Here is a 49,050-nt window from a genome sequence, read left to right as displayed (position 1 = left end):
TGGTGTGTCAGTTGTCGTGCCAACGGCAGCGCTGAGTAGCCATGTCGGGAAAGGATAACCGCTGAAAGCATCTAAGCGGGAAACCTACCCTAAGATAAGATATCCCGTGGCATAAGCCACCTAAAGGCCCCTTGTAGACTACAAGGTTGATAGGCTGGGTGTGTAAGGGCTGTGAGGCCTTAAGCTAACCAGTACTAATTGGCCGTGCGGCTTGACCATATAATTTATCTCGAGCTAATCAGGTTTAACAAATTTCTAAGGGTTTTTAATTTTGTCTTTCAGTTACTGATTTAGGAGAAGGCATTAGTGACAAGGCGACAACGCAGTCAATGATGCCTAATCGTAAATCAGTAAGAGTTTTCGGTGACATTGCCGGAGAGGCCACACCCGTTCCCATCCCGAACACGGAAGTTAAGCTCTTCAGGGCCGATGATACTGCACCCGCGAGGGTGTGGGAAAGTAGGACGTTGCCGGATTTAATTAAAAGCCTGTCGAGATTTCGACAGGCTTTTTTTATCCCTCATGATGTATACAACCATTCAAAAGCGTTTAAAAACCTATATCAAGCGAAGAGGATTCGATCCTCTTTTAAAACCGGCATCCGTACTTCTCCCCCTTTATGAAAAAGAAGGAGAACACTTTCTGCTTTTCACCCGACGAACTGATAAGGTAGAACATCATAAAGGACAGATTTCATTTCCCGGTGGCATGCGGGATCCGGAAGACCCGGATGCTGTTTCGACGGCGATTCGGGAGACATGGGAAGAGGTGGGAATAGAGCCGGATTCCATTGAGATTTTGGGAGAGCTGGATGACCATGTCACCGTCAGCGGGTTTAATGTGACCCCTTTTGTGGGTTGGCTCCGCTATCCTTTTTTGACTCGAATTTGCGTAGACGAGTTAGACGAAATTTTTTCAGTTCCGCTTGCCTTTTTTCTGGATGCAAAAAATTGCCGGCAGGAATTCATGATCGATTCGGATGGGAAGAAAAGGGAATTTTACCTGTTTGAATTTGAACAATATCGTATTTGGGGGGCCACTGCCGCCATCACCCACAATTTAATTCAGATTCTAAGGGAATAGGAGGGAATGGGGATTGAATATAATGGGGAATCCTTCATCCTTCAGGACTCCCCATTATAGACGGAAATATACCCAGAAGCGTTTACGGGCCGGTTAACCCGCTCACGACGACCTCATCGTAAGACTTCTGAGGACGGTGTTCTGATTGGGATTGGTCAGACGCTCACCCGTCAAAAGAAACGTTCGAAGCGTGAGCGCTAACGCTCAGCCACCTCACTGGTCGAATTTTTACTCTGCATTGGACCACCTCCTTCCTAGTGTCCTTAAATGTTATCGAACCAATTTAAATTGCGCAAGAAAAAATCACTTTTTAGAATTGACGGTTCATCAATCTCCTCGTATACTACGATCCGGAGCCAGACCGGTAAAGTGAGTTATTATCCATATCCAGCTAAATGGAGTGAGACCATGTCCAAATTTATTCATTGTTTATTCATCATGATAACAGGCATAGCATTGTCCGCTTCACTTGCATTTTCTGAGGAAGGGGTCACGGACAAGGAGATTCTGATTGGCATGTCCAATGCACTAAATGGTCCCGCGATGGCGCTGGGTTCCGGAATTAAAACCGGGAGCTCGATCTATTTCAATAAAGTGAATCTCGCCGGTGGAATCCGCGGGCGACGAATTAAATTGGTGAGTTATGATGATGGCTATGAGCCTGAAAAGGCGGTCGTAAATACAAAGAAATTGATTGAAGAGGATAAAGTTTTCGCCCTATTTGGATTTGTCGGAACGCCAACCTCTTCGGCCGTCATGCCGATTTTTTCAAAGGCGGGCGTGCCCTATATTGCTCCCTTTACCGGTGCGGAAATCCTTCGCAATCCGGTGAATAAATTCCTCTTTAACGTGCGCGCAAGTTATTTTGATGAGACGGAGACCATGGTGGAACATTTGACCAAGGATCTTGGAATCAAGAAGATAGGCGTATTTGTCCAGGCGGATTCGTTCGGTGACGCTGGTCGGGCCGGAGTCATGCGGGCTTTGAAGAGAAGAGATCTTGTCTTGACCGGGGACGGAAAATATACCCGGAATACCATTGAAATCGGTGAGGGACTGGAAGCATTGAAGAAAGCCAATCCGGAAGCCGTGATTATGGTAGGAACCTATAAACCATGTGCCGAATTTATCAAAAAGGCGAAAAGTCAGGGATTTAGACCGAAGTTCCTGAACATCTCATTTGTGGGTACCTATGCGTTAATTCAGGAATTGGGAAGCGACGGAGACGGAGTCATTGTGACCCAGGTGGTTCCCAATCCGATCGATAGCACTCTCCCCGTTGTGAAACAATATAAGGAAGATATGAACGTCGCCGGGAGAGGTTCACTTGATTTTACAAGTCTCGAAGGTTATATCGATGCTGTGGTCCTCACGGAAGCGATTAAGAAAAGCGAATCGCTCACCCGATCGTCGTTTCTTTCAACTCTGGAAGGGCTCAATGTAAATATCGGAGGACTCCAGGTTTCGTTCAGCCCTTCCAACCACCAAGCGTTAAAAGAGGTGTTTTTGACCAAAATTGAAAAAGGGAAAGCGATTTCAGTTTCCAAACTTGAATAGGCGCTCAAAATAAATGAATATTTCAGAAATTGAAAAGATTGAACTCCATCAGCACGTCGATGGTTCGATTCCGGTGGAAATAACCTGGGAGCTCATGAAAAAACATAAGCTCAATCCGGTTGAAACGATTGAGGAGATGGCAAAACTCCTGACGCTTCAGGAAGAGGAAAAGGGTTCCCTTCTTCGCTATCTGGATAAATTCCATTATCCGCAATGGATTACGCAGTTCTACGATAATATCAGCCGGGTAGTCGAGTCCATTATTGAAAAAGCGAACCAGAATAAAGTTAAGTTGATCGAATTGAGATATTCTCCTATCATTCATACCTATGCGGGACTTACTATCCGACAATCCATCAGTTCCGTATTGACGGGAATCAATCGTGCGAAAGACAAATTTGGTGTGGATGCCGGTTTAATCATCATTGCGATGCGGCACCAGGGGCCCCACATCGCAAAAATACTGGCACGACAGGCAATTGCCGAAGCCCAGCATCTTCACGATAGGACCGGTGTAATTGGATTCGACATCGCCGGAGCTGAAAGGGGAAATCCGCCAAAGCTTTTTAAGGAGGCATTCCAGATTGCGAGGTTGGGAGGCCTTGGATTGACAGCCCACGCGGGAGAAGACGAGGGACCCGAATTTATCTGGCAATCGATCGACGATCTTGGGGCCACCCGGATAGGACACGGATGTTCGGCAGTTACGGATAAAGTACTTCTCAAGAGGTTAGCGGCTGACAAAATTCTCGTAGAATGCTGTTGGACCTCGAATTATCAGACCGGGGCTGTAAAGGCAGGGCAGGAACATCCCATTTTTACATTTCTGGATTATGGCGTTCCCATCGGGATTTGTACGGACAATACGACCGTGTCAGGGACATCCCAGAACCAGGAGAACGAAAAATTGACCGGGCGACTCACGACACAAAAAATTGCTGAAATTCACGAGGAATCCAGGAAATACTCTTTCATCAAAAAAAACCAAAATCAAGGTGGTCATATCCATGTCTGAAAGGGAGCTCTTGATTGTTTCGACGGAAGCGATTCTCCCTTCACATTCCTTCAAGTTCACATTTGATTTGAATGAAAAAAAGTGCGAAGGGTTCGTGATAAATGAAAAAGGTCACTATTATGGTTATATCAATCGGTGCCGCCATATGGGAATTACGCTGGATTGGGACACCAATGAATTCTATACCCCGGGGAAAAGTGAATTGATCTGCAAGACGCATGGCGCGACATATCAACCAGAAACAGGCGAATGTACCGGAGGTCCCTGCAAAGGCAAATCTCTTTTTCCTCTTCCCTTGTCGATTCGGTCAAATTCGATCTACCTTGATTTGGCAACGGCAACAGAACTTTACGCGGATTGATTGGTTTGAAAATGAATCATTTAGAACGGCTCCCTCTTCCTTCCTGGTTTAAAATCAAATTGGAAAGCGGACAAGAGTTCCAGCGGATGAAAACACTGCTCAATCAGTATGATCTCCATACTGTATGCGAAGAAGCTCGCTGTCCCAATCTTTGGGAATGCTGGGGCAGGGGAACGGCTACCTTTATGATACTGGGAGACGTCTGTACCCGAAGCTGTGGTTTCTGCGCGGTAACGACCGGGAGGCCTCAGAAGCTGGACTGGGACGAACCGCGCCGGGTGGGCGAAGCGGTCTCTGCGCTCGCCTTGAATCATGTCGTGATCACTTCGGTTAATCGGGACGAACTGGAAGACGGGGGAGCGGAGGTCTTTGCCAGAACCGTTGAAGAAGTCAGAGCAAAAAGTCCTCAATCCACGATTGAAGTTCTCATTCCGGATTTTCAGGGTTCAGACACCGCGCTTTCAAGAATTTTTGATGCCCGGCCCGATATTCTAAACCATAACCTGGAGACAGTTCCTCGGTTGTACGCATGGGTTAGACCTCAGGCGAAATATTGTCGCTCCATTCAACTTTTGCGGCAATCCAGGAAGAAAGACCTCCTGACCAAGACGGGAATCATGATTGGGCTGGGCGAAACCGAAGATGAAATCAAGCGTGTGATGGAAGATCTGGTTGCCCTGAAATGCGATATTTTGACAATAGGCCAATATCTTCAGCCGACTCGAAATCATTTGGTTGTTAAACGTTATTATCTTCCGGATGAGTTTGTCCAGTTGAAAAAAATGGGAGAAGAACTCGGCATCCCTCACGTTGAATCCGGTCCCTTGGTTCGAAGTTCATACCATGCAGACGAACAAGCCAAAAGGGTATAGTTAAAATGAAGGAGAATCCGATCCGGTTTCAACCTACACCCAATCCGAATAGCATGAAATTTGTTTTCAGCAAGCAGGTTGTTCAAAGCGGGATGGAGATTTTTAATAGCAAGGAGGAGGCGGAGAAATCAGAGATCGCCGCAAGGCTTTTTGAAATTGACGGACTGGTCGGCGTATTCATGATGGAGAATTTCGTCTCGGTAAATAAGATGCCTGGAGGAAACTGGGGCGTTATCGTTCCCAAAGTGATGGACATTTTAAAATCGTTATAGAATTTCAAATAATTTATTCCTGGATGACGCGCCTCTCAGGAGACTGATCTGTTTCCTGGGCACCTTAAAATGGTTTGACAACAGTTCAATAAGAGCTGAATTCGCCTTACCGTCTTGTGGGGGCGCTTTGACCGAAGCGGAAAATTCAGTTTGCGACAATTCTACCAATTTATCTGACTTAGCGTTCGGTTTTACTTTGACAGTCACCTTCATATTTAATACGATAGCAAAAAGATTTTAAATGCGCTATCCGAGATTTAACCTCAAAAAGAAGGAGTAACCTGATATGCCCGCGTCCGAATCAGAATTTAAAGGAAATCCGATGATCGTCCTGAGTCAGGGACCTGACGATAAATTTCCATTTCAATTTGGAGTTAAAAAGGCCAAATTGATTTTGGATCATCTCGAAGATATCAGGAAGTTTGTGGAAAAGAATAATACTCCAAAAGGATAGGAGAGGCTCAATGCCGCTGAACACAAAAAAGTGTGTTCCCTGCCGGGGAGGGATTCCACCTTTGAAACAAGAAGAAGCGGAAAAACTCCTGCTTGAAATACCGGACTGGGTTCTCAAAAAGGAACCCGATCGGATTGAGAGAAAGTTTTATTTCAGTGATTTTGCGTCTGCTCTCCGGTTTGTCAGTCAAGTGGGTGAACTTGCTGAAGCCGAGGGACATCATCCTGATTTGACTCTGGGTTGGGGATACAGCGTGGTTACTTTTTATACACACAAGATCAAAGGACTTCATGAAAATGATTTTATTATGGCTGCTAAAGTAAATCTGATCCGGGAAACAAAATCGAATTGATATAGAGGGAAATAGGTCGGGTGAGGGGTTGAAGCCATTTGTTATAATTTGGGCCGTTGTTTTTCTATCGGGATGTTCGAGTATCAATTATAGTCAGTTAAGCCCGGATTCGAAACATTTTCACCCCAGAACCATCGCTGTTCTGCCGGCAACTATCGGTGAACACGAGTCCTCCCGGGAGGTCGTTGAGAATGCGGTTTCGAGTAAGCTGGTTAAAACGAAATGGTTTTCCAATGTGGTGGATGCCGGAAACGTTAAATCCCAGATGATCCAGTCGGGTGAACTTTCCGACAGTCTGGGGAAATATATCCAGCAACTCAACACGCTTGGCGTTTCTGATCCGAACCTGTCCGAAAAGCTTAGGGAAAGTTTAAGCGCGGAAGCTCTGTTTCTGACTTATGTCACCTCGTGGGGATACGGACGGCAGGACGGGAACAAAGTGGCCCGAGTGGGCTTGGGAGTTAAGCTGATCGACAGTTCCAAAGGGACAGTCATTTGGAAGGCAAATCACGAACTGATTGAAGAATATACGATTTTCAAACCAAAATTGGCGAATTTAACCGATGATTTGCTTACTTTGCTTTTTAAAGAAATGCCTCATTAATGAGGACAGGCTGTTGAAAATGCATCATTTGCATTGTTCTCGTCGCTCGGCAATCCTCATGTACTAACCCTGTACACTCCGGTTGCCTCACTCCAGCGGCTAGCGACCCTCAACTTGAAGGTTTGAATGAGGAAGTCCTCGGCAGGGGACAACTGAAGCCTTTTGAACAGCCTGAAATAACCAGATTTTATCTTAATACCATCTTCTGAGAAAGGGGTATTTAATAATGATTAAGATTAAACGAATAGGTGGTTTCATTATGTTTATTTTGGGGGTTTCGTTCCTATCGGCGCATTCCATCGACGCTAGGGAATGGAGTATCGTTGGGCCCAGGGCACTCGGAATGGGTGGAGCCAATGTGGCGGTCGCAAATGACGCCACAGCGGATTATTGGAATCCGGCGGCTTTTGGTTTTTTTAAAGATTCCGAAGGGGGAGATTACGGCAAGAGAAAGTGGAGTTGGGAGGTCAATGCCGGGGTTGGAGCCCAAATTCATGAAGATATGGGTTCGGAAATCAGCGCTATCGAAAAACATGATTTTGGTGCGTTACAGACGGCAATAAACGGAAATGCGACCCTTACGGCCAGTCAGGTCAGCGAATTTGTTGAGTTGGTTAACGAACTGAAAGTGTTTGGTGACAATCCGAATCGAGCTGTTACGGTCTTAAACGAAGGGGGATTAAGAATCCAGTTTGGACATTTCGGAATAGGTGGATACCAGTTCTGGGATTTGTCTGCAATTCCAAGTCTTGATCTGGCCAATATTTCTACCGGAACTTCCGGAAATTTTATGAGTCAATTCAATAGCGCTACAAACTCATTTTTTGCAACGTCGCCCTGTACGGGAGGTTATATTTCGAATCCTGCAGGTTTGATTAGTCAGATTCAAAATCTCGCAAACTGGAGTAGTACCCAGGCCACTAACTATGTGACTTCAGCCGATTGTGCCCTTACAGCAGCAGCAGCTGTTCCCGGCGCAAGTGTTCCATCTCCTAGCGCTGCTTCCGCTGATCTCTTGACCACGGCACAACTTGCGAATAATGCACCGTCGGGCGGGGCATTGGCCAATAATCGTTCGGCTCTCATTTTCAGAGGAATAATTGTTTCGGAGATTCCATTGACCTACGGAAGATCCATCACAACAGATTTTGCCGTTGGAGGTAATCTCAAATTTATGCAAGGGAAGGCGTACCAGGTTTCAGTTCCGGTATTTGATAAGAAATTTGGCGATCAATTAACTGCGGCAAAGGATAGTCCGAATAGTTACAAGGAGAGCCAGAATTTTGGCCTGGATTTGGGAATTTTATATCGATTCGGTGACAAACTTCGGTTTGGAATGGTCGGACGAAACCTGAATGGACCTTCATTCGCCATGCCCTCCCTGCCGTCCGGGGGACCCGACGATTCAATTCGGGAGCTTCCACAGGTTCGTACTGGCGTTGCTTATAAACCGCTCAGTTTTCTCATGTTAGCTGCGGATTTGGATCTTACTCGGAATGACTCGACAATTTCAGGAGGGGATTATAAGTATCAAAATCTCGCTGGAGGCCTAGAACTCAACGTACTTAAATTTCTGCAAATCCGCGGGGGTATTTATAAGAATCTTGCTGAGAGCGATATTGGACCGGTTTATACAGTGGGGTTGGGCTTCAATTTTTGGTTAATGAATCTTGATATTGGAGCGGCAATGGGGAGTAAGAGCAGTCAGATTGATTCGGACTCGGTGCCAAATGAGGCGAGAGGGGAATTTGCCCTCTCCATGCTTTTCTAAGAGCAGGTTGCTGAAAAAATTCAACTGTTTTGTTCTCGCTTTTCGGTCTCCTCTACGTACCGACAAAGGACGTCTGCGTCGTTCTCAAAGCTGCCGGTGCCACACGACCTTCCTTTTTAAAATTTCAAAATACCGAAGTCCCCGTTAGGGGGCATTTGTAAGTTTTTGAGCAACCTGACATAGAAATGTCAGAGAATAAAAGGAAAATAATTTCCCTTTTTGCCAGAATATTCGAGGTTTTTCTGCGGAATACGAATGAGTGAAATCTTCCCATGTTCATCTAGCTTTAAATTCCTTTATAATCAATAATTTAGAATTAAATTGCATCTGGCAAGGAAATTGCTATATATTAGGGTTGTTTACGACCGCGTTTGAACCTATTAGCAAAAGGAGTCCATTTTGGGAGAGTTTTTCCTATTGATCATGTCAGTCTGTGTGGTAATTACCCTTCATCAGCATCTGTAGAAAATAGAATTTCAAGGTTTAACTGTTAGACCCTTTTTGGCTCTTCAATCACATAACCTCGTTTCTTCCATCTCCATTCATTAGACCTACACCGAATTAAGAGCTAATTAATTTGACTTCGGATAAAAGACAAGCTTAAAATCAAAACTATATTTTCGCAAGGGGTGCCCCAGGCTGAGAGTCTTTCAATGATGAAAGGACAACCCTTTGAACCTGCTCTGGATAATGCCAGCGAAGGGAAGCGGTTAATAATATTCAAATGAAACCGTGTCCCTGAAAAGTTGACTCGGTTTTTTTTTGTCTTCATGGATGACCCGTTTCATGACAGAAGCAGGGAATCATTTTATTTGAAAGGAAAGGCAAATGAGAAAAGTTTATATTAAAGGTTCGATGAATGGGGTTGAAGTCCCCATGCGTGAAATCCCGCTGACCGGAGGTCGTACGCCTTTACTAGTTTATGATACGGCCGGTCCCTATACCGACCCGAAAGTGAAAGTGGATATCCGGCGGGGATTAGAACCCCTTCGCTCAGGATGGATTTTAAGCCGAAAGGATGTCGAAGTTCTTCACAACTCTTCTTCGGAATATGGACGGAAAAGAGCCGAAGATCCCAAACTGTCTGAACTTCGGTACCAACATATTCGCAAGCCGTTGAAGGCAAAGACGGGGAGAAATGTGACCCAGATGTATTATGCCCGAAGAGGAATGATCACGCCTGAGATGGAATTTATTGCGATTCGTGAAAATCAGATGATGGAAGAAGCAGAACAGAACGGGAAAGGGATACTCCAACATCCCGGCGAATCGTTCGGCGCGTCAATTCCTTCCCGTATTACACCTGAATTCGTCCGGGATGAAGTCGCCCGTGGAAGGGCGATCATTCCAGCTAATATCAATCATCCCGAGCTTGAACCGATGATCATTGGAAGAAATTTCCTGGTCAAAATCAATGCTAATATCGGTAATTCAGCGGTGGCTTCCACCATTGAAGAAGAGGTCGAGAAAATGATTTGGGCGATTCGCTGGGGCTCAGATACGGTCATGGACCTTTCAACCGGAAAAAACATTCATGAAACTCGGGAATGGATCATCCGGAACGCGCCGGTACCCATCGGAACCGTCCCGATTTACCAGTCTCTTGAGAAGGTGAACGGAAAAGCGGAAGAGCTGACCTGGGAACTTTACCGAGATACTCTGATCGAACAAGCCGAGCAGGGCGTGGATTATTTTACGATACATGCGGGGGTTTTGTTGCGTTACGTTCCGATGACAGCGAATCGTAAAACAGGAATAGTTTCCAGAGGGGGAGCCATTATGGCCAAATGGTGCCTGGCGCATCATCAGGAAAATTTCCTCTATACTCACTTTGAGGAAATTTGTGAAATCATGAAAGCGTACGACATTTCATTTAGTCTTGGGGATGGACTCCGTCCTGGGTCACTGGCCGACGCCAACGACCCGGCTCAGTTTGGAGAATTGGAAACGCTGGGGGAGCTAACAAAAATAGCCTGGAAAAATGACGTTCAGACGATGATTGAAGGGCCGGGCCATGTGCCGATGCATCTGATAAAAGTCAATATGGAAAAACAGCTCAAGGAGTGCCATGAAGCCCCATTCTACACTCTGGGACCGCTTACGACAGATATTGCGCCCGGATATGACCATATTACATCTGGAATTGGCGCAGCGATGATCGGATGGTACGGATGTGCCATGCTCTGTTATGTGACACCGAAAGAACATCTTGGACTTCCCACAAAGGAAGATGTCAAGACTGGCGTCATTACTTATAAAATCGCCGCCCATGCGGCTGATCTGGCGAAAGGACATCCGGGCGCCCAGAACAGGGATAATGCTCTTTCCGATGCGCGTTTTGAATTTAGATGGGAAGATCAGTTTAATCTTTCGCTCGATCCTGAAACGGCCAGGTCGTTTCACGATCAGACACTGCCCACTGAAAACGCAAAGGTGGCCCACTTCTGTTCAATGTGCGGACCTCATTTCTGCTCGATGAAGATCACTGAAGATGTCCGGCAGTACGCTGTGCAGAAAGAACTGGAAGAAAAGGAGGCACTTGTTTTGGGAATGAAAGAGAAAGCGGAAGAGTTTAAATCAACGGGGTCGGAGATTTATCTGTAAGGCGTGAAGCGTCAGGGTGAAGGATTTTACACTCTAACCCTTCCCGCCTTTGCCCTTCCTGACCTCCATAAAATGGGTCACTGTGACGATGGTATGAATCCCCCCCCTGACATAAAAATCTCCGGTCACTTTCATCTGCCGGGGGTTTAGGGATTGAACGAGATCATCCATTATCTTGTTTGTGACAGCTTCGTGAAAGGCCCCTTCATTTCGGTAGGACCACAAATATAGTTTCAACGATTTCAATTCAACACAGAGTTGATCCGGCACATAGTTGATTCTGATTGTCGCAAAATCAGGTTGACCAGTCCTCGGACAGAGACAGGTGAATTCCGGGCATTCAAATTGAATTTCATAGTCACGCTCTGGATTTGGATTCGAGAAGGTCTCCAGTTTTCCGATATTTTTCAACTCAACTCTCCTTAATGACTCTTTTGATTTAATTCAGAGATAATCCGCAATCCTTCCAAAGTTAGATTTGGATTGACCTGATCGATCGACCGGGTTTCCGGTGCGATAAGTCCCGCCAAACCGCCTGTTGCGATGACTTTTGCTTTTTCTCCGGTCTCTTTCTTTATTTTTTCGATTAATTTTTCAACGAGTCCGACATAACCGAGGATGATACCAGACTGCATACTCGTGATTGTATCTTTACCGATCACCTTCTCGGGTTTGACCAGTTCGATGCGGGGAAGTTTGGCTGCCCTCTGAAACAACGCTTCCGCAGAAATCTGGAGACCCGGCGCGATGACCCCTCCGCGGTATTCTCCTTTTTTGGAAATACTGCAAAAAGTGGTGGCAGTTCCGAAATCGACGATAATTAAAGGCCCGCCATAAAGTTGAAAACCGGCTACCGCATTGACCATTCGGTCGGCCCCTATTTCGCCGGGATTTTCATAACAAAAGGAGAGTCCGAGTTTAAGTTGATCTGTGACGACCATTGGATCTGTATGAAAATATTTTTCGGAAATCTCCTTAAAAACGGGGGTGAGAGGAGGGACCACAGATGAGAGGATCACTCGATCAATCTCATCGGGAAGGAACTTTTTCAACGAAAAGAGGTCTTCCATGAGTATCGCATATTCATCGACTGTCCGATAAGGTTGTGAGGAGATCCGCCACTCTCCCATCAGAAGTTTCTTCTGAAACAGTCCCAATACGATATTGGAATTGCCAATGTCAACAGTCAGAAGCATGAACAGGCACCCTATCTATATAAGTTTAATCTCAAATCGGGATTGGGACAATCTTCTCTCCGACGGCGCCGAAATTCATTCTCATCTTTAGCCAACTCCATGGATGTGGAATAGACGAATTTCGCCGAGTCCGCATTCAGATTATTCCAATCCCGTTTTGTCAATTTCAGCATTTCGTCACTTCCGGTTCAAGACGTCGGTTCTGAGTTGAACAACATCGCCTGTTAGAATGGTCGTCTTCGTTCCGTCTCGCTTTTCAAGAATCAGCCCGCCATGAGGATCGAGATTGATTGCCTTTCCTTTGATTGACTGATTCCCAAGCGTGACAGTCACCTCTTTTCCTATCGTATCAGAAAGCTGTATCCAATTTCCTGAAGTTTTTTCCGGGCCCGATTCGTAAAAATCCTGGAGCTGTTTCTCAAGCTCTTCGAGAAGGTGAACGAGAAGCGGTTCCCGATGGCAGGGATGCCCGAGTTCCTTCTTTAACGAAGTGGCGAATGGAGCGATTTCTTCCGGGAACCGGGTCATATTGACATTAAGTCCGACTCCCAGAACAAGATAATGAATCCGGTTACTTACGATATGAGTTTCGATTAGAATCCCTCCGAACTTTTTTTTACCTATGAGAAGATCGTTCGGCCACTTTATTTTTGCCGATAGTCCGGTGTAACCGGAAATTCCTTTTGCGAGAGCGACTCCCGCTACCAACGGAATCCAGCTTGCAGCCTGTGGCGAAGTGGGCGGTCGCAGTAAAATCGAAAAATAGAGATTGGAATTGACGGGGGAGATCCAGGTTCTTCCCATTCTTCCTTTTCCCTGGGTCTGTTTTTCCGTAACGACTGTTGTCCCGTTCTCAGCTCCTTTTGTTCCTAGGATAGAAGCCTGCACGTTGGTCGAATCGGTTGATTCAAAATAAATCAGTTCCTTTCCGATATATTGCGTGTGGAGAGACTGGAGGATCAGATCTATCTGTAGGCCTTTGTCTGTATCGGGCTGAGTCATTGGAATCACTCCTTTTTCTTCACTGCGAATGCCAACATGTTTTCTGAAAGAAGACTCGGCGAAATTCGTCTATTCCACATCCATGGAGTTGGCTAAAGATGAGAATGAATTTCGGCGCCGTCGGAGAGAAGAATGCATGTTGGCATGAGGGCAGACTAGACACGTTTGATATCCATACTGATATCGATTGCTCTCGCCGAATGGGTAAGCGCGCCGATCGAAATAAAATCAACACCCGTTTCAGCAATCTCCCGGACATTGAACAGATTAATTCCTCCGGAGGCTTCGATGAAGGCACTTCCGTTAATGAGCTTGACCGCTTTTCTGATCTCCGGAGGTTTCATGTTATCGAGGAGAATGATGTCAACGCCTGCCGCCAGGGCAAGTTTGACCTCCTTCAAGTTCTTAACTTCAATTTCGAGAGGAGCATAGGAATGGGAGGCGGACCGGATTGACTTTAATACGGACTTCAACCCTCGAGCCAGGGCGATATGATTGTCTTTGATCAGGATAGCATCGCCAAGATGAAAACGGTGGTTTTTCCCTCCTCCCTGGGCAACTGCGTAGCGCTCCAGGATCCGAAGCCCCGGAGTTGTTTTCCGGGTATCCAGGATGCGAGCAGGAGTTCCCTTGACGAGATTGACATATTGGGTTGTGAGCGTGGCGATGCCGGAGAGCCTCTGCAGAAAATTGAGTGCGACGCGTTCTCCTTTTAACAGGGAACGTCCGTCCCCGAGGAGGGTAATCATCTTCTCTCCTTTTTTTATTTTCATCCCATCTTTTTTGTGAAGATTTACCGCGACCTCCGGATCCAGAATGGAAAAAAGTTCTTTGACAACGCTCCCTCCTGCCAGGACCATCTCTTCTTTTGGAAAGATGATTCCCTTTGCCTTAACCTTGAAAGGAAAAAGAGCCTGGGTTGTAATATCTCCCCACCCGAGATCCTCTTGTAAAGCCGCCTTGAGGATTTCCTGAATTTGTAAGGAATGAAGGATCATGGTTCAAATCACGAGAAGGTCTTAAGTTTTTCGACTTCTTTGGAAAGAAGTTCGACTTTTGATTCCAGTTCTTTTTTCCTTGATTCTTCCGCTTTGACGACGGTTTCAGGGGCATTTTTGACAAAATTTGGGTTTTCAAATTTTTTTAAAATGAGAGAAAGATCTGTGTTGATTTTTTCGATCTGTTTTTTCAGGCGTTTAATCTCATCTTTAGGATCCGAAATGTTTGTCAAATCAACGTAAAGTCTAAAGGAGTCGGCGGCATAGGTGGCACAATAAGATGGTTTGGATGTTTCGGACGAGGTGATGCTAAATTCGGATAGCTTGCAAAGCTTGACGATATAAGTCGTTTGGCTTTGAAGGCCCTTCTCTAAATGAGCAATCGACTCCTCGTTGAGGACAAGCAAGGCTTTTAATTCTTTTGAAGATGGAATATTGTTTTCTCCCCGGATGCTTCTAATTCCTTTTATGATCTCCTTGAGAATATCCATAAAAATCAAAGTATTCTCCCGAACACGGATTTTATCAGATGCCTTGGTCTCATCAAATACGTTGATTTTATGAGATGACGGATATTGCGGGTAAGGATAAGTTAAGAGACTCTTCTTTTCAGCCGAGAAATCTTCCCAGAGAGCTTCGGAAATGAACGGCATGAAAGGATGGATTAAAATAAGAATTTCCTTGAAGGTAAAGATCATGGTGTGACGAGTCGATCCCGCACCCTCTTCCCAGAGGAGTGGTTTCACGAATTCAAGATACCAATCACAGAAGTCATGCCAGATAAAATGATAGAGTAGATGCGCGGCTTCGTCAAAACGGAACTGTTCGAGCGATAAATTCACCTGATGAATCGTTTGATTGAGCTTTAACAGGATCCACTCATCCGGCAAAGTATCCGGATTAGGCGGATGAATAGGGATGATTGTTCCTGCTTTCAAATTCATCTGTATAAATCGGGCAGCGTTCCAGATCTTGTTGCAGAAATTCCGGTAACCTGCGATTCGTTCTTCATCCAGAAGAATGTCCCTTCCGGGGGCCGCCATGGCCGCAAGCGTAAAGCGGAAAGCATCCGTTCCATACCGATCAATGATATCAAGGGGATCGACGACATTACCCTTCGACTTACTCATCTTTTGTCCTTCCGCGTCACGAACGAGCGCATGAATATAGACCTGTTTAAAAGGAACACGATCCATGAATTTGATTCCCATCATAATCATGCGAGCGACCCAAAAGAAAATGATATCAAAAGCGGTTACCAGGACGGAAGTCGGGTAATAAACTTCGAGTTCCTTTGTCTGTTCAGGCCAGCCCAAGGTAGAAAAAGGCCAAAGTGCCGATGAAAACCAGGTATCCAGTACATCCGGTTCTTGAATAAAGTCTTTCTGTTTACACTTTTCACAAGTTAACGGAATCTTGACGCTGACCACGGCTCTCAGAGACCGGTAGTGAAACGGAGAGCCATTTTTTAATTCGGGATGGCAGGTCAGACAGTACCAGACCGGAATCCGGTGTCCCCACCAGAGTTGCCGCGAAATGCACCAATCCTTAATATTTTCCATCCATGAAAAGTAGGTATTTTCCCAACTCCTGGGTATAAATTCTATATTTCCGGAACGAACCGCTTCGATTGCGGGAGCAGCAAGGGGATTTATTTTAACGAACCATTGATTGGAAAGATATGGTTCCACAGTAGTCTGGCATCGGTAACATTTTCCAACAGAATGAAGATGTTTCTTCACTTCGACGAGAGCTCCGGATTCTGTTAATTGGGCAGTGATCTTTTTTCTTGCAGCCGGGATGGTTAATCCCGCAAAGGGACCGGTTCTCTCAGACGACATCAGTTTACCATCGGAAGTAAAAATATTTTCAATCGGTAGATGATGTCTTATGCCCATTTCATAGTCGTTAAAATCATGGCCCGGGGTTACTTTAACTGCTCCGGAACCGAACTCTCTCTCAACAGAAGGATCGCCAATGACCGGAATCTTGATTCCGGTGAACGGAAGAACAAGGGCCTTTCCAATATAAGATTGAAAGCGAGGATCTTCCGGATGGACGGCCACCGCCGTGTCCCCTAAGAGCGTTTCAGGCCGCGTGGTGGCGATAGTCACGTGTTTTTTGGGATCGTCAGCCAGGGGGTACTGAATGTAATAAAGTGTCCCTTCACTCTCCTGGTGCACGACTTCAACATCCGAAAGAGCGGTCTGGCAACGGACACACCAGTTGATCAGGCGCTCACTTCGGTAGATCAGCTCCTCCTGATAAAGCCGGACAAAGACCTCTTCCACTGCCCGTGACAGGCCCTCATCCATGGTGAATCGCTCTCGTTCCCAGTCACAGGAACATCCGAGCCTTTTCAACTGCCGGATAATCGTTCCGCCGGAATGTTCCTTCCATTCCCAGACTTTCCGGATAAACGCTTCTCGTCCGATGTCTTCTTTTCGTTTTTTTTCGTTTTTGAGCTGCTTTTCAACAACATTTTGAGTGGCGATACCGGCATGATCGGTTCCTGGCACCCAGAGGACATTTTTCCCCTTCATTCGGTTCCAACGGGCGAGGATATCTTGCAGGGTGTTATTGAGGGCATGTCCCATATGAAGAACTCCGGTAATGTTTGGAGGAGGTATGACCATTGAGAAAGGAGGAGTGGGGGAGTCCGCATCGGCATGGAATAGTCGTTCATCAAGCCATTTTTGAAATTGTCTCGGTTCATTTAGCTTGAAATCGTAGGTTTTTGAAATTTCTTTCGACATAAGAAAAAAATAGTAACAGAATGGCGTTGTCTCTGTAAAGAAAGGAATCGGAAACGGGGCTTTTTGATTTGGACCATTGATTTTAGATGATAACTTACCTATGCTTTCTTGAACGATGAGATGGATCATCATTAGAACGAATGGGAGAAGCTATGTATAAAGGAAAGGCGGGGGAGACGGTTAAGCAACTATTTGAGGCCATTAATGACTGGAACGTAGAAACAGCTCTCGCGCTGTACGATCCGGATGCAGTCATGGTCGTTGAAATTGGAAAACTGGCAGTAGGTAAGGAAGCAATACGGAATGCGCTTGAATCCTTTATAGCTCTAAAGCCGACATTGAAAAATATAAACCATGAAATGATTGAAGCTGGAGAAATTGCACTTTCTTGCTCGGAGTGGAAACTGTCGGGAACGGATTCCGATGGGAAGACGGTGGAAATGGGCGGAAAGTCATCCGACATCCTTCGCAGGAAATCTGACGGGACATGGCGGATCGTGGTGGACAATCCTTGGGGAGAGGAAATTATCCATTAAAACGATTTTCAATTCGGTGCTATCCCCGTGCTCACTCTTAAAAAGTTTTCAACGGGTGGAAAATGGTTCCACCGACCATTTATCAAACAGCGATTTAACGGGGGATTCCGTTATTTCCATTTCAGGATCTCTGCATTAAAAAAAGCGTAAAATCGGATATTGACGGAATGTTTCTTTTTGCTATCCTTTAAGGTAAGACGACTATTTAAACTTGAATGATAAGCAGGAAGTTTCATTGGATGAAAAATTAAAAACGGATTCTGCGCTTGACCTTCGTTACCTTGTCAATGTCTTAATCGAACTTCAGTTGACCATCCGAAAGCTTCTACTTTATTCCCTGACGCACACCTCTGTTCCCGCTCTTTTGGAAAACCTTGAAAGACATTTTAATATTCTGTTTGAATTTTTAGATGAAATGACATTGGGAGTAACCCGGAATGAGTTTATATACAAAGGGAGTCCGATTTCCACTTCGAACCCTGTTATCCGTCAATTGGCAAATAGAATGAATCAGTTCGAACTTGCATCCATCACTTTTATCAAAGGACTGACAAAGAATGATATCTTCCATTTTCTAAAGTTTATTATTGAAAGTGGCAAGACTTCCCCTGGCAGGAGGGAAGATTCGGTTTCCAGACTTCATCAGGATACTCAACTGATCAAGGTTTCTTTAATCCGGTTCAAAGAGGTCCTGAAGAATTCTCAGGAAACCGATCCATCAGTTCAGCAAAGTGACAGGCGAGATGGAAAAGGAATATGGAGAGACCTCGTGACGAATCTCATGAATGATTCAATTGGAAAAGAACAGCAGAGCCAACCTTTCGAAGCTGAGGAAAACGCTAATCCGGGTGACCTGGCAGAGTTGATCAATCATCTCTGCAAATCGGGCGATAAAGACGCAAAAAGCTACGAACGGACTATTGTAAAATATCTCAACAATCAGGAAGACAAACAAAATCTCACTTCGGACGAACGGATTCAATTTAATCGTGAACTCTCTACTCTTTTGAACCGGCTGGAACCGGAAGTCAGACAACAGATATTCCGCATTTCACTGGAAGAGACAGAAAAAGAGAAAGGCCCGCTGGAAGAAGTATTACCTTTTCTTTCGGAGCCGATGTTATTGGAAGTATTTAATCAAATTCACCTTTCAAATCAGAATATTTCAGCTCCTATGGTAAGCCTCCTTAACAAATTTACTGAACTTTCGGCAAACAATCCCCGTCTTGAAGACATTCTTGATTCCAAATTGGGCATTGAAAAAAATATCTTTCGCGAACTTCTGACCAATAAGGCCGATCGGGTCTATTATCCCGCGACGTATCGATCTCAGCTTGATCAGGAGCTGGTTCAAGCGATAGAAGATACCCGAGTCCTTCCCGGAACGGAAGTCGCCGCTGTTGAAGCGGTTGCGGTAAATTACCATCTTGCCCTGATTGTTCTCGAGCTTCTCGAAGGTCCTGTAGGAATACAATCGGAGTATGGAGGCCTGATTGATCTTATGGATCAGCTCCTGAAAGATGGTCTTGGCGATAAAACTTATGATGTGATGCAGGATTGTCTTCTCCTTATTTTCGACAAACTCAAATCGGCCAATTCGTCGGAAAACGCATTTTTCGAGCAAAAGATCAAAAATTTTGTCAGTTCGGAATTTCTTGCCTCATTGCTTCAAAATCTTCGTGCGAATAGCAATGAAAGGCTCGTGAGGCTTTTTGGATATATCAAAGAAATTGCCGGAACAGATCTTATCCGGATCCTTTTAGATCAACTCGAAACAGAAGAAAATATGTCCGTACGCAAGTATTTATTGCAACAGATTATCCAGTGTGGAAAGCCTGTGATTCCCCAGGCTGTTCAGAGATTAAAGAGTCCCAAGTGGTTTGTCGTGAGAAACATGCTCGTCCTGCTGAAAGATCTTAAAGCAAAAGAGGTTTTGCCTGAAATTCAGCGGTATTTTATTGAAGCTAAATCTTCCAAGGTGAAATTGGCGGCTCTTCAGACCCTCGAAGCGATCGGGAAAGGAAGCGATTTTTTTTATAAAAGCATTTCAATGGCCTTGCACGATCAAGATTCGGGGACAGTGCGCCAGGCGATTAGCATGATTCTTTCAAGCAAGGACTCCCAGGCGATGGAAATTCTAAAAGGAGTATTGCAAAATTTACACCAAAAAAAGGACGCCCTGATTATTTTGCAAATGGTCAGGAAATCAAATGCTCCCGAACTCGTCCCGGTTCTTGAAAAACTCCGTCGGGGCCTGAGATTGCGGTTCTGGAAAGGAAGCCATATTCGGATATTGCTTAAGAGTGTCAATGAAACAATCCACGAGCTTTCAAGGAAAGGGCAAGACCGTGCCTGATATGGAATCTCAACATCCGGGCGACCGGAAGACTCCGGCAAACGCCGGCAATCTGTCCCACCTTGAAGAAATGAATCCAATTTCCCCAGAGGAATTGTTTCTCAGAGCTCTATCCAGACTCATTTCAGACCGGGATCTATATCCCCAGAAACATCCCCAGATCATTGCTGACGCTTCAGCACTAAAAACCAAGCTCTTTCCTCTATTTGAAAAGGATTCCGAGCGGGTATTTGTCTTTATTGAAGATCAAATATTTATTAATGATCGTATGTTGAGCAATGCCGGCAATATGCCGGACATACTGAAGATTTTTCGTGATCGAAAAATCGACGCTTTAATTCTGCGAAGGGGAGTTTCCTGGGAAGAGTTTGAAATATTTTTGAACAGTTTCCTCCTTTTAAAGGATGAGGGGGCTTCAAAGTCGGATTTCGCGTCCCCGAATATCGAGACCAAAGAATTAACCTCTGGGAAAGGGGCGATAGGAAAAGATCAGACGGAATCATCCTCCCTCATTCAGAATTGGAGCGCATCGGCTGAGAAGGTGAAAGGCGTTTTAAAAAAAGAGCGATTCCGTGATGAAGCAAGGATGGTCCAGGATATTTATATGGATTGGAATACAGCCCAAAAGGCACTGGGCAATCTTGTCGTTAAAATCATGACTGTTTTGGAAAAGGGACTGTTTCAAAATCAAAAATCTTTTATACCGTTGGCAGATCTGAAAGCGTTTGATGAATACACATACGTCCACGCGATTAATCTTGCCATTTTGACGATGGCACAGGCCGAATCAATGAATTTTCCAAAGGACGTCGTCCATGCCTTTGGAATTGGAGCGCTTCTTCACGATGTAGGAAAAACTCAGGTGCCGCTTCACATCTTAAATAAACAAGGTCAATTAACTCCAGAAGAATTCGATGAGATCAAGAAACATCCGGTCCGTGGCGCATTTATATTGTTGAAGTATCCAGAAATTCCTAGGCTTGCTACCATCATCGCTTACGAACATCATCTGAAGTATGATGGCACGGGTTATCCCCTGATTACTCAGAAAAGGACCCCACATATTTCTAGCCGAATCGCGGCGATCTCAGATCAATTTGACGCACTGCGAAGCAACCGCTCCTACCGTGACGCCCTACCTCCGGAAAAAATTCTCGAAATTATGAATGAAAGCCGGGGTACGGGTCTGGATCCCGTCCTCCTGGACCATTTCATGTCTCTCCTGAAATCGAGAAAAGTCGTTTAAATCCTGTTTAATCGAACTGCTTCTGCAAGAAATCCAAAAGTCTATTCATAAAATTGAATGCTGGAGTGTGATTTAGTTTCTAGGAAACATAAATTGGCAACAGGGATTTCCTGATCTCCATGCGATGGGAGAAATCTGGATTGTTTCAAATCTGTTGTTTATGATAGATTGTTTCAGGTTTCACAGTGTGATCAGATACATGTTTCATTTTTACCTTACGAAAAGGAAGAAATCAGATGGAAAGTCCTGGAACGTTAGCCGCCCTGCATGTGTTAGGCATTTCCGCAATCATTTTGGCGATAGGAATACTCTCTTCTAAACTCGCTGGCTGGATTAAAGTGCCGGATGTAGTCGTCTTGCTCCTGGCCGGCGTTTTCGTCGGACCCCCCGGTTTAAATTGGGTGGATGTGCCAGTTGAAGGATCCATAAACCAGATTATCTTAATATTTGGAGCCTCGTATATCCTTTTTGAGGGAGGATCAAGTCTCTCCCTCAAGGTCATAAAAAAGGTCTGGCTTACCATCACACTATTGGCAATCCCGGGTGTTCTGATTACAGCGGCGGTAGCCGGGATAGCCGCTTACTGGATTATTGGAATGCCACTTGTACCTGCTTTTTTGCTGGCTGCAGTGATTGCTTCAACCGATCCCGCAACGCTTGTTCCTGTATTTAAGCAGATCAAAATCAAGGAACGTGTGGCTCAGACTGTAATAAGCGAATCCGCATTTAATGATGCCACTGGGGCAATTCTAACTTTTACAATTCTCGGTTTGGCGACAACTGGACAGGCTTCTCTTGGAAAAAGTCTCATAAATTTTTTCCAGATGGCAGGCGGAGGAATCCTGGCAGGCATGTTTTTTGGATTTGCGGCAGCTTTTGTGATTGCTCATACGCGATACCGATTTTTGATGGAATATGCGCCTTTGGTCACAGTTATCGCTGTCGTTAGCGCTTATCTGATTGCTGACAAGTTCGGAACAAGCGGCTTCATGGCAGTTTTTGTCGTCGGAATGATTATCGGAAATCTGGACGCTTATGTCATTGGCTCTATTTTGGGAAATCCTGAACCGCACCGGTTTAAAATGGATCAAGAACACGCACACCTCACCCACCATTTTATTGGCCTGGTCGCCACGATCAGTCGGATGTTTATATTCATTTTCCTGGGAACCCACGTCAACCTTTCCCTTCTTCAGAAGTATTTGTGGTCTGGTATTGCCGTGGTAACCATATTCATGCTGATTGCCAGGCCGCTGGCGGTTTTATGTTGTACATTGCCGGACCGCAAAGCGCAATGGCAATGGAGGGAAATTATCTTCATGTTCTGGACCCGGGAAACCGGAGTTATTCCGGCAGCTCTTTCAGGAATATTAATCGGTACCGGTGTGGCCTATGCAGATGTGATTGCCAGCATCACTTTTATGGCGGTTCTCTCCACAATCCTGATTCAGGCCAGTAGTACGAAATGGGTCGCTCGAAAGCTTGATTTACTGGAAGAATAATTCCCCAAAGGCCTGTTTATCGATATATTGATTTTACTAGGATAGGAAATGCCGATGTCCCAAATATTTCTTAGGTTTCGATGAAGGAGATGGGAGGAGAGGCGAGTTCGAGCCTAAATTGACTTTTGTACCATTTGAGCCATTTTTTTTCGTCGCCAGTGAGCAACGGGGCATCGATAAGCCTTTCGTCAAAAGGAGAAAACGTAAGAGGGGTGACCATCAGCCAGTCGTGAAATTTCGGATGATCAATAACGGTGCAAAGATTCTCAATCCGAACTCCGCCAAATTCTGGAATATAAATGCCCGGTTCGATTGAAAAGATCTGGCCTTTTTCGAGAATGTCTCCCTGGGTGCTGACTCGCGGGGGCGATTCATGGACATTAATTCCAACGCCATGTCCTGTGCCATGATTGTAATGATATCCAGCCTCCCACAGGGGTTTCCTGACCAGAGCGTCTAGCGCAACGCCAGAAGTACCTTTAGGAAATACCGCCCGCATCCCTGCTATCGCCCCTTTTAGAACAAGGGTAAAGATTCTTTTTTGTTCAAAGGTCGCCTTTTGTTTTGCAGGTCCCACAAGGAAAGTGCGGGTCAAGTCAGTCGCATATCCCCCTTCGTAATAAGCCCCCGTATCGAGCAGCACCATTTCTCCGTTTTGAATGACCCTGTTGGGATCGGGATTCGAGTAATGGATGACCGCAGCATTTGATCCGGCAGCGCTAATAATATGAAACGAAAGCGAGAAGGCTCCCGACCGTTTAAAGAGTTTTTCGACCCTGGCTGAAAAAAGTGCTTCGGTGACAGGTTCTCCCGTCGACACTTTCTTACAGAGCCAATTTTTGGCGTGATGAACGACCTGGTCCGCTCGCTGAAAGGAACGGAGCATGTGATGAAATTCTTCGGCCGTTTTATTGGCCTTCATCGGAACGATCGGCGAGGAAAATGTGGTATAAGGGATCGATCTGGATGCCAGTTGAAGTCTTATCGCTTCCGTCGTGGTTGCAGAGTCGAACCCGACCAATCCATTCTTCGAGGAAGCCATTAAAATATCCTCCCATCGATTCATTTCTATGAAAGTAATTTCCTTTAATTCAAGAGATTCCGCCCGTTTAGCCTTGGGCAGTGCAACGTAGCACCGATCGGGAGTAACCAGCGCGATACTCTTGAAAGTCGCCTGAAAAGGTATCTCATCGCCTCTGAGATTGGAAAGATAGGCAATCTCATCGAGCGCCTGGACGATCCAGAGATGGATTTTATTTTCCGACATGAACTCTCTGAGTCGAGCCAGCTTTTGTTCCGTATGACATCCGGACAGGGAGAAGTCGATTTTCCAGATCTTTCCAGCTCTTTCTTTCTCGGGTGTGCGAATCTCCTCCAAGGGGGAGGGGAGAAGAGGGATCCACTCTAATGAGATCTTTTCGGTTCCCATGTGAAATCGTTTCAAAGAATCCACGCTGAATTGATCAGGTGAATATCCGACCCGATGTTTTCCGGCAGAATATAATGCGATGAGTTTTTGCATGATCGCTTTTTCAAGGGACACTCCCAAAGGAACTTTTATGACTTCGTATAACTTGGGATCCACTTGCTGGTCCGCCTGAAGATAGTAACGCCCATCCACAAACAAAAATGCCTTTTCGAGAGTCAGCAGGATGTCACCTGTGCTTCCTGTGAACCCCGATAACCAAACGCGATGGCTTTCATTTTCAGGGACATATTCGCTCAGAAAGCGATCCGTCCCCCGAATGATGAGACCATCGATTTTCTTATCTTTGAGACGACTTCTTATGCCGGCGATTTTTTCGGAATATCGTAATGGCTGGATGGCATGGGATAGCATGAATTTAGTCTAGAGGTTCAGGAAGAAAAAAGCAACTTAGGAAGGAGACAGATCAGCTTCTTCGTTCATTTTTTTGATTGCCGCTTTGACCGATTGTTCTGCGATTGGGGGAAGAACCTCCCAAATCACCTTTTCAATCATCGTAGCAATCATTTCTTTTTTGATCGCCTGCTCGGCGAGGAAAGGGACGACTTCCCAGGCAATCTTTTCAATTATTTTTTCTGCCGCATTTGATATGTCTATTTTGTCACCTTGCATAACGGATTCCGGCTTTTTTGAAAGTGACATATCGGGAGGAGCTGATTTTCCATTGACGGAAGAGCTCTGGGTGGGCTCTCTTGTCTCTGTGACACTCTTTCTCACCTGATTCGGATCCGGATTTCTAACTTCCGCTCTTTCTTCTTCCGGACGTAGTGATCGGGAGAGCTGACTCTTTTCATTCGAATTTCCAGTTAATGCCGTTACATCCGCAAATTGAGTTACCTCTGAAAAATCTTCCGGAGAATAAAGAGATTCCTTCAGGTTTTCATCCAAAACCTGGGTAGCGTCCGCGAACTGAGTCGCCTCCGAAGAATCTTCAAGAGGAACCGCCGACATGACTTCCGAAAAGGGTGAAACTTCAGGTTGAGCCCAATCCATCAGGTCATCGATCTTTATGGTCTCATCGGGTTGTATCAGGGAATGTGTCACTTTGGAATCTGCCATGGTTCGATCGTAAAGGGTATTATCCGTACCGACAGGTTGAACCTCTTCAGCCAGATTCTCGGAATAAGGTGCCCGGCCATTCATTTCAGTTCGTGTTGTTTCGGAAACCCTTGACTGGGCACCGGGAATGGACGGGGATTCGGGAACGGATGCCAGGGTACCCTGGGCGAGATAGGAACCCAAGGTTTCTTTCAGTCTTTGCGGATCGACCGGTTTTTGTATAAACCCGACAACTCCGGACTGACGAAGCCTCGCTTCATCGAAGACATCGCTTTGTTGAACGAGGAGAAAAATTGGGATATGGGAGAGGAATGGTTTTTGTTTAACCCTGGCACAGAAACTGTAAACCATCAATCCTTCCATTCGAAGGTCGGCAATCATCAAATCCGGTTTAATTTTATAAGCCAGATCGAGCCCGGAAAGTGCGTCTCTGACGGAAGTAACTTCACAATTCTGGGAATTTAAACAATTTTCTATCGTAGTTTGAACAAGAGGGTTTTGGTCAACGACCAGAACTTGAGCGGGCATGTAATGATATCTCCAATATGTAAAAAAGCTACCATACAACTACCCCTTTGTCAATTCAGGTCCTGTTTAGATTATGGAAAAAAACGTTGAGTATTTACAGAGTTGCAGGCTGATCTATTTCCACATGAAGCCGGATCTCTTTGAGTGTATTGGCAACGCGGGTACATTTCTCGATGGGTCCCGAAAAACAGATCGCTCTCCCTTTTTGATGGGCTTCCAGCGTAATCTCGATAGCACGTTCTATGGTCACTCCGGTTGCCTTTTGAACTTGAAGAATGACTTCCTCAAAGGAATGGACGTCATCGTTATAGAGGATGACATTCCAGGGAGAATCGAGACGAATTTCAGATTCGACCTGTTCCTCAAAAAGAACTCCGGGGTCTTTCGCCATTTTCTACTGTTTATCCTTTTGGGCTCTTTTGTTAAAAAGCATCGTTTCAAATTCTTCCCAATTGGAGATCGGAGTCGAACAAGTGAAGTTTCGGCAAAAATAGGCGGTTACTCTACCGCCGACAGTTTTCTTCCCCCGGGCAATATCAATCGGCAGGTGCGATTCCTCTTTTTCGATGACCGGACAGACCAGGGTGTTCGGAAGATAAATCTGATTTAACCGGAAAATCCAGGGTTTCAATTCTTCTCTGGTTTCTCCGACCAGAACAATCTGGCTACTGTGATTCAAGTCATCCAATGCGGAGAGGAGGGAACCAAATCCAAATGGATTTTCTTTCATCTGGCCGCCGTAAATCTTGAATAAACGATCAGCGCAGTCGAGATAATTGCGGTTTCCAGTCAAATAAAAAAGCCGGATCAGATTTCTGGCGGAAACGCTGTTCCCCGAAGGGATGGAATGGTCATGGCCGCTTTTTGTCCTGTCAATCAGACGTTCATGACGAATGCCGGTAAAGAAGAATCCTCCATTTTCTTGGTCCCAGAATTCAGCCAGCAATTTGTCCACGAGGCGTTCAGTTCTTTTAAGAAGGGCCGGGTCAAAGGAGATTTCATAAAGGTCAAGGAGAGCCGCCGTGACGAAAGCATAGTCATCAAGATATCCGTCGAATTTTGCGCGGCTATCCTTATAACAGGAGAAGAGCGACTCATTCTGGTGGAGGCGGGTAAAAATAAATTCGAGGGCTTTTTCGGACGCACTGAGATACCTGCGATCTTCGGTTACCCGGTATCCTTTAATGAATGCAGAAATCATCAATCCGTTCCAGCCGGTCAGAATTTTCTCATCACGAAACGGCTTAATTCGTTCTTCACGTTTCTTGAAGAGTCTGAGCTTACAGTCTTGAATAATTATTTCAACGTCTTCAACGGGACGTGACGCTTCATGAGCAACCAAGGCCATTTCCTGAGGGATGTTGAGTATATTTTTCTTTTCAAAGTTTCCTTGAAGCGTAATATCATAGTACCGGCAGAAAACTTTACTCTCTTCCGGTGAAAGGAGCGTTTTAACTTCATCGAAAGACCAGATAAAAAAATGACCTTCTATTCCTTCGCTGTCGGCATCTTGTGTTGAAAAGAAACCTCCCTCGGTTGAAGTCATTTCACGCAGGACATAGTCGAGCGTCTCTACGGCAATCCTTTTGAAAGAAGGATTTTTCGAGATCTGAAAACCATGAAGATACAAAGGGACAAGCTGAGCGTTATCGTAGAGCATTTTTTCAAAATGGGGAACGAGCCATTTTTCGTCAACCGAATATCGGTGGAATCCACCTCCCAGTTGATCATACAGTCCTCCGGCACCCATTTTAGAAAGAGTGAATAAAACGCGATTGAGACAATCTTCGTCTCCCTGATTTCGGTATTGGCGAAGATGGAGCTCCTGAATGGGCGAGTTCGGAAATTTGGGTGCTCTTCCGAATCCCCCGTAGGTCGGATTATAAAATGGTGACAAACGATCTACCGTTTCGGCAATAATCGTCGGAGAAATTTCAGCCGAATCCTGATTCACGCTGGACATTTTGGCCAGGGCCGAGAGAACCTGACTCGCGTTCCTGGAGACTTCGCCCTGATTTTCGCGGAATGCCTTGGCCACGGCCTCGAGAACCCGCGGAAATCCGGGAATCTGGTAACGATCTTCAGGGGGGAAATAGGTTCCTCCGTAAAACGGTACCTGGTCCGGAGTTAAAAACATGGTGAGAGGCCATCCTCCCCCTCTTTTAAGAAAAAACTGGACGGCATTTTGATAAATCTGGTCCAGGTCCGGGCGTTCCTCCCGATCCACTTTAATACAGACAAAATAGTGATTCATCATTTCAGCAATATTAAGGTCCTCAAAGGATTCCTTTTCCATGACGTGGCACCAATGGCAGGCAGAGTAACCGATACTGAGCAATATCGGTTTATTTTCATTTCTCGATCTAGCAAGAGTCTCCTCATTCCACCCGTTCCAATCAACCGGGTTGTGGGAATGTTGAAGCAGGTAAGGGCTTGTTTCATTAATTAGCGCATTTGTAAACGGATGTTCAGTCATTGGCATTTCCAGGGATTTGTCATTATTATTCTAATGGGGTTGGAAATCGGAGTAAACAAAAAACCACTAGACAGCTTAAAGGGAAAAACGATATGATCATTTCATGAGACTGAAAAGGCCGTTTTTCCTCCGGCCTCCTGAGGTCGTAGCGCAAGATCTTCTTGGAAAATCCCTCTATTTTAAAGGAAATCGTGTTATAATCGTTGAAACAGAATCTTACGGAGTCAACGATCCTGCCTGCCATTCTTTTAAGGGCAAAACCCTCAGAAATGAACCGATGTTTAAAGAAGGGGGTAGAAGTTATGTCTACTTTATATATGGCATGCATTTTTGTTTCAACGTGGTGACGGAAAAAATGGAGATTCCTTCCGCAGTTCTTATCCGGGGAGGGATCCCTCTTACGTTGTTAAAAGAGATTCAGGATCGGAGGGGTAAAAAAGAGAGCGCAGAAAAGATTCTGATCGGGCCCGGGAATTTTTGCAGAGGTCTGGGAATCGGGAGAGAACAGAATGACATCGATTTATGTCATACGCCCGATTTCTATTTCTATAAGGGCGATCTCGAAAAGGTTCATCTTGACATTGGAATCTCTCCCCGGATTGGTATTACCGAGGGAAAAGAAAAGCTCTGGCGATTTTTTCTCAAGAATTACGGCATAAATTGAAATAAAAAGTTCCTTCTTTTAAGGACGTGATTGACCATGATACCCAAAGAAGTCAATTCTTTTGCAGAAATTTACCATCAAAAAACAAAATATTTCAGAGACGAGATTGCCAATAATCCGAGGCAGCTCGACTGGAGTTCTCAACCTTCTCCCTTTAAAGATTATCACTCGGATAAAAAGATTGATTTAATCCCTTATCTTCCATTTCAAAAGAATCCGTTTACGGGCAAGGCTCTCGGGTATCCCCCCTTTGAGCAGGAAGACGAGCTTGGATTGGGAAATATTTCGCGCCTCCTGTATTTTACCAATGGCGTGACAGGAATTCTGCAGTATCCCAACGGTTCCAAACTCTATTTAAGAGCTGCTCCGACGGCGGGGGGCCTTTATCCTACTGAGATCTATCTTGCGGTAAGAGACATTCCCCATCTTGACAACGGCATTTATAATTTTCAGGTTAAAGACCATTCTCTGATTCCTCTCTGGGAAGGTAATTTTTGGAACGCATTCAGTCAGTACTGTTTTGGTCATGAAGCAATTCATCAATCCAGGCTGGTTGTTATTATGACGGCGGTCTTCTGGAGAAGTGCCTGGAGATATGAGGACAGGGCGTATCGGAGAATCCTTCTCGACACAGGTCATGTTCTTGGGAATCTGAATGCCTACGCAAAAAAGGAAGGCCTAGGAGTTTACCCCATTAGCGGTTTCTTTGATCAAGCGTTGAATCGGCTCCTCTTTCTTGAGGAGGATAAGGAAGGTGTTTTGATGATGAACGCGTTACCCCTTCTCAAGTCGCTGAAGGCGCGCGAAATCAGGAGAAGTTCTGTCTATCCTTCAACGATTAAATCATCCGAGACCAGTCTGCAACTCCCACTTTTATTGGGATTACACCTGACATCTTACCTGGGGCAGGAGGATTTTGTTTTAGAAGGAGAGGTACCTGATTCTTCCACCATTGAAGACAAATTTCAAGCCTCTCCTTCGACTGTTCTTGAAGGCAATAGCCTGAATACGGAAGAAAAAGGGATCGAACAGACCATTCTTGAGCGTCGATCGACCCGGTCTTATTCTGGACAACCGCTGTTTAAAGACGAACTGGCTGACCTTTTGAAATTTGCATATGAACCGGCAATACTAAAAGATGAAAGCGAGTCCGAAAACCGGGGGCTGCCGCAAGTTTTTGATCCATCTCTGCTGGAAACCTACGTGATCGTCCATGGCGTTCTCGAAATCGAATCGGGCGTCTATTATTATGCGCCGGTTCAACAGGAATTACGTCTGGTTAGAAAGGGAAATTTCAAGCAGAACAGCTGGGAGTTTTGTTTGGGTCAGGAGCTTGGAAGAGATGCCTCTGTGATTATTGTTCATGCCTCGCACCTGCCAAACGCAGTTAACAAATATGGAAACAGAGCTTATCGTTATCTTCATCTGGACGCGGGACATATCGGACAACGGCTAAACCTGGCTGCGATTCATCTCGGACTCGGAGCAAGCGGAATCGGCGGTTTTTTTGATGACGAAGTTAACGAATTACTCATGCTATCATTGGAATATGCCATTGTCTATGTTACCACCGTTGGCCGGCCGGCCGCGTCTGCCAGTTAAGGCATTTATGAAGGAAAAGAGGTTTAAAATGGATGATTTTGAAGAGGGAAGGACCCAGTTTTTACAGATCCTGAAGCAGATTGATTCAGCTGTCGAGGCGGTTATTCCAGTGGCGCCATCCAACGGTAATTTTTTGATCTCTTTAACGCGGAAGAAAGCGCGGAAGTTCATGTCTGTATCTGAAGATGACCTTCTTGATCTTTCAGCCGATCATATCATTCGAAGTGAAGTAGAGGAACAAATCAAGGAAACGCTTGAATCCATGAAAGAATAATCGATCTATTTAATGTTGAGTGAGGAAAAGAAAAGATGAAAACGTTTGAAGAAGTAGTCGCATTTCACGGTCATCTCTGTCTCGATATCGCGATGGGATACCGTATATCCGTTGCGGCGGTCAGAGAAATGGGCAATGAGCTAAAGAATATGAAAGAAGTGGTGGCGATGGTAGAAAATGAAACCTGTGCAGTCGATGCGATTCAGGAATATACAGGATGCACGCTTGGGAAAAGAAATCTCATGATGACGGCAACCGGAAAGCCGGTCTACCTCCTTCAAAACACGAAAACACAAAATGCCGTCCGGATATATTGCCATTATTGGGAGACATTTGATCCAGATGGTTCCCACAGTGCACGTAGAAAAGCGATGACCGGTCCCGGCTCAACCCCGGAACAGCGCGCGGAGTTTCAAAAAGAGCTGGACCAAAAACTTCAGGAAATACTCACTCTTCCGGAAGATAAACTTTTTAGAGTTAAAAAGATAAAGCTGGCCCCCCCGCCCAAAGTCGGAAAGTATAAAGCAAAGCCTTGCGGTCAATGCGGTGAGTTTACCCATGAAGGGCGCCTGCAGGAGATAGATAAGAAAAAGGTCTGCAAGGAATGCCGGGAAATACTGCTTGAACGAAAAAAATGGACCTAAATCAAAATATTTGGATTCTTTCGTATCGGCTCTCCCCGCAATCAGTTTTGCTCCTTTACGGTTTGAATTTCGTCGGATATATTAAAAGGGATACCTGATGGAATCTTCCAGACTATGACGTCCTATCGGTTCACCTCTATTTGATCGGGTTGGAAATTGCAGCAAAAAAAACTAGATTTAGAAAAGAACCTTTCCTACGGGATAAAGGATGGCGCCTGCTATTCCATGATGGTTGGGATCGGAGAGAGCTATTTAATCCCCTTTGCCTTATTTTTAAAGGCGACCAACGCACAGATTGGACTTATCGTTTCGGTTCCTCAATTGTTTGGCGCGTTTTTTCAGATCATTTCCGCGTACCTGCTTGCCGGTTTAAGCAACCGTAAACAGCTCATTCTCGCAGGAGTCGGATTCCAGGCGGTCGCCTGGCTTCCATTGCTCTGGCTTCCTGTTCTGATTCCTCAACATGCGGTTCTTTTTCTCCTCCTCGGAACCTCTCTCTATTTTCTACTGGGAAACCTGGCCAGTCCGCCCTGGAACAGTCTGATGGGTGACCTCGTACCGATTGATCAAAGGGGGAATTATTTTGGTAAAAGAACCAAGATTATGAGTTTGAGTTCATTCACAGCACTTTTCCTGGGAGGTGTCATTTTAGATGAAACCCGCAACAGCGCCACTCCGGTATCAGGGTTTGTCATCATTTTTACAATCGCGGCTTTATTTAGAGGGGCTTCTTTCCTCTATCTCAGGAAGATGGATGAACTTCCACTCAATCAGGAAAGAGAAAAATTTTATCTGGGAGATTTTTATCGGTATTTTAAGAATTCGAATTTCTTAAGATTTGTCGTCTATTCGGCCCTTATTTCATTTTCAGTGCAGGTTTCCGGCCCATTTTTCGCTGTTTATATGCTTCATGATCTTCAGTTCACCTATTTTAAGTACATGATCGTCGTAGGCACCGGTGTGGTAAGCCAATACCTGACCTATTTATACTGGGGGAACTTTTCAGATCGATTTGGGAACCGAAGAGTATTGCAGATCACCGGGCTTCTCATGCCGGCACTTCCGATCTTATGGCTATTTTCTCCCAATTTTTACTATATCATGGGAATCCAGCTTTTAGCGGGATTCGTTTGGGCGGGCTTTAGTCTGAGCGTTTCAATTTTTGTATTTGATGCAGTTGCTTCGGAGAAAAGAGCCGTTTGTATAGCCGTCTACAGTACGCTCAATGCGCTCGGTATCTTTCTGGGAGCGATGACCGGGGGTCTTTTCACCAAGATTTTTCCTGACACCTTTACCCTGTTAAATATTCATTTCCATTTAAGATCAAATCTGATGTTTCTCTTTCTCATATCAGGTGTTTTAAGACTCATCGTCTATCTCACCTTCCTCCCAAGAATACAGGAAGTGCGCCACGTGGAAGTTTTCTCCTTCAAAGAGATGTTTCAAAAGAATCCTCGCTCCACATCGGTTGAAAAGTAAAAGGACCCCTGAATTTTTGGTTCAGAGGGCCATAGGCATCAACAGTTTCCTAATTGTCCAATTCAGGCTTTCACTGCCGCTAATGCCTTGTCGTAGTTAGGATGGGTGGTAATTTCAGGAACGATCTCCAGGTATTTTATTTTGTCGTCGGCTCCCACGACGAAGATTGCGCGGGTCAGAAGACGAAGCTCTTTCACCAAAACGCCATAGTTTGTACCGAAACTGGCTGTATTGAAATCAGAGAGCGTTTTTGATTTTATGGAATTCGCATTGCAGAATCTTTTCTGGGCAAACGGAAGATCCATACTAATGGTCAGCACTTCAATATTGGAAGGGAATTTCTCCGCTTCCTGGTCAAATCGCCTTGTCTGGGCGTCGCAGACCGGGGTATCAAGAGAAGGAACGACATTGAGCAGCCGGACGTTCCCTTTTGAGTTTGCCAAAGTGACTGGGGACAAGTCCCCTGCAATGACAGAAAAATCAGGCGCTTTGTCTCCAACCTTTAGAGCGGGGCCTAATAAAGTCAGGGGGTTCCCCTGCATGGTGATAATACCTTTCCGTTCATTCATTCAACTTCCTCCTTTTTATATAAAAGTCATCATTAAGTCTCTAGCCTAAAGCCAATACCCATTTGAAGTCAATCTGTTTTGGGACGGTTTTTCCTAATTATTTCAAGTATTTCTCTGATTGTTTTTTCATGACCTTCGTTCGTAGGCTCATAAAAGCGATCTTGAGAGAGTTGATCAGGGAGATAATGCTGTTTCCCGGCTTCAATCGGTTCGGTATGGGGGTAGTGATATTCCTTGCCATACCCCAGCTCTTTCATGAGAGAGGTGGGTGCCTTTCGTAGGTGGAGAGGAACGGGAAGGCTTCCTTGTTTTGCAATCGCTTCTTTTGCATTTAAATAAGCCCGATAAGAGGCGTTGCTTTTTGGAGCGGTGGCAAGATAAATGACCCCCTGGCTTAACGGGATCCAACCTTCCGGAAGGCCTACCGCCTGGAAAGCCTGATGAACGGCGGTTGCGACCTGGAGGGCTTGCGGATCGGCATTGCCAATATCTTCGGACGCAAAGATGATCATCCGCCGGGCGATAAAGAGAGGATCTTCACCTGCTTCCAGCATCCGGGCGAGCCAGTAGACTGAAGCGTCCGGATCACTTGCCCTCATGCTTTTGATAAAAGCCGAAATAGTATTGTAATGTTCCTCTCCCTTTTTATCGTAGGCGAGAATTCTTCCTTGTGCCGCCTCGATGACAATTTTTTCGGTAACGATTTTCTTCCCATTTTCAGTTTTGGCCACTGCAATGGAGGCTTCCAGCAGATTGAGTGCCCTCCGGGCATCTCCCTCGGCCCATTCTGCAATTTGTTCTACAATCGACTCTTCAATCACAAGATTGAGCAATACAAATCCTGATGCAGGATTTTGTATGGTTCTCTTAAGAATCTTGTTGATTTCAGACCGGTCAAGGGAACTGAGCGTAAGGACTTGACATCGGGAGAGGAGGGGTGCGTTGAGTGAAAAACTCGGATTCTCAGTGGTTGCTCCGAAGAGGATCACCGTTCCGTCTTCAAGATGGGGAAGAAAGGAATCTTGTTGGCTTTTGTTAAATCGATGAATCTCGTCCAGAAAGAGAATGGTCTTCTGGCCGGCACTCTGCAGGCGCAGTCGTGCTTCCGAAAATGTTTCTCTAAGCTCTTTGACTCCGGATTGGACTGCGGAAAGAGTAACCAGATGGGTCTGGCTCATTTTCGCAATCAGTTGGGCTAAAGTCGTTTTACCTGATCCCGGAGGGCCCCAGAAAATCAGCGATGAAGGAAGGCGATTTCGATTTTCAGGTGAAAAAAACTTACCGGGACCGAGGAGGTGTTCCTGCCCGAAGAATTCACTAAAATCGGTTGGACGAAGACGGTCTGCTAAGGGTCTGGTGGGATCATTCTTAGCGTTTCTTGAAAATAGGTCCATTTTTCTGCTCTTATAGCCTGTTCAAAAAGTTCCAAATTCCCCCTGCCGAGGACTTCCTCTATTAAATTTTCTGGTTGAGGGTCGTGGGCCGCAGGATGGAGGCAACCGGAGCGTAGATATTAAGTACGTGAGGCTTGCCGAGAGACGAGAACAAAAAATTTGGGCTTTTTCAACAGGCTACTATGCTAGCCCGGATTTTTGGATGATTTGAGGGAGTAGATGTTCCGCATTAATCGCCATAATATGGACCCCGTCTGACATTCCTTTGAGCTCCTTAATCGTATTGACAGCGATATCTATTCCCACGTCCAGCGATTTTTCTTTGCCTGCTTTTTCAAGTGATTCGATGAGTTTTTCCGGTACTTTAATTCCAGGAATATATTTGTTCATAAACGATGCCATTCCCGAAGATTTCAGAAGAATGATCCCTGCGATGACCTTGACCTGAAATTTTCGAGCATGTTTCATAAACTCTTCAAATCTTTTGAGATTGTAAATCGCCTGTGTTTGAAAAAATTTAGCTCCGGATTCGATCTTCTTTTCAAACTTTGCGCATTCCAGCTCAAAATTATCCGCTTCGGGCGTGGTCGCAGCTCCAGCGAAAAGTTCTGTTGGACTGGTCAAACTATTCCCTGCCAGATCTTTGCCGGCATTTAAGGAATTAACCGCTCCGAGCAACTGATCGAGCTGAAGGTCAAATACGGGTTTGGAATCTTTATGATCTCCAATATGAGGAGGATCACCTGTTAAGGCGAGAAGATTTCGAATTCCAAGGATATGAGCTCCGAGAAGGTCAGACTGGATCGCAAGCCGGTTGCGATCACGGCAGGTCACCTGGAGAATGGGGTCGATTCCGATATCAATCAATATTTTTGAAATCGCAAGGGGACAGGCCCTCATCACGCCGCTCTGATTGTCGGTAATATTGACTCCGTCAACCAAGCCGGTGATATCGCGACCATTTTTAACTAAACTGGCGATATCGGTCCCTTTTGGAGGGCCAAATTCGGCCGTCACGACAAACTTATTTTGTTTCAGCGAGGTCTGGAATTTTCTCATGGTCTTCCATCAGGAAATCATTTTAAAATCAAAGTCTTTGGATCATAACATAAATAAAAAAAATGATGCAAGGCAAGTTTTGCCTTGATAGAGCTGGATTTTTCCCTTATCTTATCAAGAAATGAAAATGACCCATCCAGAGATTCAGGTCCCCGGTTGCTCGATCTGTCGTCATCTGAAACGAAAATCACCTTTTGAGATCATTGCATTTTCAGACTCGGTTTTGTATCTGAATAAAGACCAGTTTTTCAAAGGATATTGTTTTCTTGAATACAAATCCCATGTCAAAGAACTGTTTGACTTGGCTGAGGAACCAAGAAATCTCTACACGAAACATCTTTCGCTCGCTGCACGGGCGTTGCATCGGGCATTTAGACCGGACAAAATCAATTACGAATTGTTAGGAAATAAAGTTCCTCATCTTCATTGGCATATTGTCCCGAGATTCAAAAATGATCCGGCCTGGTCGGATACGGTCTGGAGTAAACCTCATGACCCACTTCATCTTCCGGAACCGGAAATAGTACAAGTGATTTTGAAAATTCGAAATAATATATGAACAGATTTAAGGCAGTTTATTTTGATCTGGATGGGACCCTGATCGATTCGTTTACTGCAATTCAAAGCGGGTATAATTTTGCGTTAAGCCAGTTGAACGAAACTATCAGACTTTCCCTCGATCAGGTTAAGAAAAGAGTCGGGGGCGGGCTGAAGGAGTCTTTTTTTGATCTAGTCGGAGAAGAGCGGTCCGAGCAGGGGGTGGTCCACTTCAGATCAAAGTACAAGGAAGTGTATCTCAAAGAAACCTATCTTCTCCCTTACGTATTTCATGTGGTCACTTCGCTTTCACGGAAAGGGGTGAATCTGGCGGTGATTTCTAACAAGTACGGTGATTTTTCAAGAGATATTTTAACGGAATTTAAACTCCTCCCGTATCTCTCTGCCGTTGTCGGAGATGGCGATGGATACCCGCTAAAACCCCATACGGGAATGATTGATCATCTAAACAGGAAGTTCAACCTTCTTCCAGGCGATGTCTTATACATTGGAGACGGACCGATTGATATTGAATGTTGTCGGAGAGCAGGTGTCTCTATTTATGCTGTTACGACAGGCAATTATACCCGTGACGAACTGTTTCCTCACCATCCGGAACGAATCATCGACACCCTTGAAGAGCTGCTCTCTGATTTCAGTTAAGGGGCTCCCCTGTTTTAGAGGAGTTCGCATTCAGATATGATTATCAAAGTAGAAAATCTTGTCAAACGGTTTAAAAACGTGGTTGCAGTCAATTCCGTTTCGTTTGAAGTCGAAGAAGGAGCCATTCTCGGCCTACTCGGTCCCAATGGTGCGGGTAAGACAACCCTGATGGCAATGATTTTAGGTATCCTGACTCCTACATCAGGGACGATCACCTTGTTTGGAAAAAATTACACCCGGAATCGCGAAGCAATTCTCAGCGAGGTCAATTTTTCCTCCAGTTATGTTTCGATGCCTCTCTCGCTGACATTGCGGGAAAATTTAACGTTTTTTGCCCGCATATATCATGTCAAGAATTATCCGGGGAAAATCTCGGATTTGTTAAAGCTCTGCGAGCTTACGCAGTTTCAAAACCGCCTCACGAGGGAACTTTCGACCGGGCAATTGTCCCGGTTGAATTTGGCAAAAGCCCTCTTAAATCGACCACGAATTTTATTTCTTGACGAACCGACCGCCAGCCTTGATCCGGACATGGCCGAACATGTCCGGGAGATTCTGATGGCATTGAAGAAAGAGTCTGGATGCACCATCGTATACACTTCGCATAACATGCAGGAAATCGAAACCATTTCCGACCGGATCCTCTTTATGAACCGGGGAGAAGTTATTGCAGACGGGACGCCGCTGGAGGTCATTCAACAATTTAAAAAGGATACGCTTGAAGAGGTTTTTCTGAAACTCTCCCGAGAGACAGTCCGCCCATGAAACTCTATAGAATCAACGCAATTGTTTATCGGCATCTTTCCCTTTACAAGAGAAGCCCGACCCGAATAATGGAAATTATCTACTGGCCGGTTCTAGATCTTATGGTCTGGGGCTTCGTTACGGTCTATCTTCAAAAATATCAATCCGCACTTCCCTTTTTTGTCTCTTTTTTTATCGGAGCCCTTATCTTGTGGGATATATTTTTTCGCGCCCAACAGGGCATTTCCATTTCATTTCTGGAAGAGGTCTGGTCGAGAAATTTACTGAATCTCTTTGTTTCTCCGTTGACTCCGGTTGAATTTATTATGGGAACCCTGGTCGTGAGCCTTTTCAAGGTTGTGACCACCTTTCTGGTGACTCTGACACTCGCCATGTTTTTTTATTCTTACAATATTTTTTCTCTCGGCCCACCGCTCTTTTTTCTCGTGCTGAATTTGATTTTAATGGGTTGGGCCATCGGAATTATGACCACAGGGGCGATTCTTCGGTTTGGTCAGGAAGCGGAAGTTCTTGCCTGGGGCCTGGCTTTTCTGTTCCAGCCTGTTTCCGCAGTTTTTTATCCGGTGTCTGTCCTGCCACCTTTTCTGCAGAAGATTGCCTGGTGGATTCCGGCTTCCCATACATTCGAAGGGATGAGAGCGGTCGTGGCACGCGGTTCGGTTTCGTTCAAGGAATTGGAAATTGCCTTTCTGTTGAATGGATTGTATATCTTGATGGCGATACTCTTTTTCTCCTGGATGCTCAGGGAAGTGAGAGAAAAGGGGCTGCTTCTCAAAAGCGGCGAATAATATTGCTGACACATGACTCTTCTGAACGGTCAGAAAGGAAAAGGATATGACCATAGACGAAAAATTACTTAAGTTGAATATTATCCTGCCAGTACCTCCGGAACCGGTGGCAGCCTATATTCCGGCGGTCAGGATGGGCGATCTGGTTTTTTTAAGCGGGACGCTCCCCTTGAAAGAGGGAAAACTGCTTTTTCAGGGAAAAGTTGGAAAAGAGGTGAACGTTGAACAGGGGATAGCATGTTCCCGTCAGGCATTATTAAATGTTCTGGCGATCCTTAAAAGAGAGATCGGGAGCCTGGACGAAGTCAAACAGTTTGTCCGGCTTGGGGGCTTTGTTGCCTCGTACGAAGGTTTTACCCAACAACCGCAGGTGCTGAATGGTGCTTCGTTACTCCTTGTGGAAATATTCGGCGAAAAAGGAAAACACGCACGCACCGCGGTGGGAGCCGCCGAGCTCCCGCTGAATGCTCCCGTTGAAATCGAACTGATCGTGCAGATTTTTTAAGATTTGAATCTCGTTCCAGGACTGCCATTCCCGCCAAAACGGGAATCCATTAAGAAAGACTATCCTTCAATGTATTCGTTCTTGATTTCGATTTTGGATTTTGTTTTCATGTTTTCCAAAAAGCTTTGCACGGCTTTTTCTCGTTTTTGGTTCAATTTATCTTTGGAAACGCGTTCATTTTCTTCCGCGGTTCCTGTGATGGGCAGTTCCTGGGGAGAAAGCATCACAGATTCTTTCAAAGTCGCCCTGATCTTTTCATAGAGAAGTTCTTTTCTCTGGCTCTCTTCGAAGTCCGCGGTTTTGAGGTGATTGTAGGCTAATACCTGACGATAAGTCGATTCATCAAATATTTTATTTTTCTGAAAAAGCTCGTTTCCTTTCAGCAGCGATATTAACTCTTCATTGGACACGGTTATCCCCATATCCTTTGCAGCTTCAAGCCATAATTTCTTGTCGATGAGACTAGTCAGGACGTTTTTTTTCATATGAAGCTGTTTTAACATCTCTTCATTGTACTTCTCTCCCATCATTTTTTTGTAAAATGCGACGGATGTTCGGTAGGAATCCTGGAACTCGTCCAATGTAATTAATTCCCCATTTACCTTAGCGACATAATCCTTGCTGGCTGATTTGGTATAACCCATACCCCAACCCATCGTAATCACAAAGGCAACCGCGATCGCAAGCATGATTAATCGGTAAAACCAGGGATTTTCAATGGCACTTTCTCGAAGAACTTTTAACATGGCTGAATCTCTTCCTTTCTTAGGTTTGCTTTTTTTTCAATTAATGGTTATATTTTAATTCAGATCAGTTAATTTCACAAGGGCTTTGACAATTTAGTTGAATCACCGGAGATTTTCCTATAATATCAAAACGCTATTGATTATATTGGATATACTTGTCTATTAAAAGAGTGTCGTTTGAATTGATATGGGATTTTCCGCCGAACAGGTAGCACCGATTGAGGCTATTTTTCCCAAGGCGGTCATTCTACACCGGGTCATAGCGAAATTAATCGATTTTTTGTTCATAGCGGTTCTCAGGCAACTCTTTCCACCTGTCGGGTTGTATATTAGTATTACCTACCTCTTGATTGCGGATGGATTATTTCATGGTAAAAGTATTGGAAAGCGATTGGTAGGCCTGCAGACTTATATTCCGCAAAAGAATAAAGAGGCTTCATTTAGAGAGTCAATCATCCGTAACTTTCCTTTGCTTATTGCCTATCTGTTTTTACTGATTCCCATTGTAGGTTGGATTCTGTTTTTTGCCATCATTGGATTTGAGCTTCTACTTATGATTGGAAACGAAAAGGGATTAAGAATCGGAGACGAATTGGCTCATACCCAGGTCGTGGATAGCGAGAGTTTTGAAATTAAAAACCTTTGAGCAAAGGGCTCAATTTCTGTATAGGGAGTGGAAGTGGGATTAACGAGCAGTCTTCTGGGCCTTTTTTCTAACGATTTGGCAATCGACCTGGGAACCGCCAATACCCTTGTCTATCTAAAAGGGAAAGGAATCGTGATTAATGAACCTTCGGTTGTCGCGATAGAAAAAAAGTCGGGTAGAGTTCTGGCCGTGGGTGCAGAGGCCAAGAAAATGCTGGGGAGAACTCCCGGAAATATCGTTGCGATTCGTCCTATGAAAGATGGCGTTATTGCAGATTTCGAAATCGCTGAGAAGATGTTGAAGCATTTTATAACGAAAGCGCATAACCGGAGCACTTTTGTAAGGCCCAGAATTATCATCTGTGTTCCTTCCAAAATCACTCAAGTAGAACAGCGAGCTGTCAAAGATTCAGCAGAATTGGCCGGTGCGAGAGAGGTATATTTGATTGAAGAACCCATTGCGGCAGCCATCGGTGCGGGACTTCCGATCGAAGAGCCGTCCGGAAATATGGTTGTCGATATTGGCGGCGGAACAACGGATGTTGCCGTAATTTCCCTGGCCGGGATTGTTTACAGCGAATCTGTGAAAGTCGCCGGCGACAAAATGGATGACGCGATCGTGAATTACATTAAGAGGAAATATAATTTGTTAATCGGGGACCATATGGCCGAACTGATTAAGTTTGAAATCGGATCAGCCTATCCCCCCGATGAACGCAAAACATTTTCAATTAAAGGAAGGGATTTAATTTCAGGAATACCAAAGACGCTTGTCATTGATGATGCGGAGGTACGAGAAGCGCTTGCTGAACCGATCAGTGCGATTGTAAATGCCATTAAGGTGGCCTTGGAAAACACGCCTCCTGAGCTTTCAGGAGATATCATTGATCGGGGAATCGTTCTGACCGGAGGGGGCTCTCTGTTAAGGGGAATGGACATCCGGCTACGGGAAGAAACAAACCTGCCAATCATTACGGTTGACAATCCGCTTACCACCGTAGTGCTCGGAACAGGAACAGCGTTGGATCAACTCGACCTCTTGAGAAAAGTTTCAATAATGGCTCAATAAAGGGAAAAGGAATCGAGTTCGATTTTTCCCTGCTTTGGTGGCTTCCTGTCTTGAGCCTATGAGCATTTTTCGCTTTTCACGCAGCGACCGATTTATCAAAAGAATCATCCTTGCCGTTTCACTGATCATGGTCCTGGCTATTGCCGTGACCCTTGATTTGTCGAAGTCGCCTCCTTCCAAAATCCAGAATCCGGTACTTTTCCTCGGCTATTGGGCTGAAGCCTCGATTCATTCCTTGGTTGGAGGTATGACTCATATCTGGGCGAACTATATTGATATCGTTCAGACCCGCGAAAAATACGCTCAACTCCAGAAAGATTTCGATGTCCTCAAAGGGGAAAATAATTATTTAAAGGAAACTCAATTCGAAAACGAACGATTAAGAAAACTCCTGGAAATTCCCCTTCCTCCTCCTCTTAAACTGACCGTGGCAGAGGTCATTTTAAGAGAACCGTCAAACTGGTATAAATCACTCACAATCAATAAGGGAAGTCAAGACGGCTTAGAGCCGGGCATGGGTGTCATGACTTCGGCAGGAGTCGTAGGTCGAATTCTTAAAGTCGGATCTAAAAATTCAATTGTTCAGCTCATTACGGATCGCAATAGCGCGGTCGCCGCTTTGATCAGCAGAACGCGGGACCAAGGAATTCTGGAAGGGACCTTGAGAGGCCTGACGCGGGTTAAGTATTTGTCCGTAGACTTAAAGCTTACTGTCGGAGATCAGGTCGAAACGTCAGGTTTAACACCCACCTTTCCCAAAGGAATTTTAATCGGATCGGTTATCAAAGTGGATCAAAAATCCGAATCTGAGGGTAAAAAGACCACAGAGCTGATGACCGGTGACCCTTTCCTGTCAGTCGAGGTTGTTCCGGCGGTCAATTTCTCTCGACTCGAAGAAGTGATGGTTATCCGTTCGTCTCCGGCGGCGGATGCGGAATTGGTCGGAATCCAAAAAAAATGAAAGGTCTCTTGTTTTTTACTCTCATTACGATGTTGATACCTCTCCAGGGCATGATAGGGGACTACATTTCAATTGGTAATATAAAACCGGATTTGGGATTTCTTGCTATCTATTTCACAGGCCTTTTATACGGAAATGTCCGGGGGGCTTTGATGGGCATCGGCGTAGGGTTCATTGCTGATATCTTGTCGGGAGGGACAACCTTTGTTCAAATGGAAAGTGGATTGATCATTGGTTTTTTTGCCGGATTGATTCGCCAGGCATTATTAAATCTGAGATGGTTTTTCAATCTCCTTATTTTGTTTTTCTTTTCCCTTTTTTACAGCATGTTGGTTTTTTCATTTCTGGACCTCACTTCGAGAGAAGTGTTGATGCACTATCCCTGGAAGGAACTCATCATTCCCAAGGGAGTACTTGATGCATTCCTGGGATCGCTCTTGTTCTGGATTTTAGTGAAACGATTTAAAATTAAAGAATTTTTGGATGAAAAGGATGGATTTGAGAGATTATTCTTCTCTTCCCCAGGAAAATCTTAGAAAGATTCAGCGCCGGATCGTTTTTTTACTGATCGTTATCGGAATCGGTTTTTGCGGAATTCTTGTTCGATCCTGGACGCTTCAGATTAACGAAGGGAGCTTCTATCAGGAGCAATCTGAAAACAATCGGATAAGAGAAGTATTTATACAGCCCCGGAGGGGCCGTATTTACGATCGAAATGGCAATATTCTTGTCAATAATGTCCCCGGGTTTACACTTTACCTGATACCGGAAGATGTGAAGGATCATGACTATGTCATTCATAAAGTGAGCGAAGTTCTGGGATTTCCGAATGAAGAAATCGTGAAAAAAATCGACCAGCGGCAGTCGTCGCCTTACCTCCCGGTTAAGATTAGAGATGGGCTGACGTTAAAGGAAGTAGCGCTCTTCGAGGAAGACCAGTTGAATCTGGCCGGACTAAAGATAGAGGTGGAATATCAGCGCAATTATGTATTTGGAAGGACGGCTTCCCATGTGCTCGGGTATGTCAGTGAGATAAATGAAAAACAGATGGAGTCGTCCGTTTATGACAATCTTCCGCCGGGGACGTTAATCGGACAGTATGGAATTGAAAAAAGATATGACCAGTATCTTCGGGGTGAGCCAGGCGAGAAAGGGATAGAAGTGGATGCCCTGGGTCATGAAATCAAGATCTTGAATGTTCGAGAACCTGAAGGAAGCAAAGATCTTTATTTAACGATTGATCTTGCAACGCAGCAGGCGGCTGAACAGGGTCTTGGCGAGGAGGCAGGGGCAATTGTCGCGATGGAACCCGAAACGGGTGACATTCTGGCCATGACCAGTCACCCGGCATTTGACCCCCAGGCCCTTTCTGAAAGAATTAGTCAGAAGGAGTGGGACCTTCTCCTGAAAGATCCGTTCAAACCCCTAAATAATCGGGCTATTCAGGGAACATATCCTCCGGGATCAGTTTTTAAAATCCTGATGTCCATTGCCGCCTTGGAGGCCAATAAGCTGGACCCCCAACAGGGAGTGAGCTGCCAGGGAGCGCTTCCTTTCGGAAAGCGGGTTTTCAGAGACTGGAAAAGAGGGGGACATGGTATCGTGGACCTTCACCGCTCACTTGTTGAATCGTGTGATGTTTATTTTTATAAATTGGGAGAAGAACTTGGGATCGATCTGATTGCGGACGAGGCGCATCGCTTCGGACTCGGACATGCAACCGGAATTGACCTTCCCTCTGAAAAAGAAGGGATTATTCCTTCTACGGAGTGGAAACTGAAAACAAGAAATGAGCAGTGGTTCCCGGGTGAAACTCTATCCGTGTCCATTGGGCAGGGATACGTAAATTTCACCCCACTTCAGGCCGCTTATATGATGAGTCAGGTTGCAAACGGCGGATATCGATATAAGCCGAGGCTCCTGAAAGAGACCTACGACCGGCAGAATGAAAGAAAGGAAACTTTTCCTCCGGTTTTGCTCGAATCTCATGAAATTTCTTCCAGAACGTTGAAAATCGTGCGGGAAGCATTGCGGGGCGTCGTTCATGAACCCCATGGAACTGCCGGCGGCGCCAAGTCGGAGTTTTTTGAAACTGCGGGGAAAACCGGAACTGCACAGGTCATTGCGGCAAAGGCCGGAGTCGGAGGGAATCTCAATTCAAAAACGCTTCCAAAGCTGTTACAAGATCATGCCTGGTTTGTCGCCTATGCTCCCTATGATCATCCGAAAATTGTTGTTGCCGTGTTGGTAGAACATGGGGGACACGGCGGATCCACAGCGGCTCCCCTGGCAAAGAAAGTATTTGAAGCTTATTTAAACAAACCCAAGGAAGGAGGGGAGCAAACGTTAAAAAAAAGCTAAGCGGTCTCGTCTCAGCGAGTCCCTCGACCAGCGGATCAGAGAGGGAACAAGGACTGCCGGTAATTAACGGTTGAGGAAAAATGTTTGATCGCCGACTGATAACAAAATTCGACTGGAAATTTCTCCTGATCGTTTTTGGCATACTTTTTCTGAGTGTCTTGTCACTTTATAGCGTATCGCTTCATAAAGAACAGGTGAAATCAGCCCTTTATTTAAAACAGATCTATTGGATAATTATCGCATTCGGGGCATTTTTTATTGCCATGGTGATTGACTACCACACCATTTCCAGATTTGCGTATCTGATCTACGGTGTGATGGTGCTACTGCTCCTTCTGGTTATGTTATTTGGGAGAGTCGGACTGGGTGCGCAACGATGGCTTTCCTTGGGTCCATTTTCTTTTCAGCCGTCTGAGTTTGCAAAATTGGGCATATTGCTTGTTCTGGCGAAATATTTTTCTGAAAATGCCCAGGGAAGCGGATTTAGAATGAGTCAACTCGCGTTCCCGCTCGTCTTGCTTGGCATCCCCTTCATGCTGGTTCTTAAACAACCTGACCTGGGGACCGGGCTCTCACTGTCTTTTATTTTTATTTCGATGTTGTTTCTGGTGGGTTTTAGATCCAAATCATTAATATTTGTTGGATTAATTTTTTTGATGTTCCTTCCGTTTCTCTGGAATTTTTTCTGGCATCACCTAAAGTCCTACCAAAAGGAGCGACTCCTGACTTTTTTAAATCCGACAAATGATCCGTCCGGGACCGGATACCATATTATACAATCCAAAATTGCGATCGGTTCAGGAGGACTTTTCGGAAAAGGATTATTGGGTGGGACACAGAGCCAACTTAAGTTTCTTCCCGAAGGCCATACCGATTTCATATTTGCAGTTTTTGCCGAAGAATGGGGATTCATCGGTATTCTGATATTGCTGGTTTTGTTTGGACTTCTTCTTCTCTGGGGTGTTGACGTTGCATTTAAGGCCAAAGATGCTTTGGGAACATTCCTTGCAGTTGGTGTGATTGGAATGATCGGGTTTAATGTCATGATCAATATAAGTATGACGCTTGGGATGATGCCGGTCGTTGGCGTGCCTCTTCCGCTCATGAGTTATGGAGGAACGGCCATGGTCACTACGATGGCGGCTCTCGGCATTTTGATGAATGTGAAGATTCGAAGATTTATGCTCTTTTATTAAAAATTAAATTGAGAAAATGATGAACGGCCTCAACAGGTTTGTTCTGTTATGGGAGAATGAATATGGCAACTGAAATAATCATAAATGCCACACATGAGGAGACGCGTGTCGCCATCCTGGAAAATAAAGTGGTGACCGAATTCTATATTGACCGCAAGAAAGACCGCGGAATTGTTGGCAATGTTTATAAGGGTAAAGTTGTAAAAGTCCTTCCCGGTATGCAGGCAGCCTTTGTCGATATTGGTGTTGAAAAGGCGGCGTTCCTTTATGTCTCTGAAGTTTCCACGGGGGGAGGCGATTTCGAAAAATATCTCATGGAAGAACAGGAGGACGACGAGGCGGAGTCTGTTCCTGATTTCAGAGGTAGAGAGGCCATTGAAGAAAACATTCAAACGCTAAATAAGGGAAATGGCGATTCTGGGAACTTATCCGACGGTCAGGACAAGGCGGTCGAATCTGACCTTGTTTCTGAAATCCAGACGGTTATCGCAGATGCCCCAACCTTGGAATCATTAATTGTTCAGGAGGATTTTACCGGATTATCTGAACCTCTTCCGTCGACCGAAGAAATATTTGTCGAAGAAGAGTCCCTCCTGTCACCGGCAGAATCCCTTTCTTTGGAAGAACCTCCGTTTCTTCAAGATTCAGCGATTTCGGAACTGGACGAAGATATTCGGGATTCGGATATTCCATCCGATCAACTCATTGAGGAGTCCTCCGGTACGGAACCGGTTATCGGAAGTCCCCTTTCTGAGCCCGAGGTGGCTCAATCTAAAACAAATGAACAGAAGGGACCGTCCTCCAGACCGGGACGTTCAGGAGGTCCATCGAGAGGAAGAAATCGATCACGTCATTTTAAGACGCGATCTAAATCGCGTCGTTCCACTAAGGCGATTGAGGATCTCCTGAAAGAGGGGCAGGAAATACTCGTCCAGGTTTCTAAGGATGCGATGGGAACAAAAGGTCCGAGAGTCACAACTTATGTCTCTTTGCCCGGGCGATACCTGGTCTATATGCCAACTGTGAATCATATCGGAATCTCCAGGAGAATTGGAGGATCGGAAGAGAGAGGCAGATTAAAGGAAATGCTTCATCGGTTGAGAAAGCCTGGGAGCGGCTATATTATCCGAACGGTCAGCGAAGGGACGACTGAAGAAGAGTTTAAATCAGATATGGAATTTCTGGAACTCCTCTGGCAAAGCATGTTGAAGAAGAAAGAGAAAATTGTTGCCCCGGCTCTTTTGCATATTGATCTTGACCTTATTTTCAGAACCGTGAGAGATCTCTTTACAAAAAAAGTTGACCGCCTCGTGATTGACTCAAAAGAAGAATATGAGCGGATTAAAGACTACGCTCAAATGTATCTTCAGGAATTATCGACCCGAGTGGAGCTCTATACTAAAGAAGAACCCGTATTTGACGCCTACGAAATCGAAACTGAGATTTCCAGGGCGCTCTCGAGAAAGGTCTGGCTGAAATCAGGAGGATATCTGGTCATTGACCGGACGGAGGCTTTGACAGTTATTGACGTGAATACGGGAAGATATGTGGGGAAGAAGGATCTTGAAGAAACAATTTTAAGGACGAATCTTGAAGCTCTCAAGGAGATCGCTTATCAACTGAGATTGAGGAATATCGGCGGGATCATTATTATAGACTTTATAGATATGGAGCGAGAGAAGAATAAGGAAAAGGTTTTCCAGTCACTTCAGGAAGCCATGTCAAAAGACAAAGCTCGAATTAACATACTCAAGATTTCCGAGCTGGGGCTGATCCAGTTGTCCAGAGAACGGACGCGAGATGATATCCAGCGAATTCTTTGCGAACCGTGTCATTACTGTGAAGGAAGATCCTATACACGTTCTGCGGCGACGATTTGCTATGAAATTTTTAGAGAAATAAGACGGGTTGGTGCTTCTCCGCGAGAGAAAAAAATTATTGTAGTCGCCCATCCTGATGTGACTGCGCTTTTATATGACGAGGAGCGACAAGGAATCGAGGAGCTTGAGAAAGTCTATAAGAAAAGAATTGTTGTTAAACCTGACCATAGCATGCATGTGGAACACTATAATATCACACTGGTTTGAATAAGATGGAAGACGAACGTTACGCCTGGCTGGCTCTCAATTCCGTTCAAGGAATCGGACCAGTTCTTTACAGGCGGTTGCTTGATGAAATCGGACCACCGGAGAAAGTTTTTCTTTCATCGCGGCAGGCCCTCTCTCGAATTGAAGGACTATCTGAAAAGTCGATTGAGGGAATTCTGGGATTTAAGGGGGACGCGAATGTCATTCGTGAGATTGAACTCATCAAGGCGCACTCTGTCTCACTGATTCATTATTTTCATCCTCATTATCCACCGCAACTTAAAAATATTTATGATCCGCCTCCTTATCTGTATGTGACTGGAGAGATTTGGGGACAGGATTTAAAATCTATTGCAGTTGTGGGAACCCGGAAACCCACGTATTACGGCAAACAAATTGCAGCTGAATTGACTCGGGATCTGGTTCATAGCCAAATGACGATTGTCAGTGGATTCGCCATGGGCATCGATCAGATAGCCCATAAATCTGCTTTAGACGCGGGAGGGAGAACAATTGCCGTATTGGGTTGCGGAATCGATGTTCACTACCCAATGGGTTCGCTTGCATTAAAGGAGGCAATTAGCGGACAGGGTGCTGTTATGACTGAATTTGCAATGGGCATGTCTGCTGCGCCAGAAAATTTTCCGAGGAGAAACCGCTTAATTAGCGGATTGGCTTTGGGTGTCGTAGTCATTGAAGCGGCCGAAAAGAGCGGATCCCTGATCACTGCTTCGATGGCCCTGGAACAGGGAAAAGAGGTATTTGCAGTTCCCGGACCGATTCATAGCGGACTGAGCAAGGGAACGCATGCACTGATTAAATCGGGAGCAAAACTGGTGGAAAAAGTGACTGACATTCTTGAAGAGCTTAATGGACAGTTTCAATCCCAATCCGACATTCTTTCTCCACCGCAAGTGCAGGAGCTGGAACCTGACGAAAAAAAAATATATGATATA

General features: G+C 45.2%; 47 protein-coding genes, 2 rRNA genes and 1 riboswitch. Of the genes, 35 read left to right on the top strand and 14 right to left on the bottom strand.

From position 1 onward, the window contains the following. From HY200_07610 to HY200_07575, 8 genes are all read left to right on the top strand, one after another. Window positions 1–223, top strand: a 23S ribosomal RNA gene (locus HY200_07610); the annotation flags it as partial. Window positions 224–359: 136 nt separating this feature from the next. Further along, a 5S ribosomal RNA gene (gene rrf, locus HY200_07605) occupies window positions 360–476 on the top strand. A 46-nt stretch (window positions 477–522) separates the two neighbouring features. Further along, on the top strand, window positions 523–1,083 hold the full coding sequence (locus HY200_07600; GenBank protein ID MBI3594809.1) for a CoA pyrophosphatase: 561 nt from the start codon (window positions 523–525) through the stop codon (window positions 1,081–1,083). Window positions 1,084–1,491: 408 nt separating this feature from the next. Further along, window positions 1,492–2,640 carry an ABC transporter substrate-binding protein gene (locus HY200_07595; GenBank protein ID MBI3594808.1) on the top strand — a complete coding sequence of 383 codons (1,149 nt, stop codon included), beginning with the start codon at window positions 1,492–1,494 and terminating at the stop codon, window positions 2,638–2,640. Window positions 2,641–2,653: 13 nt separating this feature from the next. After that, window positions 2,654–3,655: an adenosine deaminase gene (gene add, locus HY200_07590; GenBank protein ID MBI3594807.1), complete on the top strand. Its 1,002-nt coding sequence runs from the start codon at window positions 2,654–2,656 to the stop codon at window positions 3,653–3,655. Beyond that, window positions 3,648–4,016, top strand: a complete 369-nt coding sequence (locus HY200_07585) for a Rieske (2Fe-2S) protein (GenBank protein ID MBI3594806.1) — start codon at window positions 3,648–3,650, stop codon at window positions 4,014–4,016. Before add ends, HY200_07585 begins: the two co-directional genes overlap by 8 nt. An 11-nt stretch (window positions 4,017–4,027) precedes the next feature. Next, window positions 4,028–4,888: a lipoyl synthase gene (gene lipA, locus HY200_07580; GenBank protein ID MBI3594805.1), complete on the top strand. Its 861-nt coding sequence runs from the start codon at window positions 4,028–4,030 to the stop codon at window positions 4,886–4,888. A gap of 5 nt (window positions 4,889–4,893) precedes the next feature. Beyond that, a complete protein-coding gene (locus tag HY200_07575) occupies window positions 4,894–5,160 on the top strand; it encodes a NifU N-terminal domain-containing protein (GenBank protein MBI3594804.1) in 267 nt (88 codons plus the stop codon). Here the strand turns inward: HY200_07575 and HY200_07570 are convergent. Next, entirely contained in the window at window positions 5,155–5,373 is a 219-nt protein-coding gene (locus tag HY200_07570; protein MBI3594803.1) for a DUF167 domain-containing protein, read from the bottom strand. The genes HY200_07575 and HY200_07570 overlap by 6 nt on opposite strands. A 73-nt stretch (window positions 5,374–5,446) precedes the next feature. Between HY200_07570 and HY200_07565 the strand changes: the two genes are divergently transcribed. From HY200_07565 to thiC, 5 genes are all read left to right on the top strand, one after another. After that, window positions 5,447–5,614: a hypothetical protein gene (locus tag HY200_07565; protein MBI3594802.1), complete on the top strand. Its 168-nt coding sequence runs from the start codon at window positions 5,447–5,449 to the stop codon at window positions 5,612–5,614. 10 nt (window positions 5,615–5,624) lie between these two features. Continuing rightward, window positions 5,625–5,966 (top strand): 4a-hydroxytetrahydrobiopterin dehydratase, encoded by a 342-nt coding sequence (locus HY200_07560; GenBank protein MBI3594801.1) that lies wholly within the window; start codon window positions 5,625–5,627, stop codon window positions 5,964–5,966. Window positions 5,967–5,994: 28 nt separating this feature from the next. Continuing rightward, window positions 5,995–6,570 (top strand): hypothetical protein, encoded by a 576-nt coding sequence (locus tag HY200_07555; protein ID MBI3594800.1) that lies wholly within the window; start codon window positions 5,995–5,997, stop codon window positions 6,568–6,570. Window positions 6,571–6,796: 226 nt separating this feature from the next. Further along, the gene (gene traF / locus HY200_07550; GenBank protein ID MBI3594799.1) at window positions 6,797–8,341 is read left to right on the top strand and encodes a conjugal transfer protein TraF; all 1,545 of its coding nucleotides are present in this window, start codon (window positions 6,797–6,799) and stop codon (window positions 8,339–8,341) included. A gap of 615 nt (window positions 8,342–8,956) precedes the next feature. After that, window positions 8,957–9,063, top strand: a riboswitch (TPP riboswitch). Window positions 9,064–9,169: 106 nt separating this feature from the next. Further along, on the top strand, window positions 9,170–10,945 hold the full coding sequence (gene thiC, locus HY200_07545) for a phosphomethylpyrimidine synthase ThiC (protein MBI3594798.1): 1,776 nt from the start codon (window positions 9,170–9,172) through the stop codon (window positions 10,943–10,945). 33 nt (window positions 10,946–10,978) lie between these two features. On the opposite strand, the gene queF is transcribed toward thiC, so the two are convergent. The 5 genes from queF to HY200_07520 all read right to left on the bottom strand — a co-directional run bounded on the left by queF (window position 10,979) and on the right by HY200_07520 (window position 16,897). Continuing rightward, entirely contained in the window at window positions 10,979–11,389 is a 411-nt protein-coding gene (gene queF, locus HY200_07540; GenBank protein ID MBI3594797.1) for an NADPH-dependent 7-cyano-7-deazaguanine reductase QueF, read from the bottom strand. Beyond that, window positions 11,368–12,141, bottom strand: coding sequence for a type III pantothenate kinase (locus HY200_07535; GenBank protein ID MBI3594796.1), 774 nt, complete (start codon window positions 12,139–12,141; stop codon window positions 11,368–11,370). The genes queF and HY200_07535 overlap by 22 nt, the downstream gene beginning before the upstream one ends. Window positions 12,142–12,318: 177 nt before the next feature. Continuing rightward, the gene (locus HY200_07530) at window positions 12,319–13,143 is read right to left on the bottom strand and encodes a biotin--[acetyl-CoA-carboxylase] ligase (GenBank protein MBI3594795.1); all 825 of its coding nucleotides are present in this window, start codon (window positions 13,141–13,143) and stop codon (window positions 12,319–12,321) included. A gap of 155 nt (window positions 13,144–13,298) precedes the next feature. Beyond that, window positions 13,299–14,141 (bottom strand): carboxylating nicotinate-nucleotide diphosphorylase, encoded by an 843-nt coding sequence (gene nadC, locus HY200_07525; GenBank protein MBI3594794.1) that lies wholly within the window; start codon window positions 14,139–14,141, stop codon window positions 13,299–13,301. 8 nt (window positions 14,142–14,149) lie between these two features. Further along, window positions 14,150–16,897 (bottom strand): valine--tRNA ligase, encoded by a 2,748-nt coding sequence (locus HY200_07520; GenBank protein ID MBI3594793.1) that lies wholly within the window; start codon window positions 16,895–16,897, stop codon window positions 14,150–14,152. A gap of 152 nt (window positions 16,898–17,049) precedes the next feature. Here HY200_07520 and HY200_07515 point away from each other — a divergent pair, with 152 nt between their 5' ends. The 4 genes from HY200_07515 to HY200_07500 all read left to right on the top strand — a co-directional run bounded on the left by HY200_07515 (window position 17,050) and on the right by HY200_07500 (window position 22,537). Then, the gene (locus tag HY200_07515) at window positions 17,050–17,433 is read left to right on the top strand and encodes a DUF4440 domain-containing protein (GenBank protein ID MBI3594792.1); all 384 of its coding nucleotides are present in this window, start codon (window positions 17,050–17,052) and stop codon (window positions 17,431–17,433) included. 235 nt (window positions 17,434–17,668) lie between these two features. Next, the gene (locus tag HY200_07510; GenBank protein ID MBI3594791.1) at window positions 17,669–19,789 is read left to right on the top strand and encodes a HEAT repeat domain-containing protein; all 2,121 of its coding nucleotides are present in this window, start codon (window positions 17,669–17,671) and stop codon (window positions 19,787–19,789) included. Then, complete coding sequence (locus HY200_07505) at window positions 19,782–21,035, top strand: HD domain-containing protein (protein ID MBI3594790.1); 1,254 nt, start codon at window positions 19,782–19,784, stop codon at window positions 21,033–21,035. Before HY200_07510 ends, HY200_07505 begins: the two co-directional genes overlap by 8 nt. 236 nt (window positions 21,036–21,271) lie before the next feature. Further along, window positions 21,272–22,537 (top strand): sodium:proton antiporter, encoded by a 1,266-nt coding sequence (locus HY200_07500; protein ID MBI3594789.1) that lies wholly within the window; start codon window positions 21,272–21,274, stop codon window positions 22,535–22,537. A gap of 70 nt (window positions 22,538–22,607) precedes the next feature. Here the strand turns inward: HY200_07500 and HY200_07495 are convergent, their stop codons facing one another. From HY200_07495 to HY200_07480, 4 genes are all read right to left on the bottom strand, one after another. Beyond that, window positions 22,608–24,377, bottom strand: a complete 1,770-nt coding sequence (locus HY200_07495; protein ID MBI3594788.1) for a M24 family metallopeptidase — start codon at window positions 24,375–24,377, stop codon at window positions 22,608–22,610. 36 nt (window positions 24,378–24,413) lie between these two features. Further along, window positions 24,414–25,610, bottom strand: coding sequence for a response regulator (locus HY200_07490; GenBank protein ID MBI3594787.1), 1,197 nt, complete (start codon window positions 25,608–25,610; stop codon window positions 24,414–24,416). Between the two features lie 94 nt (window positions 25,611–25,704). Then, on the bottom strand, window positions 25,705–26,001 hold the full coding sequence (locus HY200_07485; GenBank protein ID MBI3594786.1) for an ATP-dependent Clp protease adaptor ClpS: 297 nt from the start codon (window positions 25,999–26,001) through the stop codon (window positions 25,705–25,707). Window positions 26,002–26,004: 3 nt separating this feature from the next. Continuing rightward, window positions 26,005–28,086, bottom strand: coding sequence for a thioredoxin domain-containing protein (locus HY200_07480; GenBank protein MBI3594785.1), 2,082 nt, complete (start codon window positions 28,084–28,086; stop codon window positions 26,005–26,007). Between the two features lie 103 nt (window positions 28,087–28,189). Here HY200_07480 and HY200_07475 point away from each other — a divergent pair, with 103 nt between their 5' ends. The 5 genes from HY200_07475 to HY200_07455 all read left to right on the top strand — a co-directional run bounded on the left by HY200_07475 (window position 28,190) and on the right by HY200_07455 (window position 32,749). Next, entirely contained in the window at window positions 28,190–28,750 is a 561-nt protein-coding gene (locus HY200_07475) for a DNA-3-methyladenine glycosylase (GenBank protein ID MBI3594784.1), read from the top strand. 36 nt (window positions 28,751–28,786) lie between these two features. Continuing rightward, window positions 28,787–30,352, top strand: a complete 1,566-nt coding sequence (locus HY200_07470; GenBank protein ID MBI3594783.1) for a SagB/ThcOx family dehydrogenase — start codon at window positions 28,787–28,789, stop codon at window positions 30,350–30,352. A 7-nt stretch (window positions 30,353–30,359) separates the two neighbouring features. Continuing rightward, window positions 30,360–30,626 carry a hypothetical protein gene (locus HY200_07465; protein MBI3594782.1) on the top strand — a complete coding sequence of 89 codons (267 nt, stop codon included), beginning with the start codon at window positions 30,360–30,362 and terminating at the stop codon, window positions 30,624–30,626. Window positions 30,627–30,661: 35 nt separating this feature from the next. Next, window positions 30,662–31,270 (top strand): formylmethanofuran dehydrogenase, encoded by a 609-nt coding sequence (locus HY200_07460; protein MBI3594781.1) that lies wholly within the window; start codon window positions 30,662–30,664, stop codon window positions 31,268–31,270. Window positions 31,271–31,426: 156 nt separating this feature from the next. After that, a complete protein-coding gene (locus HY200_07455) occupies window positions 31,427–32,749 on the top strand; it encodes an MFS transporter (protein MBI3594780.1) in 1,323 nt (440 codons plus the stop codon). A 62-nt stretch (window positions 32,750–32,811) separates the two neighbouring features. Here HY200_07455 and tpx read toward each other — a convergent pair whose 3' ends face one another. The 3 genes from tpx to HY200_07440 all read right to left on the bottom strand — a co-directional run bounded on the left by tpx (window position 32,812) and on the right by HY200_07440 (window position 35,771). Beyond that, a complete protein-coding gene (gene tpx, locus HY200_07450; GenBank protein ID MBI3594779.1) occupies window positions 32,812–33,318 on the bottom strand; it encodes a thiol peroxidase in 507 nt (168 codons plus the stop codon). Window positions 33,319–33,386: 68 nt separating this feature from the next. Continuing rightward, complete coding sequence (locus HY200_07445; protein ID MBI3594778.1) at window positions 33,387–34,712, bottom strand: replication-associated recombination protein A; 1,326 nt, start codon at window positions 34,710–34,712, stop codon at window positions 33,387–33,389. A 180-nt stretch (window positions 34,713–34,892) separates the two neighbouring features. Continuing rightward, window positions 34,893–35,771 carry a methylenetetrahydrofolate reductase gene (locus HY200_07440; GenBank protein MBI3594777.1) on the bottom strand — a complete coding sequence of 293 codons (879 nt, stop codon included), beginning with the start codon at window positions 35,769–35,771 and terminating at the stop codon, window positions 34,893–34,895. A gap of 127 nt (window positions 35,772–35,898) precedes the next feature. Between HY200_07440 and HY200_07435 the strand changes: the two genes are divergently transcribed. From HY200_07435 to HY200_07415, 5 genes are read left to right on the top strand one after another with little or no spacing between them, the layout of a single operon-like run. Beyond that, complete coding sequence (locus HY200_07435) at window positions 35,899–36,330, top strand: HIT family protein (protein MBI3594776.1); 432 nt, start codon at window positions 35,899–35,901, stop codon at window positions 36,328–36,330. Beyond that, window positions 36,327–36,971 (top strand): HAD family hydrolase, encoded by a 645-nt coding sequence (locus HY200_07430; GenBank protein ID MBI3594775.1) that lies wholly within the window; start codon window positions 36,327–36,329, stop codon window positions 36,969–36,971. Before HY200_07435 ends, HY200_07430 begins: the two co-directional genes overlap by 4 nt. Before the next feature lie 36 nt (window positions 36,972–37,007). Continuing rightward, window positions 37,008–37,736 (top strand): ABC transporter ATP-binding protein, encoded by a 729-nt coding sequence (locus HY200_07425; protein ID MBI3594774.1) that lies wholly within the window; start codon window positions 37,008–37,010, stop codon window positions 37,734–37,736. Further along, window positions 37,733–38,524 (top strand): ABC transporter permease, encoded by a 792-nt coding sequence (locus tag HY200_07420; protein MBI3594773.1) that lies wholly within the window; start codon window positions 37,733–37,735, stop codon window positions 38,522–38,524. The genes HY200_07425 and HY200_07420 overlap by 4 nt, the downstream gene beginning before the upstream one ends. Window positions 38,525–38,570: 46 nt before the next feature. Continuing rightward, complete coding sequence (locus tag HY200_07415; GenBank protein ID MBI3594772.1) at window positions 38,571–39,029, top strand: RidA family protein; 459 nt, start codon at window positions 38,571–38,573, stop codon at window positions 39,027–39,029. Between the two features lie 59 nt (window positions 39,030–39,088). Here the strand turns inward: HY200_07415 and HY200_07410 are convergent, their stop codons facing one another. Continuing rightward, on the bottom strand, window positions 39,089–39,775 hold the full coding sequence (locus tag HY200_07410; GenBank protein MBI3594771.1) for a SurA N-terminal domain-containing protein: 687 nt from the start codon (window positions 39,773–39,775) through the stop codon (window positions 39,089–39,091). Between the two features lie 187 nt (window positions 39,776–39,962). Here HY200_07410 and HY200_07405 point away from each other — a divergent pair, with 187 nt between their 5' ends. The 8 genes from HY200_07405 to dprA all read left to right on the top strand — a co-directional run. After that, on the top strand, window positions 39,963–40,421 hold the full coding sequence (locus HY200_07405) for an RDD family protein (protein ID MBI3594770.1): 459 nt from the start codon (window positions 39,963–39,965) through the stop codon (window positions 40,419–40,421). Window positions 40,422–40,475: 54 nt separating this feature from the next. Continuing rightward, window positions 40,476–41,489, top strand: a complete 1,014-nt coding sequence (locus HY200_07400; GenBank protein MBI3594769.1) for a rod shape-determining protein — start codon at window positions 40,476–40,478, stop codon at window positions 41,487–41,489. Window positions 41,490–41,547: 58 nt separating this feature from the next. After that, entirely contained in the window at window positions 41,548–42,450 is a 903-nt protein-coding gene (gene mreC, locus HY200_07395; GenBank protein MBI3594768.1) for a rod shape-determining protein MreC, read from the top strand. Then, a complete protein-coding gene (gene mreD, locus HY200_07390; GenBank protein ID MBI3594767.1) occupies window positions 42,447–42,986 on the top strand; it encodes a rod shape-determining protein MreD in 540 nt (179 codons plus the stop codon). The genes mreC and mreD overlap by 4 nt, the downstream gene beginning before the upstream one ends. Beyond that, on the top strand, window positions 42,934–44,811 hold the full coding sequence (gene mrdA, locus HY200_07385) for a penicillin-binding protein 2 (GenBank protein ID MBI3594766.1): 1,878 nt from the start codon (window positions 42,934–42,936) through the stop codon (window positions 44,809–44,811). The genes mreD and mrdA overlap by 53 nt, the downstream gene beginning before the upstream one ends. An 80-nt stretch (window positions 44,812–44,891) precedes the next feature. After that, the gene (gene rodA, locus HY200_07380) at window positions 44,892–46,007 is read left to right on the top strand and encodes a rod shape-determining protein RodA (protein MBI3594765.1); all 1,116 of its coding nucleotides are present in this window, start codon (window positions 44,892–44,894) and stop codon (window positions 46,005–46,007) included. A gap of 62 nt (window positions 46,008–46,069) precedes the next feature. Continuing rightward, a complete protein-coding gene (locus HY200_07375; protein ID MBI3594764.1) occupies window positions 46,070–48,094 on the top strand; it encodes an Rne/Rng family ribonuclease in 2,025 nt (674 codons plus the stop codon). 5 nt (window positions 48,095–48,099) lie between these two features. Further along, the coding region (gene dprA, locus HY200_07370; protein ID MBI3594763.1) for a DNA-protecting protein DprA at window positions 48,100–49,050 on the top strand (951 nt) is incomplete at its 3' end.

The sequence above is a fragment of the Nitrospirota bacterium genome (assembly GCA_016194305.1).
GTDB lineage: Bacteria > Nitrospirota > Nitrospiria > JACQBW01 > JACQBW01 > JACQBW01.
This window is presented reverse-complemented; position numbering and strand designations above follow the sequence as displayed.

Excerpts from the sequence above, each read along its gene's own strand:
- HY200_07600 (MBI3594809.1), top strand. The coding sequence starts at position 523 with ATGATGTATACAACCATTCAAAAGCGTTTAAAAACCTATATCAAGCGA.
- HY200_07595 (MBI3594808.1), top strand. The coding sequence starts at position 1,492 with ATGTCCAAATTTATTCATTGTTTATTCATCATGATAACAGGCATAGCA.
- add (MBI3594807.1), top strand. The coding sequence starts at position 2,654 with ATGAATATTTCAGAAATTGAAAAGATTGAACTCCATCAGCACGTCGAT.
- HY200_07585 (MBI3594806.1), top strand. The coding sequence starts at position 3,648 with ATGTCTGAAAGGGAGCTCTTGATTGTTTCGACGGAAGCGATTCTCCCT.
- lipA (MBI3594805.1), top strand. The coding sequence starts at position 4,028 with ATGAATCATTTAGAACGGCTCCCTCTTCCTTCCTGGTTTAAAATCAAA.
- HY200_07575 (MBI3594804.1), top strand. The coding sequence starts at position 4,894 with ATGAAGGAGAATCCGATCCGGTTTCAACCTACACCCAATCCGAATAGC.
- HY200_07570 (MBI3594803.1), bottom strand. The coding sequence starts at position 5,373 with ATGAAGGTGACTGTCAAAGTAAAACCGAACGCTAAGTCAGATAAATTG.
- HY200_07565 (MBI3594802.1), top strand. The coding sequence starts at position 5,447 with ATGCCCGCGTCCGAATCAGAATTTAAAGGAAATCCGATGATCGTCCTG.
- HY200_07560 (MBI3594801.1), top strand. The coding sequence starts at position 5,625 with ATGCCGCTGAACACAAAAAAGTGTGTTCCCTGCCGGGGAGGGATTCCA.
- traF (MBI3594799.1), top strand. The coding sequence starts at position 6,797 with ATGATTAAGATTAAACGAATAGGTGGTTTCATTATGTTTATTTTGGGG.
- thiC (MBI3594798.1), top strand. The coding sequence starts at position 9,170 with ATGAGAAAAGTTTATATTAAAGGTTCGATGAATGGGGTTGAAGTCCCC.
- HY200_07535 (MBI3594796.1), bottom strand. The coding sequence starts at position 12,141 with ATGCTTCTGACTGTTGACATTGGCAATTCCAATATCGTATTGGGACTG.
- HY200_07530 (MBI3594795.1), bottom strand. The coding sequence starts at position 13,143 with ATGACTCAGCCCGATACAGACAAAGGCCTACAGATAGATCTGATCCTC.
- nadC (MBI3594794.1), bottom strand. The coding sequence starts at position 14,141 with ATGATCCTTCATTCCTTACAAATTCAGGAAATCCTCAAGGCGGCTTTA.
- HY200_07520 (MBI3594793.1), bottom strand. The coding sequence starts at position 16,897 with ATGTCGAAAGAAATTTCAAAAACCTACGATTTCAAGCTAAATGAACCG.
- HY200_07515 (MBI3594792.1), top strand. The coding sequence starts at position 17,050 with ATGTATAAAGGAAAGGCGGGGGAGACGGTTAAGCAACTATTTGAGGCC.
- HY200_07500 (MBI3594789.1), top strand. The coding sequence starts at position 21,272 with ATGGAAAGTCCTGGAACGTTAGCCGCCCTGCATGTGTTAGGCATTTCC.
- HY200_07495 (MBI3594788.1), bottom strand. The coding sequence starts at position 24,377 with ATGCTATCCCATGCCATCCAGCCATTACGATATTCCGAAAAAATCGCC.
- HY200_07490 (MBI3594787.1), bottom strand. The coding sequence starts at position 25,610 with ATGCCCGCTCAAGTTCTGGTCGTTGACCAAAACCCTCTTGTTCAAACT.
- HY200_07485 (MBI3594786.1), bottom strand. The coding sequence starts at position 26,001 with ATGGCGAAAGACCCCGGAGTTCTTTTTGAGGAACAGGTCGAATCTGAA.
- HY200_07480 (MBI3594785.1), bottom strand. The coding sequence starts at position 28,086 with ATGACTGAACATCCGTTTACAAATGCGCTAATTAATGAAACAAGCCCT.
- HY200_07475 (MBI3594784.1), top strand. The coding sequence starts at position 28,190 with ATGAGACTGAAAAGGCCGTTTTTCCTCCGGCCTCCTGAGGTCGTAGCG.
- HY200_07470 (MBI3594783.1), top strand. The coding sequence starts at position 28,787 with ATGATACCCAAAGAAGTCAATTCTTTTGCAGAAATTTACCATCAAAAA.
- HY200_07465 (MBI3594782.1), top strand. The coding sequence starts at position 30,360 with ATGAAGGAAAAGAGGTTTAAAATGGATGATTTTGAAGAGGGAAGGACC.
- HY200_07460 (MBI3594781.1), top strand. The coding sequence starts at position 30,662 with ATGAAAACGTTTGAAGAAGTAGTCGCATTTCACGGTCATCTCTGTCTC.
- tpx (MBI3594779.1), bottom strand. The coding sequence starts at position 33,318 with ATGAATGAACGGAAAGGTATTATCACCATGCAGGGGAACCCCCTGACT.
- HY200_07445 (MBI3594778.1), bottom strand. The coding sequence starts at position 34,712 with ATGGACCTATTTTCAAGAAACGCTAAGAATGATCCCACCAGACCCTTA.
- HY200_07440 (MBI3594777.1), bottom strand. The coding sequence starts at position 35,771 with ATGAGAAAATTCCAGACCTCGCTGAAACAAAATAAGTTTGTCGTGACG.
- HY200_07435 (MBI3594776.1), top strand. The coding sequence starts at position 35,899 with ATGACCCATCCAGAGATTCAGGTCCCCGGTTGCTCGATCTGTCGTCAT.
- HY200_07430 (MBI3594775.1), top strand. The coding sequence starts at position 36,327 with ATGAACAGATTTAAGGCAGTTTATTTTGATCTGGATGGGACCCTGATC.
- HY200_07425 (MBI3594774.1), top strand. The coding sequence starts at position 37,008 with ATGATTATCAAAGTAGAAAATCTTGTCAAACGGTTTAAAAACGTGGTT.
- HY200_07420 (MBI3594773.1), top strand. The coding sequence starts at position 37,733 with ATGAAACTCTATAGAATCAACGCAATTGTTTATCGGCATCTTTCCCTT.
- HY200_07415 (MBI3594772.1), top strand. The coding sequence starts at position 38,571 with ATGACCATAGACGAAAAATTACTTAAGTTGAATATTATCCTGCCAGTA.
- HY200_07410 (MBI3594771.1), bottom strand. The coding sequence starts at position 39,775 with ATGTTAAAAGTTCTTCGAGAAAGTGCCATTGAAAATCCCTGGTTTTAC.
- HY200_07405 (MBI3594770.1), top strand. The coding sequence starts at position 39,963 with ATGGGATTTTCCGCCGAACAGGTAGCACCGATTGAGGCTATTTTTCCC.
- mreC (MBI3594768.1), top strand. The coding sequence starts at position 41,548 with ATGAGCATTTTTCGCTTTTCACGCAGCGACCGATTTATCAAAAGAATC.
- mreD (MBI3594767.1), top strand. The coding sequence starts at position 42,447 with ATGAAAGGTCTCTTGTTTTTTACTCTCATTACGATGTTGATACCTCTC.
- mrdA (MBI3594766.1), top strand. The coding sequence starts at position 42,934 with ATGAAAAGGATGGATTTGAGAGATTATTCTTCTCTTCCCCAGGAAAAT.
- rodA (MBI3594765.1), top strand. The coding sequence starts at position 44,892 with ATGTTTGATCGCCGACTGATAACAAAATTCGACTGGAAATTTCTCCTG.
- HY200_07375 (MBI3594764.1), top strand. The coding sequence starts at position 46,070 with ATGGCAACTGAAATAATCATAAATGCCACACATGAGGAGACGCGTGTC.